Origin of the sequence: Pseudoalteromonas rubra (genome assembly GCF_000238295.3) — a bacterium.
GTDB classification, from domain to species: domain Bacteria; phylum Pseudomonadota; class Gammaproteobacteria; order Enterobacterales; family Alteromonadaceae; genus Pseudoalteromonas; species Pseudoalteromonas rubra.
In genome coordinates this window covers 1,326,441-1,384,111 of the sequence record NZ_AHCD03000044.1, presented here as the reverse complement: position 1 = coordinate 1,384,111, position 57,671 = coordinate 1,326,441, and the positions used below count along the sequence as shown (strand labels likewise).

Annotated in this window: 39 protein-coding genes (1 of these 39 only partly in view); 8 read left to right on the top strand and 31 right to left on the bottom strand. The window is 43.8% G+C overall.

What is annotated here, in order from left to right; genetic code table 11:
• Positions 1-827: 827 nt before the first annotated feature.
• Positions 828-1,700 carry a DNA replication terminus site-binding protein gene (locus PRUB_RS26340; RefSeq protein ID WP_040644869.1) on the bottom strand — a complete coding sequence of 291 codons (873 nt, stop codon included), beginning with the start codon at positions 1,698-1,700 and terminating at the stop codon, positions 828-830.
• Positions 1,701-2,657: 957 nt separating this feature from the next.
• Between PRUB_RS26340 and PRUB_RS26335 the strand changes: the two genes are divergently transcribed.
• The gene (locus PRUB_RS26335) at positions 2,658-4,013 is read left to right on the top strand and encodes a class II 3-deoxy-7-phosphoheptulonate synthase (RefSeq protein WP_010381338.1); all 1,356 of its coding nucleotides are present in this window, start codon (positions 2,658-2,660) and stop codon (positions 4,011-4,013) included.
• A gap of 33 nt (positions 4,014-4,046) precedes the next feature.
• Here the strand turns inward: PRUB_RS26335 and ppsR are convergent, their stop codons facing one another.
• Positions 4,047-4,856 carry a posphoenolpyruvate synthetase regulatory kinase/phosphorylase PpsR gene (gene ppsR / locus PRUB_RS26330; protein WP_010381336.1) on the bottom strand — a complete coding sequence of 270 codons (810 nt, stop codon included), beginning with the start codon at positions 4,854-4,856 and terminating at the stop codon, positions 4,047-4,049.
• 140 nt (positions 4,857-4,996) lie between these two features.
• On the opposite strand from ppsR, the gene ppsA reads away from it, so the two are divergent.
• Positions 4,997-7,375 carry a phosphoenolpyruvate synthase gene (ppsA, locus tag PRUB_RS26325; RefSeq protein WP_010381334.1) on the top strand — a complete coding sequence of 793 codons (2,379 nt, stop codon included), beginning with the start codon at positions 4,997-4,999 and terminating at the stop codon, positions 7,373-7,375.
• 49 nt (positions 7,376-7,424) lie between these two features.
• On the opposite strand, the gene PRUB_RS26320 is transcribed toward ppsA, so the two are convergent.
• Positions 7,425-7,631, bottom strand: coding sequence for a PGPGW domain-containing protein (locus tag PRUB_RS26320; RefSeq protein WP_010381332.1), 207 nt, complete (start codon positions 7,629-7,631; stop codon positions 7,425-7,427).
• 147 nt (positions 7,632-7,778) lie between these two features.
• Between PRUB_RS26320 and ydiJ the strand changes: the two genes are divergently transcribed.
• Positions 7,779-10,829, top strand: coding sequence for a D-2-hydroxyglutarate dehydrogenase YdiJ (ydiJ, locus tag PRUB_RS26315; protein ID WP_010381330.1), 3,051 nt, complete (start codon positions 7,779-7,781; stop codon positions 10,827-10,829).
• A 779-nt stretch (positions 10,830-11,608) separates the two neighbouring features.
• Here the strand turns inward: ydiJ and PRUB_RS26310 are convergent.
• The 19 genes from PRUB_RS26310 to PRUB_RS26220 all read right to left on the bottom strand — a co-directional run bounded on the left by PRUB_RS26310 (position 11,609) and on the right by PRUB_RS26220 (position 41,732).
• Positions 11,609-12,817: a tyrosine-type recombinase/integrase gene (locus PRUB_RS26310; protein WP_010381329.1), complete on the bottom strand. Its 1,209-nt coding sequence runs from the start codon at positions 12,815-12,817 to the stop codon at positions 11,609-11,611.
• 129 nt (positions 12,818-12,946) lie between these two features.
• Entirely contained in the window at positions 12,947-13,789 is an 843-nt protein-coding gene (locus PRUB_RS26305) for a DUF417 family protein (protein ID WP_010381326.1), read from the bottom strand.
• A 251-nt stretch (positions 13,790-14,040) separates the two neighbouring features.
• Positions 14,041-15,834 carry a S8 family peptidase gene (locus PRUB_RS26300; protein ID WP_010381324.1) on the bottom strand — a complete coding sequence of 598 codons (1,794 nt, stop codon included), beginning with the start codon at positions 15,832-15,834 and terminating at the stop codon, positions 14,041-14,043.
• Positions 15,835-16,506: 672 nt separating this feature from the next.
• Positions 16,507-19,692, bottom strand: coding sequence for a M43 family zinc metalloprotease (locus PRUB_RS26295; RefSeq protein WP_010381322.1), 3,186 nt, complete (start codon positions 19,690-19,692; stop codon positions 16,507-16,509).
• 698 nt (positions 19,693-20,390) lie between these two features.
• Positions 20,391-21,335, bottom strand: coding sequence for a hypothetical protein (locus PRUB_RS26290; RefSeq protein WP_010381321.1), 945 nt, complete (start codon positions 21,333-21,335; stop codon positions 20,391-20,393).
• 145 nt (positions 21,336-21,480) lie between these two features.
• Positions 21,481-22,284, bottom strand: coding sequence for a hypothetical protein (locus PRUB_RS26285; protein ID WP_010381319.1), 804 nt, complete (start codon positions 22,282-22,284; stop codon positions 21,481-21,483).
• 1,163 nt (positions 22,285-23,447) lie between these two features.
• Positions 23,448-24,560, bottom strand: coding sequence for an aspartate-semialdehyde dehydrogenase (gene asd / locus PRUB_RS26280; protein ID WP_010381313.1), 1,113 nt, complete (start codon positions 24,558-24,560; stop codon positions 23,448-23,450).
• 600 nt (positions 24,561-25,160) lie between these two features.
• Positions 25,161-27,848 carry a TonB-dependent receptor plug domain-containing protein gene (locus tag PRUB_RS26275; protein ID WP_010381311.1) on the bottom strand — a complete coding sequence of 896 codons (2,688 nt, stop codon included), beginning with the start codon at positions 27,846-27,848 and terminating at the stop codon, positions 25,161-25,163.
• 90 nt (positions 27,849-27,938) lie between these two features.
• Complete coding sequence (locus PRUB_RS26270) at positions 27,939-29,663, bottom strand: hypothetical protein (RefSeq protein ID WP_010381308.1); 1,725 nt, start codon at positions 29,661-29,663, stop codon at positions 27,939-27,941.
• 172 nt (positions 29,664-29,835) lie between these two features.
• Positions 29,836-31,140, bottom strand: coding sequence for a tetratricopeptide repeat protein (locus PRUB_RS26265; RefSeq protein WP_010381306.1), 1,305 nt, complete (start codon positions 31,138-31,140; stop codon positions 29,836-29,838).
• Between the two features lie 17 nt (positions 31,141-31,157).
• Positions 31,158-31,763 (bottom strand): energy transducer TonB, encoded by a 606-nt coding sequence (locus PRUB_RS26260; RefSeq protein ID WP_010381305.1) that lies wholly within the window; start codon positions 31,761-31,763, stop codon positions 31,158-31,160.
• Positions 31,764-31,772: 9 nt separating this feature from the next.
• Positions 31,773-32,183: an ExbD/TolR family protein gene (locus PRUB_RS26255; protein WP_010381303.1), complete on the bottom strand. Its 411-nt coding sequence runs from the start codon at positions 32,181-32,183 to the stop codon at positions 31,773-31,775.
• Positions 32,184-32,203: 20 nt separating this feature from the next.
• Entirely contained in the window at positions 32,204-32,731 is a 528-nt protein-coding gene (locus PRUB_RS26250; RefSeq protein WP_010381299.1) for a MotA/TolQ/ExbB proton channel family protein, read from the bottom strand.
• 2 nt (positions 32,732-32,733) lie between these two features.
• Positions 32,734-34,068, bottom strand: a complete 1,335-nt coding sequence (locus PRUB_RS26245) for a MotA/TolQ/ExbB proton channel family protein (RefSeq protein WP_416365160.1) — start codon at positions 34,066-34,068, stop codon at positions 32,734-32,736.
• A gap of 46 nt (positions 34,069-34,114) precedes the next feature.
• A complete protein-coding gene (locus tag PRUB_RS26240) occupies positions 34,115-34,867 on the bottom strand; it encodes a DUF3450 domain-containing protein (protein WP_010381292.1) in 753 nt (250 codons plus the stop codon).
• A gap of 187 nt (positions 34,868-35,054) precedes the next feature.
• Positions 35,055-36,944, bottom strand: a complete 1,890-nt coding sequence (locus PRUB_RS26235; RefSeq protein ID WP_010381290.1) for a methyl-accepting chemotaxis protein — start codon at positions 36,942-36,944, stop codon at positions 35,055-35,057.
• A gap of 223 nt (positions 36,945-37,167) precedes the next feature.
• Entirely contained in the window at positions 37,168-37,920 is a 753-nt protein-coding gene (locus tag PRUB_RS26230; protein WP_010381289.1) for a basic secretory protein-like protein, read from the bottom strand.
• Positions 37,920-40,271, bottom strand: coding sequence for a GH92 family glycosyl hydrolase (locus PRUB_RS26225; RefSeq protein ID WP_010381288.1), 2,352 nt, complete (start codon positions 40,269-40,271; stop codon positions 37,920-37,922). Before PRUB_RS26225 ends, PRUB_RS26230 begins: the two co-directional genes overlap by 1 nt.
• 189 nt (positions 40,272-40,460) lie before the next feature.
• Positions 40,461-41,732: a sugar MFS transporter gene (locus PRUB_RS26220; RefSeq protein WP_010381287.1), complete on the bottom strand. Its 1,272-nt coding sequence runs from the start codon at positions 41,730-41,732 to the stop codon at positions 40,461-40,463.
• A gap of 170 nt (positions 41,733-41,902) precedes the next feature.
• Here PRUB_RS26220 and PRUB_RS26215 point away from each other — a divergent pair, with 170 nt between their 5' ends.
• Entirely contained in the window at positions 41,903-43,096 is a 1,194-nt protein-coding gene (locus tag PRUB_RS26215; protein ID WP_021032826.1) for an AGE family epimerase/isomerase, read from the top strand.
• Positions 43,093-44,043, top strand: coding sequence for a carbohydrate kinase family protein (locus PRUB_RS26210; RefSeq protein ID WP_010381285.1), 951 nt, complete (start codon positions 43,093-43,095; stop codon positions 44,041-44,043). The genes PRUB_RS26215 and PRUB_RS26210 overlap by 4 nt, the downstream gene beginning before the upstream one ends.
• A gap of 65 nt (positions 44,044-44,108) precedes the next feature.
• Here PRUB_RS26210 and PRUB_RS26205 read toward each other — a convergent pair whose 3' ends face one another.
• Positions 44,109-44,375 (bottom strand): hypothetical protein, encoded by a 267-nt coding sequence (locus PRUB_RS26205; RefSeq protein ID WP_010381284.1) that lies wholly within the window; start codon positions 44,373-44,375, stop codon positions 44,109-44,111.
• Between the two features lie 134 nt (positions 44,376-44,509).
• Here PRUB_RS26205 and PRUB_RS26200 point away from each other — a divergent pair, with 134 nt between their 5' ends.
• Entirely contained in the window at positions 44,510-45,595 is a 1,086-nt protein-coding gene (locus PRUB_RS26200) for an MBL fold metallo-hydrolase (RefSeq protein ID WP_010381282.1), read from the top strand.
• A 19-nt stretch (positions 45,596-45,614) separates the two neighbouring features.
• Here PRUB_RS26200 and PRUB_RS26195 read toward each other — a convergent pair whose 3' ends face one another.
• The 3 genes from PRUB_RS26195 to PRUB_RS26185 form a co-directional block, all read right to left on the bottom strand.
• Positions 45,615-46,121: a YcgN family cysteine cluster protein gene (locus tag PRUB_RS26195; protein ID WP_010381277.1), complete on the bottom strand. Its 507-nt coding sequence runs from the start codon at positions 46,119-46,121 to the stop codon at positions 45,615-45,617.
• 89 nt (positions 46,122-46,210) lie between these two features.
• Complete coding sequence (locus PRUB_RS26190) at positions 46,211-48,013, bottom strand: DUF885 domain-containing protein (protein WP_010381275.1); 1,803 nt, start codon at positions 48,011-48,013, stop codon at positions 46,211-46,213.
• Positions 48,014-48,083: 70 nt separating this feature from the next.
• Positions 48,084-50,048, bottom strand: a complete 1,965-nt coding sequence (locus tag PRUB_RS26185) for a sensor histidine kinase (RefSeq protein ID WP_010381273.1) — start codon at positions 50,046-50,048, stop codon at positions 48,084-48,086.
• Positions 50,049-50,381: 333 nt separating this feature from the next.
• Here PRUB_RS26185 and PRUB_RS26180 point away from each other — a divergent pair, with 333 nt between their 5' ends.
• Both PRUB_RS26180 and PRUB_RS26175 read left to right on the top strand, forming a co-directional pair.
• Positions 50,382-51,521: a Na/Pi symporter gene (locus PRUB_RS26180; RefSeq protein ID WP_010381270.1), complete on the top strand. Its 1,140-nt coding sequence runs from the start codon at positions 50,382-50,384 to the stop codon at positions 51,519-51,521.
• A gap of 123 nt (positions 51,522-51,644) precedes the next feature.
• Entirely contained in the window at positions 51,645-52,169 is a 525-nt protein-coding gene (locus PRUB_RS26175) for a hypothetical protein (RefSeq protein ID WP_010381269.1), read from the top strand.
• Here PRUB_RS26175 and PRUB_RS26170 read toward each other — a convergent pair.
• The 5 genes from PRUB_RS26170 to PRUB_RS26150 all read right to left on the bottom strand — a co-directional run.
• Positions 52,134-53,300, bottom strand: a complete 1,167-nt coding sequence (locus PRUB_RS26170; protein ID WP_010381267.1) for an anhydro-N-acetylmuramic acid kinase — start codon at positions 53,298-53,300, stop codon at positions 52,134-52,136. The two genes, PRUB_RS26175 and PRUB_RS26170, sit on opposite strands and share 36 nt — an antisense overlap.
• 4 nt (positions 53,301-53,304) lie before the next feature.
• Positions 53,305-53,706, bottom strand: a complete 402-nt coding sequence (locus PRUB_RS26165; RefSeq protein ID WP_198452409.1) for a hypothetical protein — start codon at positions 53,704-53,706, stop codon at positions 53,305-53,307.
• 24 nt (positions 53,707-53,730) lie between these two features.
• The gene (locus PRUB_RS26160; protein ID WP_010381262.1) at positions 53,731-54,528 is read right to left on the bottom strand and encodes a substrate-binding periplasmic protein; all 798 of its coding nucleotides are present in this window, start codon (positions 54,526-54,528) and stop codon (positions 53,731-53,733) included.
• Positions 54,529-54,669: 141 nt separating this feature from the next.
• Positions 54,670-57,135 (bottom strand): glycosyl hydrolase family 18 protein, encoded by a 2,466-nt coding sequence (locus PRUB_RS26155; protein WP_010381261.1) that lies wholly within the window; start codon positions 57,133-57,135, stop codon positions 54,670-54,672.
• Positions 57,136-57,216: 81 nt separating this feature from the next.
• Positions 57,217-57,671 carry the end of a lytic polysaccharide monooxygenase gene (locus tag PRUB_RS26150; protein WP_010381259.1) on the bottom strand. Its footprint extends 982 nt past the window's final position, so only the last 455 of its 1,437 coding nucleotides appear in the window; the start codon falls outside the window, past its right edge; the stop codon is at positions 57,217-57,219.

Genomic DNA, 57,671 nt, shown 5'->3' with positions numbered 1-57,671 from the left:
TTGAGAAGAATGGATGTTAAGGTATGTGAATAGGAGCTTCATTAATTTTACTTTTTTAGTGATGTGTTCCTGTTGGGTGAGATTTATACCACTTTAAGTTTCCGTTGTAAGGAGATCTGTTGCGCTAGATACCTGCCATAAATAGAAGGGCATACATGATTTAACTAATATCTATAATATGTTCGCAAAGCAAAAGTTCTTGTAACCTTGAAATGTCATATGAATTTAGTCTTTTTTGATACTGCTTTGTCAGCATAAGTAAGTAGGTACTTACACATCACCTGTGCCAAGCATTCTTCGATTTCAAAGTTGATTAGCAAGCGAGGTTAGATGAAACTTGATCAATCAAAGCTTGGATATCATCTTGGTAATAGGGAATACAGACAAAATTGAACATACACAGCATTTATGAAAGCCATTAAAATGTATGTGGATACTTACTAACATAAAAAGATTTTAGCATTCACTTATAAGCATATTAGTTACTAATTTAAAATGAATCCTGTTTGCGCAAACTAGGTTTTAGTAACTTTCAAACAAAGCTAAAGATATTCAGGTGTATAGATAAGAGCGAAATCAAAAGCAGTTTCTGAGATTTTTTGGCATGTAGTAAGAAGGAGCATTTCTCCTATTTTAGATTCTAATCAAAAATATATGGCTTTCCGTCGACTCGACCAGTGAAAAGTAAATACGGCCAGCACTGTTAAGCAAAGTGATGTTTATCGAAATTAGGTAAGCTTTGTTTTTTGTGGCACCTTAATCTCCTATCACTTTTTGCCTAAGAATGCAGTGAAATGCCTAATCACAAATAGAGCACTAAATTAGAATCAACCGTTAATCGTTTCTAAATAGATTCTCTCGATCAGGTAATTGTATTCTTTTTTCCTTGGATCATTGCCATCACGACTGTAATTTTTCAATTCACCAATCTTTGTTTCTTTTTGAGGGTTTAGCAAAACAAAAGGTAACGCACCGCTCACGTGATACCTATTTTTTGCGCTAAAACGAACGTTTACTTCCGGGCTCACTCGAGTTGGGCGTCTGATCCTTAACTTTGCAGAATCAGATAGACTTGAAACTCTAACACGCTCTTGCTCTACAATTGACTGCCAATTATTCTGATCAATTGCTCTGGGGTTTGTGTATTGAGAAGACCGCTGAAGTATATCAAGAGCTGCTTTTTTTGAGAGTGTTTTGGTAGAGTGTTTTGTCATCCAGGTGAAACGTACTGAATAGGGAACAGCTTGCTCGAAGTGTATTTTTCTATATGCTGCTAGCGTAACTAAGCTGGGAACTGCACTGTGTACTGCTTCAAACCGTGCATCATTATTTGTGATTTCAAGAATAAGTTCTTTAAAGGCATCTTTTGCTAAATTTATTTCTACCAGTCTATTTCGTATCTCGTTTTTGGGATCATTTACTAAAAGTATCCCAGGGTGTCTGGTAAGTACCTTGCCACTTTCTTTTTTATCAATAAAAAGATCTTTGTAGGAAGAGATACAATGGTTGAATGCATCCTGACCTGCTAACTTTTCTACATGAACACTATCTGGTGCAGATAGTTCATCTTTTTTTTGTACTGGAGGTAATTTGAAATAGTAAGCTTGAGTTATGTCTGCTTGTTTAATTTCTTCACAAAATAATGAGATTTGCTCAAAAAGGTAGTCAAAATGAGAGCGTATAGAAAGCTTACTTTTCATAATCAAGAGCCTAGTTGTATAGAACAGATCAGTATTATACACCTTGTTAGAAAAAAAATTAATGAGCTTAGTGTTTTGGCTATTGATACTAAATTTTTGCTCGGTGCTGTTTAATATACTTACCATATAATGTATGATGTGTTCCTTTAATAATATACATTCACCTCTACTCAAGCAACATTAATTTAGTTTATCCACTCTTATGGCTACTTTTTAAATGTCTTCCAATCTATTACGAAAAAATTGCGTCTTAGTTGAGGAGGGTACTAAGGTTTGTCTCTAAATCTGCGAATACACCGCCAGTGGTGTTTGTATGCCAAATAATCTTCGGGATATAAGTAGATTAACTCTACGTTTGAAATTTCTGAGAGATGGATTTCTCATGTATATATTGGTGATGAGCATCGTCTATTTGATTCTGCAGAGTTCCTAGTTGCATTAAATCGACGCTCAAACATTAAAGCACCGGATCGGAGGACCAGATATATAATATTCGAGCTAGCGCATTCATAATCTAAATTTTCATAGAATGTTTTCTAATGTTTTCTAATGTTTAGGTTGAAAGGGTAGTTCAAAATAAAGCCTAAAAAAATTAAGGCCAGCTTAAATTGTGTTATATCCGGTTTTGCTGATTAATTGAAATTAGCAATACGCTCAGCTGTTGCTAAAGCTCTTAGCAACCTCGTTAGTGGGAGTCAGGTGAAAGCAATGCAGATTTAACATAATTCATATGTAAGAAAATATCGTTTCGATTAGAACTACCAGAGAAAAAACTTAGCTCTTTGTCGGAAATTCTAAATCATGGCACAGGTGGTGAAATAAACATGAAATGCTTAATTGTATGATGTGTTCTTGCTTTTTTGAATTATCCTTTAAATTCTTCGAAAGATCCTTGAAGCCTCAGCGTCTATAAGGTACCTTGCCTTTGAGGTAACTAATGAGGAATGAGGAAAAAATATGAAGCCTTGGAGTCCAGATAGCTGGAGAGATCACCCGATAGTTCAGCAGCCTGAATACCCAGATAAAATTGAGTTAGAATCAGTAGAGAAGCAAATTAATGCAGCTCCACCTCTGGTTTTTGCTGAAGAAACACGCAGTCTCTATAAAAGCCTGGCTGACGTGTGTGAAGGTAAAGCGTTTTTATTGCAAGGTGGCGACTGTGCTGAATCCTTTGCAGACTTCAGCGCGACTAATATCAGAGACACTTTCAAAACACTTTTGCAGATGGCTGTCGTTCTTACATATGGCGGAAAATGCCCAGTTGTAAAAATAGCAAGAATGGCTGGTCAATATGCTAAGCCAAGATCATCTGATTTCGAGACCATCAATGGCGTTGCTTTACCATCTTACCGAGGTGACATCGTCAACAGTTTCGAATTTACAGAAGAGGCTCGTATACCGGATCCCAAAAGATTGTTGACTGCGTACCATCACAGCGCGTCGACACTTAACTTGCTACGAGCTTTTGCACAAGGCGGCCTTGCAGACCTGCATCAGGTTAGTCGCTGGAATATGAGCTTCGTTGCTGCTAATCCAATGAAAGAAAAGTTTCAACAGCTTGCAAATAGGATCCAGGAAGCTTTGGAGTTTATGGAAGTGTGCGGCATCGATGCGACTGTCGCACCAAGCCTTAAAGAAACACATTTATATACTTCTCACGAAGCTCTATTGTTAGGTTATGAGCAGGCGCTAACTCGCCGTGATCACCTCAGTGGCGACTGGTACGATTGTTCAGCGCATTTCGTCTGGATTGGGGAGAGAACAAGACAGTTAGACCACGCACACATTGAGTTTTTCAGAGGTATTAAGAATCCGATTGGTGTGAAGGTAGGTCCAGGTATGAAGCCAGACGAGCTTATTCAGCTCATTGATGCACTCAACCCTGAGAATATTCCAGGCCGATTGACCTTGATAACTCGTATGGGTGCAGACATCTTACCCGAAAAACTACCAGCGCTGGTCAGAAAAGTGCAAGAAGAAGGGCGCAAAGTTGTATGGAGTTCAGATCCTATGCATGGCAATACAGAAAAAGCCAGCACAGGATACAAAACTCGCAGTTTCAACAATATACTGCGTGAAATCAGTCAGTTCTTTGCAGTACATAAAGCTGAAGGCTCTTATCCTGGTGGTGTACACCTGGAAATGACGGGTCAGCACGTAACGGAGTGTATTGGCGGCGCATACGGTCTTTCAGACGAAGACTTAGCCCAACGATACCGTACTCAGTGTGACCCACGCTTAAACGCAGATCAGGTCCTGGAGCTCGGCTTCCTGGTTGCAGATTTACTCAAAGATGCAAGAAATCGCGTCTAGATAAATAGTAAAGGCCCTACGGGGCCTTTTCTGTTAGTATTTACGTCTCTCTAAGTTAGTTTCCGACATAATCTTTGCGGATATCTCTTCAACAGAAAATTTTGTTGAATTGAGGTACGGTATTCTGTTCTTCTTAAACAACATTTCAACCTCCCTCACTTCAATCCTGCATTGTCGAATGGATGCATAACGAGAATTGGCCATACGTTCCTGCCTAATTGCAGACAGGCGCTCAGGATCGATCGTTAAACCAAAAATTTTGTGTTTAAACGCTGTCAAACACTTGGGTAGCGTCCCTTTTTCCAAGTCATCTTCTGTCATTGGGTAATTTGCCGCTTTTATACCGTACTGCAAAGCAAGATAAAGACTGGTTGGCGTCTTTCCGCTTCGGCTCACACCAACCAAAATAATATCTGCCTTTTCGTAATCTTTAACGTTTGCGCCGTCGTCATTAGCCAAAGCATAGTTGACTGCATCAATTCTGAAGTCATAGGTCGCTTCGTGAATGCTGTGTGTCCTATGAACTTTTGGCACAGGTGCTACCTTCAATTCTCTTTTTACAATTTCACTCGAATAGGATAGGAAATCATAACAAACACCATCGGATGCCAAAATGATATCTGACAAAACGGGATTAACAAAAGTGAAAAATACCAGCGGTTTTTCGCCACTCACTTTTGCAGTTTCATTGATTAAATCTTTGATTTTTTCTGCTTTATCGACCGTTTCAACAAATGGAATGGTTTTATGATTAAAGTCGACGGGGAACATAGATAGGGTGGCATGACCGAATACTTCTGATGTAATCGCCGTCCCGTCTGATATATAAAATGCAGTTCTCATTTTAACCTTTAAATTACTTTTTTAGTATTTTTTCGCGTCGCGGTTTACGTCGCTATGCTTTAAGTTGTAGAATGCCTTCGACCTATAGGAAGGTCAATTTTTCTCTCACATTAAATACAATTTGTTTTGGAGACAGTTCCGTGCAAGACTACGTTCTCTGGTATCAAGAATTAGGTATGCAAGACGTACCTAGAGTTGGTGGTAAAAATGCTTCTCTGGGTGAAATGATATCTAACCTTGCCAATGCAGGTGTACAAGTACCCGGTGGATTCGCGACAACGGCAGACGCCTTTAACGAATTCCTTGAGCAATCAGGCCTCAATGAAAAGATCCACACCATACTCGATACTCTCGATGTTGACGACGTCAACGAACTTGCCAAAGTCGGCGCCCAAATCCGTCAGTGGGTAATCGACACACCATTCCAGCCAGAATTAGACCAAGCCATTCGTAAAGCTTACGCGTCACTCCACGGTGATGAAAACAACGAAGTCTCCTTCGCAGTACGTTCATCAGCCACAGCAGAAGATATGCCAGACGCATCTTTTGCCGGTCAGCAAGAGACATTCCTGAACGTGAAAGGCATAGACGCAGTAATGGTTGCTATTAAGCACGTTTTTGCATCCCTGTTCAACGATCGCGCAATTTCTTATCGAGTTCACCAGGGCTACGACCACCGAGGCGTTGCGCTTTCTGCCGGTATTCAGCGCATGGTCCGTTCAGACAAAGCGTCTTCAGGTGTCATGTTCACCATTGACACAGAGTCTGGTTTTGAAGATGTGGTTTTTGTCACTTCAAGCTACGGCCTTGGAGAAATGGTAGTACAGGGTGCTGTAAACCCCGATGAATTTTATGTCCATAAGCCAACACTAGCTAAAGGCCTACCAGCTGTTGTTAGACGTAACATTGGTTCCAAAGCAATTCAAATGGTGTATTCAAACGACGAGTCTCACGGTAAGCAAGTTGAGATCGTTGATATGGAACCAGCATTATCTAACCAGTTCTCCATCACAGACAGCGAAGTAGAAGAACTCGCCAAACAAGCTGTGATCATCGAAAAACACTATGGTCGTCCTATGGACATCGAGTGGGCTAAAGATGGTAACGATGGCAAGCTTTACATCGTACAGGCTCGCCCTGAAACAGTGCGTTCTAATGAAGACGCAAATGTTATGGAACGCTATCAGCTTAAAGAAAAGTCAAATGTCGTTTGCGAAGGTCGAGCTATTGGTCATAAAATTGGTAGCGGTGTAGTACGTGTACTTAACTCTATCGATGAAATGGACAAAGTTGAGCAGGGTGACATCCTTGTTACAGACATGACAGACCCTGATTGGGAACCTATCATGAAGCGTGCCGCGGCGATCGTTACCAATCGTGGTGGTCGTACTTGTCACGCTGCGATTATTGCGCGTGAGCTGGGCATTCCAGCTGTAGTGGGCTGCGGTAATGCAACGGATACTATTAAACATGGCGACGAAGTAACGGTTTCATGTGCCGAGGGTGACACAGGTTACATCTATCAGGGTAAACTAGACTTTGAAGTCATTTCATCACGCATTGACTCAATGCCTGAAATTCCTATGAAGATAATGATGAACGTGGGTAACCCAGACCGCGCTTTCGACTTCGCTAAATTACCGCACGCGGGAATTGGTCTTGCTCGTCTGGAATTCATCATTAACCGCATGATCGGTGTGCACCCCAAAGCACTTATTAACTTTGATACGCAGCCAGCAGATCTGCAAGCTGAAATCAAAGATATCATTGCTGGATATGAGTCTCCTGTAGAGTTCTATATCGCCAAACTGGTTGAGGGTATTTCAACGCTTGGAGCAGCGTTTGCGCCAGAGCGTGTTATTGTTCGTATGTCTGACTTCAAGTCAAATGAGTACGCAAACTTAGTTGGCGGTCAACAGTACGAGCCGGAAGAAGAAAACCCAATGATTGGTTTCCGCGGTGCATCACGCTACATTTCGGAAGATTTCCGTGAGTGTTTCGCACTTGAATGTGAAGCTATTAAGCGCGTTCGCAACGGAATGGGTCTGGACAACGTCGAGATTATGATACCTTTCGTTCGTACACTTGAAGAAGCAGCACAGGTTATTCAGCTTCTTGAAGAACACGGCCTTAAGCGTGGCGAAAATGGCCTGAAAGTAATCATGATGTGTGAGTTACCTTCAAATGCACTATTGGCGGAAGAGTTCCTTGAATATTTTGATGGATTCTCAATCGGTTCAAATGACCTTACTCAGCTAACTTTAGGTCTTGACCGAGATTCAGGTCTAATTGCGCACTTATTCGATGAGCGTAACCCGGCTATTAAAAAGCTACTTTCTATGGCTATTCAAACAGCTAAAGCGAAAGGCAAATATGTTGGTATTTGTGGTCAGGGTCCATCGGATCATGAAGACTTTGCAGCTTGGTTAGTCGACCAAGGTATTGATTCTGTGTCACTTAACCCTGACACAGTGCTTGAAACCTGGCTATATCTTGCCGAGCAAAACAAAGCTCAATAAAACTAGTTATTAAATAGGCCTGTTTTTACAGGCCTTTTTTATTTTCAGACTATCTCAACCGTTTATCAAGTTGTACGCAAATTGCCTTAAATCCAACCTGAGTTTTTTTTAAGTAATCCCTGGCCCATGGGTAATTGAGCGACAAACAAACAAGGCCGGCTAACAAAAAAACAATGGAAGGGCCTGGTACAACAATAAATAATAAAGCCAGCAAGGCACACACTGCAGCTAACACATTCAAAAATAACTTTTTCATACTCACCTCGTTGGTTTTTTGCTTGCCTTAAGCGTACTCCATATCCCAAAGACATTCTTTTTCTAAATGTAACAAAACGAAAAATTCCGGATTTGTAATGGCACTCAACATGATACAATGCTACCAAAGCAATAATTTATTACCGTCATGATTGCCGAAATTACCCAGCAGGATTCTGCCAATACATTATTAACTGACTACATCAAAAAGATCACAGGCCAGGGCTTTAGCGGAGACACCGATACAAGTTATGGAACTAGGATAGTAACTGCCACTGATAACAGTATTTATCAGGAAATTCCCCAGGCCGTAATCTATCCAAGAAATTCAAAGGATGTTCAGGTTGCAATGCAAGTTGCATCAATCGACCCCTTTCTTTCTTTAAGCTTTGGCCCTCGCGGTGGTGGTACAGGAACTAATGGCCAGTCACTTACACCTGGTATCGTTGTTGATTTATCTCGTTACATGCGCGAAATTCTTGAGATCAACGAAGAAGAGGGCTGGGTAAAAGTTCAAACCGGCGTAATAAAAGATCAGCTCAATGACTTCCTTAGACCATATGGCTTCTTTTTTGCTCCCGACCTATCTACCAGTAACCGCGCAACTATAGGTGGTATGATAAACACAGATGCTTCTGGCCAAGGTTCTCTTGTTTATGGAAAAACGAGCGATCATGTCCTCGAGCTTAAAACAATCCTTGTCGATGGAACCGAGCTCAATACCAGCAAACTTGAACTTGAAAAGGCTCAGATACTCGCTGAGCAAACCAATCGGGTTGGTGAAATCTATAATGCCGTTTTAAATAGCTGTAAAGAAAATCGAGAGCTCGTACTGGAGAAATTTCCAAGGCTAAATCGATTTCTAACCGGCTATGATCTCGAAAACGTTTTCGACGAGCACATGACAACCTTTGATCTGAGTCGGGTGATCACAGGCTCAGAAGGGTCACTTGGTATTGTCACCGAAGCCAAATTAAATGTTACGCGCATCCAGCCGTTTAAAACACTTATCAATATTAAATACGATTCGTTCGAGTCCGCACTCAGAAATTCACCATTTTTAGTCGCGGCGAATGCCACTTCAGTTGAAACTGTTGATAGTAAGGTCCTTAATCTTGCGAAGCAGGATATCATCTGGCATTCAGTATCGGACTTAATATCCGATCTACCGGGTGTTGAAGTGCAGGGACTTAACATGGTTGAGTTCAATGGAGAAACACCCGAAGAAATCGAAAATAAAGTATCTTCACTGTGCAAACAACTTGATCAGCTCATTACAAATAAAGAAGCGGGGGTTGTTGGATATCAGCTCACCAATGATAAGTCCGATATTCTTAAAATTTACGCTATGCGTAAAAAGGCAGTTGGTCTGCTTGGCAATACGAAAGGTAAACAAAAACCTCTGGCATTTGCGGAAGATACAGCCGTACCACCAGAAAACCTTGCGGACTTCATATTGGAATTCCGAGCGCTACTGGATAGCAAAGGTTTACACTATGGAATGTTTGGACACGTTGATGCTGGCGTACTTCATGTTCGACCGGCACTTGATATGTGCGATCCGGAACAAGAAAAACTACTTCGAGAAATTTCAGATCAAGTCGTTGCGCTTACGGCCAAATATCGCGGACTAATGTGGGGTGAGCATGGCAAAGGATATCGAAGTGAATACGGACCGGAGTTTTTTGGCGATACGCTGTTTAATGAACTGAGAAAAATTAAAACAGCATTCGACAAAAATAACCGCCTGAACCCCGGTAAAATCTGTACTCCTATTGATAGTACCGAACGCCTTGTTAGTGTGGACGATCAAAAACGTGCATGGTTTGATAAATCTATCAGTATTGAAGTCAGAGAAAGTTTTGAAAATGCAATGAACTGCAATGGTAACGGACTATGCTTCAACTATGATGAAAAGTCACCAATGTGTCCATCATACAAAGTGACTAAAGATCGTCGTCATTCACCAAAAGGTCGAGCGTCTCTGATCCGTGAATGGTTCCGATTGCAAGAAGAGCAGGGGGTTGATCTATTAGCAGTGGAAAAAGCCTTAATCACCAAAGAAAATGATACAACCTGGTGGGAGCGATTTCGAAACAATCGGAAAAAACAAAAGGGCTTTTATGATTTCTCACATGAGGTGAAGGAATCAATGGATGAATGCCTGGCTTGTAAAGCCTGTACAACAGCTTGTCCTATAAAAGTAGACGTACCAAGTTTTCGTGCAAGGTTTCTAAACCTATACCACAGCAAATACAATCGACCACTCAAAGACCATTTGGTTGCTAACGTTGAAAAGACCACGCCTCTAATGGCAAAACTACCAAGGACTACGAACTTTTTTGTGAATTTGCCTCCCGTTAAGTTGGCTTTGAAAAGCATCATTGGTTATGTAGACACGCCTAAGCTAAGTGTTCCAACGTTGACTTCAAGAGTAAAAAGCGCACAGTTATACGACGAAACTAGATTAGCCGCTCTGTCAAAAGAAGCAATGTCCGATATAGTTTTTATCGTACAAGATCCGTTTACCAGCTATTACGAAGCAGAGCTCGTTGAAGCGCTCATTAAACTAGTAGGAAAACTTGGAAAGCAAGCCATCCTCTTGCCTTTCGTGCCAAATGGCAAGGCACAACATGTAAAAGGATTTCTCAAAGAGTTCAAATCAACCGCGTCTTCCGCAAACGAGTTTCTTTCTCGCGTTGCTAAATTTGAAAGGCCAATGATTGGGTTAGATGCTTCGTTAGTTCTTTGCTATCGGGATGAATATCTTAAGATCCTTGAAAAAGACAAGCTGGCATTTCAAGTTCAGCTGGCGCATGAGTGGCTCGGAAATCAGAACTGGGATGCACTAGGACAACAAGTAAAAGCTAGCGTAAGCAAAGTAAAACTACTAAGCCATTGTACTGAAACAAGCGCGATGCCGGAGAGTAAAAATGTCTGGAAAACCATTTTCAATCAGCTTGGCATAAATCTGGATACGCCTGCAACGGGTTGTTGTGGTATGGCTGGTACTTATGGACATGAAACTGATCACCAGGAAAACTCAAAAACACTATATGAAATGTCCTGGCAGCACCATACGAAAGAGATGGGTTCAGAAACAGTATTGGCAACCGGCTTCTCATGTCGCTGTCAGGTAAAACGATTTGAAAATCAAAAGCCCATGCATCCGATAGAGTTTATCGCTAATAATCTCTAAAGTTATCAGCATAGTAACTGTCTTATTTCTGTTACTATGCTGTTTTCTTTCAATATAATTCCCTTCGCTACCTACAAAAAGCATCGATTTAACATAATAGACCCGCCGCGTTACGTTAGACTCTTGGTTACATTCTCTTAAAGATTTGTATGTTGTGGCGCTAAATTTATGTCGCCTTAATGTATGATGTGTTCTTTATTTTATTGTAGAAGATAGTATTCAAACTGTGAGTGAGGTAAGACTTAAAAAATAGAAAGGCGACATATACGAAAGAGTAATGATCGTCTTAGCAGTGTTAAAAATAGCAGCCATCTTACAAAGATAATCCAAATCATAGCTGCAAGGAAAGGTAACTTGCTTAAAAACGACCAATCTGGTTTAACTTTGGGTGTTTATTATGGGTAAAATCTTAAACTTAACTTACTGCAAAATTGCAATTCTGTTCATCTTTAAGAGGAGAAAATCAAAGTATAAAATTATTTTTTCTCAATTATAATGCACCAAAATAACTAAAATTGAATTCACTTTTAAAATTTAAAAAATTATTAATTCAATATGCTCTGGTGTGATTAAACAACAGGAAATTTTAAAAAGGCTAGCTGTCATGCTAGTTAAACCATCAAATATGCTATGGAATCTGCCCCTTATTATTTAGTAATAATTAAAAAACAAAACGGTGTTAGGTTACTAGAAAAAGCAGTGCTATAAATAAAACAATGCAATTTATATTTAATAATGCATTACAATAACGCGATGCAACTAAGCGTCGTTCAGCTCAATTATAATTTGCGTTTTATACCTGACTTAGCTCTCTCTTTGATATTGGTTTGAATATATATCTGGTCAGTCGTTGCAATTTTTGAATGGCCCAGATCTTCAGAAAGGTGCTTCAGTGGTCTATGCTGCGCGTCATGGGTTGCGCCTGTATGTCTTAACCAATGAGAGGTCGCAGCTTGTAGGTTTTCTGACTCTTCCTGAAAACCATCTTCATTGAGTTTTTTTATCGCAAGGTCAAAGCTCTCCTGAACGATGCGGCGAATTTGCCTGACATTCATCCCACCGCTTCCCCTCAGTTTATGAATAATAGGATGTGGCTCATCCACGCGGGGAAGGGAGCTCAAACCGCGGCTCAGACGATAACGTTTGAGGTAATCAATAAAGTCCTCACTTAAAGTAACATCTCTGAGCTTGTTACCTTTTCCCATAATACGTAAAAACCAAAAGCCATCCTGATCTTGCCAAAAATGACTCATTACCGGTGCCCATTGCGGTCTATCAGACAGTTCGGATATACGCAGATACAATCCCTTTAAACAGGCGAGGGTAAACAGGTTACGTTCAAGCTTGGGATCCTTTTCGCAGCGATCTTTTGTAACGCCAAACACATATTCCCACTGTAAATCACTAAGCGTATCAGGCAACTTAATCTGAGATTGAACCACCAGATAAGGACAGTTCTTTTTAACGACCGGCACAAAATTTGTAAATGTTCTTTCTTCTAAAATCGCAAATTTATAAAACACATTGAGCGCCGTGAACATAGATGCAAGTGTTTGCTGACTAACTCCATTAGCCTTGTAAACAAAGGGCCGCCAGTTTGGGTTAACTCGTCTAAAGCCTTCATTATCCTTAAATCGCCATTGTACAGAATCCGCTACCCACTCACCGTTTGTTTCAACAACAAACTCAACGTAACCCTCAATGTCTTCTCGTTTTAAGTCGAACACCGAGGTCTGTTGAACACACCAGGCCCACAGGTAAAAACGCTCAATCTCATTTCGAAATCGATTAAAGGTAGCTTCTGATTTGCGGCCATATACATACAAAAACTGATAAAGAAAAGCGAGGTCATCTTTACACCGCTCAGGATCAAATACGTCTTCTTTCAAAAAGTGGGCAATATCAGGGTACTCAGTTGCCAGTGTATTGTCTTCGAGATGCGCTACTAAATATCTAAGCTGTTTGAGTGTATCAACGAGAGGCGTCATAAGGTGTGTATAACACTGATTATTTAAACAGTGGTTTATTCTGACCTAAGCATTTAGAGATTGCAACGGTCTTATCCCATTAAAAGGAAAATTACACACCAATAGACTGAGACTAATCTGGCTTTTACACTAAACCTGTTGTTCAGGCTGCTTAACGTACTCCAGAATGATGAGAAGATTACAGATGAACCATAAATCTTTGATAATGAACAAGCCCAGGCCATCTATCACAGTTGCACTGGAAAATCCCCCATCCGCAGTAAACAAGAATGTCTGAGTCATAACGAACACCGCACCGGTCCCAGCCAGACCAACGAGCATAACAAGACGCTTGTTAAACCATACTCCTAAGCCGAGAACAATGGCAAAGACCAGGTCATAAATACCTATTAAATCAGATGCCTGTTGTACACTGAACAGGGTGTATAACCAGGCCATGAAAGGCGAGGTCTCTACCAGGGGCACGATCGCTTTGGCTTCAAGCTCTAAGAACTTCATACCACCAATCCAGAATAATACAATCGCGACAGGAATATAGTTTATTAATGCATGAGTACGGATATCTACACGTGTACCAAAGCACAAATATAATGCTAAAGGTAAAAGTGCGAAATACTTAATAATACCCTGGCCAGACCCAATAACCGGAAACCCGCCATGTTCAGCTATCCAGCGGCTTGAATCGAATAAGGTTAATAGCATAATAACACTTACGATGATCAGTAGAACAAATTGGGGCCTGCGAAGAGAAGGTAATAACGGTGCAGAGGCCAACATTATCCCTGTCACTAAAAACAAAGCGCCCAGAAACAAACCTAGATTTTGTAGTGAATATATATCAGTAAGTGAATAGAAACCCAATGCCTTTTCTACATATCCCGAATGACCTCCGAGCATGAACGAACTACCAATCACAACCAGACTGGCGGCGATGACAAAGGCGATTAGCTTAAAATTAATTGAATGAGGCATAGTGTTCCTGAAATATTAAATGTCCTTAGGAGACCGGTAAAGACAGTATTTATTTCACGGATCCTCAAATTTGTCTTCGTGACTGCTGTGCTTAGGAAAACACACCTCTCAATTCTTCAATCCATTGGATTCAATAAAACGCAAAGAGGGCAACCTCGATATCAGCGAGGTTGCCCAAACTTACCTCAAATAATCGATTCAATAGTGCGACTCATCGTCCTATTTTGTTTGAACCGCTTTTCAGGTGTCTGTTAGTTTGTTTGTGCTTCCAGGCTGACACCATTGTATGATGAGTAGCCGCGTAACATGATGTGATAGGTACCTGCGGAAGGGTTATTCACAGTACACACTTCATTGTTACCATTTTTATAAGGACGACAATCATAGGTCGTGCGAGTAGGCTGCGCATTGGCACGTACATACAAATCAGCGTCACCCGAGCCACCGCTCATGGTGAAGGTTACTTTGCTTACGCCATTGCCTACGTTAAATGTATAGAAAGTTTCACTACCAGATCCACCACTCAGGCTGGTTTTTGCAACGCCATCTTGTAGTTCATTACCACCGCCACCATTGAGCGCTGCATCTACAGCAGCAGAAGCATCAATGATACCCGTACCACAACTGCTACACGTAGCCGGGAAACTGCGAGTCGTACTCTTCAGAATACTTTCAACTTCATCGGGTGTTGCATTCGGTTTGGCTTGCTTAATAAGCGCAGCGACACCAGCAACATGCGGTGCTGCCATTGATGTACCCTGGGAGTATGCATAGCTGTCACTGGAAGGAGTGTTGCTGCCGGTGTTATAAGTTGACAGAATACCTTCTGGATCATTAGCAAAACTCTGCGCGCCACCTGGTGCTGCGACATCGATATTTGACCCGTAGTTAGAGTAATAAGCACGACCGCCATTTCGGCCTACTGAAGCCACATTGATAATGCCTGAACAGTTACCCGGGTTGAAGTTAGCAGAATTTGCATTGCTGTTACCCGCTGCGATAACGATAGTTGCACCATTTGCACGCGCAGTATTAATCGCACTCTGTGTGGTTGAGCTACAAGAACCCTGACCACCCAAACTCATGTTAATGACATCCGCCGGGTTTGCATTTGCCGGTACGCCAGATACTGAGCCACCTGATGCCCAGATGATACCATCAGCAATATCTGAGGTCAGACCGCCACATTTACCAAGTACTCGAACGGGTACTACTTTTGCATCGTATGCTACGCCGGCGACGCCTTCACCATTGTTCGACACAGCCGCTACGGTGCCAGCTACGTGAGTACCATGCCAGCTTGAGCTGCGTGCACTGTGAGTATAGCCACACTCATTTGCAGAAACGGCATCACCAGGATCGCGTGCATCGCTATCACGACCGCCACCATCATTTGCCACAGACAAATTAGAGATCATGTCGTAGCCTTGAAGAATATTTGGGTTCAGGTCAGAGTGAGGACGATAGCCCGTATCCAGCACCGCAACTACCACGCCATTACCTGTAGATTTGTCCCAAGCAGCTGGAGCGTTAATGCCACCAGCAGATTCGAAGTAGTGCCATTGATCTGAATAGCGTGGATCGTTCGGCGTTGCGAACGGCTGTAGCATTTGGTCAATTTCGATATACTCGATATTGCCTGTCGATGCTATTTCCTGCATCAGGCTTTGTGCTTCTGCCGCTGTCAAAGTCTCATCAACTCGCATGACATGGTGGTTGCTTAAAGCCATCTTACGAACATACTTAGTTTGCAGTGAAGCTTTCTTTTTACTTTTAAAGTTCTTCACAAAACTCTGAGCTCTCGCATTCATCATTGCTGGCGACATATCTGCACCAGAAATAGACATGAGTTGGTTGCTGTTATCTTTATACTTAATGATAAATTGAGTACCAGCCGTATTTTGGCCCTCAATCTTCTGGCTCACCTGCGCCATGTTGGCAACAGAGTGAAGTGCTTCAACGTCGTTTGCGAATGCATGGGTAGTAGCGAACATACCTGAAACAGCCAGCGCGATGGCTCCAATTTTTAAATTATTAGTTGTCATAATAGTTTTTCCCTAGATTAGTTGTTGTTCCTTCTGTCCAGGATTAAGTACAGAAGGTTCACAACTGTAAACACAGGGTTACCACATCTTTAAATTACTTTTGGCTATATAAAATACAATTCAGGTTATAAGGCATGACTTTATTTCACTTACTTCATTGTTTTGTAATATTTTATCGACACCCAAAAGATTGGTTATGATATATTCTTCATGTAAATGAATGTAAACAGATAGTAATATTTTATTAGCATTTCAGACGTGTTAAGGTCGATAATTCCAGCGCGATACAGTTAAGATTGTCTTTTAAAACAACAGTCGAACGGATTTGACTCAGTTAATAAACGAGCTTCGGAGTCGTAAACACTTCCCACTGATGCGAGTTATCGCATGTAACAAGTAAAGCTTTGATCATCAAATGAACAGGATTTTGTCTAAATGCGTATTCTAGAAAATAGGCACAAAAACAGATCAAATTCGTAAAGTTACGCATAATTTAGTTCTGTTATGAAAAGCCATTTCAAAGAGTAACGGACAATTCTCTGAGGAGGGGAAAATTCACAGCGCTTAGATAAGGCTCGCTTTCACTAAGCGTCATTTCTTAATGGTTTTTGAAGAATAAAGCAGCATCAAGCTTCGATGCTGCCTCAAAATCAAATAAAGATTAAGGCCTAGTTATAGTCCGCGGCATTGCTGGGCATCAAAATCTACTATGATGCTGGTATTAGCAGTGTCACCAGTGATCTTTAGATAAGACCAGTACTCACTGCCTGCAGCAATTTGAATACACTCAGTTGTGGTACCTGAGTTCGACTCTGCATCTTTATCATTATCACTTGGCCAGCCGCCATTTTTATACAGTATATGTAAGTTACTCGTGCCATGCGCCGTCGTGATTGCCACATTTTGTGCAGATGACACATCACCGATCGATAACCACACAGTGCCGTCTCCACCCAGGCATTCAGCTTTACCAGCATCCAAACGACCTCCACTCACCGGCTGCTGCGTCGCACATGCATTGGGAACCGTGCCACTCGTATCTTTGGGCATTATCTCGACGGTATAATCCTCTACCTCTCCGTCGCCGATAGAGCCGCACGCACTTTGAGCCGCGCCATTATACTTCATGGCAATACGTAACCGGGCTTTATTGCCAGCCATATTTGCGGGGACATTAATGGTTCCTGTTACTTCACCTTTGCCTGAAACATCAACTAAAACCTGCTCAGATTGTTCAAACTGACCGTTATTGTTAAAGTCTATCCAGGCTACCCAGTGCTCAGTGTAGTCACCACCCGGTGTAAAGGTAAACTGGTTGTCACCTTCTGTCAGTTTGATGGTCTGTGCTGAAAAATCGCTGTATCCGTTCGCCTGCGAAGGGTTACTAAAGCTGCCACTTTGAACATTTGCGATCCATTCATAGCGGGTATTACCACTGGCAGAGCAATATTCGATACCTGTAATGTCGACTACCGCTTGTGCACTATGGCTTAGCCCATCGTTATCTGTCACTTTTAACGTGGCAGTATAATTTCCTGTCTGAGCATAGGTATGCGTTGGGTTGGCATCACTGCTTGAGTTACCATCTCCAAACTGCCACAGGTAGCTGACAATAATACCGTCTGTATCTTCTGAACCTGCACTACTGAATGTAACAGGCTGACCATTCATAGCAGAGTAGGGACCATTGGCCTGGGCAGTAGGCGCAACACGCTCCAAATTAACTTTTGCCGTTGCGGTATCCGTTGAGGTATTTCCATCATTGTCAGTAACAGTCAGCTTAACCGCGTACACATCTGCGTTCTGATAGGTATGGACAGGACTTGAAGCAGTCGATGTATTACCGTCACCAAACTCCCAGAAGTAACTGACTATGCTGCCATTCGCATCATTTGAACCCGCACTACTAAACTGAATCGATTCGCCAATGATAGCACTGTAAGGCCCATTTGCTTCGGCGACTGGTAACTCGGAGTTTGCTGCTCGCTCATAATAAACCACCAATGATGCTTCGCTATACTCAAGAAACGGGTCAATCATAATGTTCAGCTGACCGCCTCCTGCGTCAAATTCACAGTACTCGCTGTGCCTGGGCGCACTAAAAGGACCACAGTCATGATTATCCGCAGTAGGAATAGAATTTAAACTAACGTATGCGTCCGGATCTCCCTGGTAGCCACCCGGCATGACCGCAACAGTGCGCACAGCGTCTGAAGGAATATCAAATTGATACGTTTTTGGTTCCGCGCCTTTAGCAGAGCTTAGACCTGTTACTTCAGCCAAAAACACACGCTCACAGCCATTACACAGTGTATCATCTGTACCAGAAATTACGCTGAGCGTCGCATTAGAATATGCACTAAATGCATCGATCGCCGTATGGTAAGACTCCGTGCTTGAAGGGGCTGAGATTGTGACCAGCTCAGGTGAGCCAGCACTTCTGAATGAAATAAAATCAGCGTCCCAGTTATCTCCATTTTTTACCGGTGCTTTACCTTTGGAGACATACATATCCGGATCTTCATCGTAACCGTCCAGGTAGAAAGCGACAGCCTGAGTGCCTGCCGGAACCGTGATCTCGTAATTGTCGACATCACCTTTCTGGCCAGACAGATTAGAAAATGACTGGATCACATCACCCTTTGGCGGTAACACTGCGCCAGAAGTACCATCCCAGGGATGGTCAGCATTACTGGTATATTCTTCAAGACCTGTGGCAATCAGGTTTGCATTAGACCACAACGTTGCCCTGGCTGGGCCATGAAGCGCAGCGGTCATTCTGTCCACTTGATCTTGTGTGAACATGGCATAGTTATCCGAATAGTGCATAAAGTTCTCGGTGTTTGTTGGCTGATCCAGGCAGTTCTTTGCATTATTTTGTAATATGCTGCTGCTCATTTGTGGTGTATCACATGATCCGTCACCGGTCGCGTTACAAAATGCCTCAGAATGGATAGTACATACATTGCCGTCAAAAGTATGGGGCAGGTTAAGCCAGTGACCAAATTCGTGAGTTAGCACAGAGCGGAAGTTTTCATTGGTATTTGCACCAACATAGTCCCCGTTATAAACAACACGAGAAAGCCCATTTTGCGACATGCTTAACTGAGGGTACCAGGCAACACCTGAGTTGTTGGTTGAACCATCATCATATAAATCTTGCTGAATATAGATATTCATGTACTTAAAGTTATCCCAGGCATCGGCGGCAATCTGGTCGTCAACACCGCTGCCTTTACCGTAGCCTGCTTTTTGCGGATGGCGCACGATACCATTGGTAGGCTGACCATTTGGATCTTTTTTGGCGAGCACAAATTCAATATTCAGATTTTCGCGTATCGCCTGAAACTCTGGCGCGATAGGACCGTCATCTGTGATCAGACCCAGGAAATCCTGATTGGATTTATTCAGTCCATCAATCACTTTTTGTTCGGTTAAACAATAAGTACCTGATTCACAGTTATACCTGTCACCATAGATATGCACGACCACGGGAATGTAATAGCGCCCAGGAATACCATTGCCGTTTTCTGCTGCCAAGTCTTCCTGATTAGCCAAAGATGACATAATTTGCGTCGCGAAACTGGAGCTAATCGACTGCTGTCTGACATTTTCTTTTTGGATAGATGACCAATCCTGTGAATTGTGATCCGTCCCACAAATCTGGCCTTCATGGGTATGACCTTTGGTCGATGTTGTACTTAAAAGCAGCGAGTTGTTAGATGCAGCCAAGCCCGGCTCTAAAGACTGACCGGCCAGAGCCGAACCACACGTCAGCGTCGACAGCGCTATTAACATAGCATGGCTAAGTTTATTTCTGGCCGGTGTCTTTGCCAATACCTGTTTAGCAAAAGGCATAGTATTCTCCTGTTGTTGATATATTTGTTAACAAGGTGCTGTTCAATGTGTGCTCTCTTATTCACCTTGCAACTTGTAGTGTTATTATTTTTACCGTATTCAATACTCTGTTGTTTTTCTGGAACTAAGTAAAAGTGCATTCATATCAGTCACCTGGCTATCACACCTCAACAGCTGGTGGATTTCTGTACGTCATGAAAGCCTTTTGTAACTTACATGAATGAAATTATATTGTATACAGTATAATTTAACATTTTGCATAATTGTTATTTTGGTGAGGCAGGGCAGGTATGCACTAAAGTGGGCTAATGGATTGTTTTTAGTGCTTATGTTGGTGATACAAGCGAAAGGTTTGGTTTGTAACAAGCTCGGACAACAGCAGGGCTTTTTCTAGATATGAAGTCTTGCATAGCATAATTAGCCACCTGAGCACGCGGTTTGGCTAGGTACACACCCTGTGCTAATACGTCCTCCTTAGTTCAAATTCCCAATACGCGCGTTCCAGGTCGCATACTTTCGAAGCGCTATTGGCTTTGCAGAATGGGCCTGACTGTTAGGAACCAGCCAGAATACGCAGGATTATTGGGGGAGGGGCAATTGCTCCAGAGTTTTTCATCGCTCGTCGGTTACTGTGGGAGCGAATGTAAAAATTATGGAGCAGAGTTTTAGGCGTAAAACGTTTTACAGTATTGAAGATGTTATGATTTTTCTAGATTTAACATTTCAAGTGTTTCAGAAACATTCTGTTCATCTATGAAATAGTGCACCAAGTTTATTAATTCTTTGGTTGTAAAATGGTCTTTAACTTCATCGACCACCAAATCGAGAATCGCTTTATCTAATGAGAGTAAGTTTCTTCTTATACTATTAATGTTAAGATAAATAGACCTTTCCAACATGTCCTTATCTGCTATTGGTTCGATTGACCGGTTCCAGAGAGCAAGTTGCACTGCAACATCAAACTGACCAGGGTGCCTAACTAGGTGAATAAAAAAGTCTGCATGCTTCCTTAGATACGCATTCTGTGCACCCAGAACATCACACCACTTTTGCCTTTTAAAAAGGTGATGAAACAAAGAGAATACTCTAGTTCGTATTTCCATGTTCAAAGGTACATCATCGAAAGGAACTTCCATGAATTTGACCGCCACTAAGTCATATGGGATCTTATTTGCATCGAAGAATTGGTTAATCATTTTAATCCGCTTATTTGGCTCAAGAGAACAAAGCTTCTTATCAAACGCAAACGCAATTTCTGTTGCGAGTTCATCAGAAACATTTTTTTGAGTTAAGGATTTAAGCTCTGTTACCTTTTTCATCACGAGCTCATATTGAAATGAACTCCTTTGCTGATTGACTTGCTTCTCTATTAAAGTCTTGGTTTCGAAGAGCTCAGTCCTGCTTGTAGACCATGTTTTATATACAAAAAACACAGTTGCTGATAGTAGGATAGGAGAGAGTATGTTGTTAAGATACACAGCAACACTTTCCCATAGTTCAAAGTCACGATTTTTTAGATCAATTCCAAAGGTGCCGACATATACATAAACAACAATAATTGCGGCAACAACGAATACAACGATAGCAAAATAAGCCAGCCAGTCATTTCCTTGTTTATTTGCGTGTTTTGAACCATTTGTCATTTTTTAATCCTTAATTTATGCGCTGATAACACTTGCATAGAGCTCACTCTTTGTTCGCATCTTATAACTTTTGTAAGCTAATTCAAATCGTGAACAGTTTAGTTCCTTAACGCTCATTAGATAAAGCTAAGCTATCTAACGTTCGCTAGCCTACTACTGAGTCCAGCTTCTCATAGCCAAATCCGTATCGTTTGTTATGGAGAGCATTGTGCACTCGAATTATCGGTATGGTGTTTTCTTTAGCGAATTTGACAAGCCTTTTTAGTTTCACACTCTCCATTTTAGAACCAACATATATAGCTTTGATAGCTGCTAAAGAATGAAAATACTTCCCGTCTTGACATTCACCCACAATCCGTAATTCATTTTCCTGATCCCACGGGTTTTTGCATTTGGTCGTCATAGCAGTGAGAAGGCTACTATGTGTTTGGAACGTGCCTTCTATAGCATCTGCCAATACATCTTCCAAGCAGATTTCCGGCGCGTTATCCTGCTCCACATAGTTGACAGGAGCTTTATCAAAACAATCATACTTTTGATTGAGGCTATCCACCAGAGTATCCAAATGGTATTCTATGCAAAAGATACTATAAACACCGCGTAATTTTGAAAGCTCTTCATCAATTTCTTTCATTGTCAGCTGCTTAAGCCATTGCTCATAACCTCCAGGACTTCCTCTTTCCTTGTCTATATACATTTCAACGACTTCGTCGTCTGGAGATATAAATCGTAAGGGCTTTTTAGCTAATACGTTCGCATGGTACTTGAACAATAAATCCTTTGAGACTTGATGGTTCAGATAATAAGCCCCTTCAAACGGGTCGTTAAGGTCCTTAAGTTTGGAAAACCATAAATACCCTTGTACTAATGCGTCAATGTCATGGTCTTCTGTCGCTGCTCGGAACTTGAATACACTGGTCATAGCTCTCTCCAAATTAAGTTTATTCATAACTAAACTTAATTCATATATAACATATATAAATATCTATATACAAATTAGGAATATGCGTTTTTCAAATTTGATTCCGTTTACGGAATCAAATGAAAATGCCATCAAAACTGTATATATACAGCAACACTATCTATGCCAGTCATCCTTTACAAACTTAATTATGGTCATATTCTGCTCACTACAGGTGGCATGCTGCGAAACACAAAGTGCCTCAACAGGGGCCGGATCCGTTGTACTCACCTGGTGACCAGGAACACTATCTACTTTTTTCGAGGCTTTACCAGTAAGCTACGGGCTAATCATTTTGAGCATGTAAAAATGCACGATGTGACCGACGGTATCGGCGATGAAACAGGACTATCGGGTTGGATAGACCTAAAAAAGGGGCATTATATTGGCGTTTGGTGTGTACCTAGCCCTGGATGCAACGTGGTATCAACAGCAAAACAGAATTCATCCTCAATAATGTTTCTAAGGCCTGGAGCAGATACTTGGATTTATCTTTTTAAGCGGGCATATTTTTATGATGTTTGGTTTGCTTCACAAAACATTAAAGACCGATACTGGTTAGTATCGGTCTTTACTATACTGTAGGAGACCTTGCCAATAGCTCCCAATGACAGTATTGTTAGCAATTGACAACAGAGCTATGTGACGGGGACTTCTTCGAGCCCTGAGTAATACCTTTAATAACGATAGACATAATTGCTTTCGAACGAAAGGAAGAACGCCGTCAGCAAAATGGAATACAGGGCTTTACTTATAGGAAAGTGGTTAACCATTACAGAGCCAAATATGGGCAAGATAACGCAGAGAAGACTCACAGGGAATAAGCCAGACAATGGAAACACCCTATTTAACATAACGTAAATTATAGGATATTTAAGATATCGCGTTAAGTGGATACCTAATTGATAGTTAAAGGCTTTTCAGTTATTTTGTTCCTTAATATCAATGAGTAACCTAAGCTGATTAAGTCTTAAATTGGTTATTCTTGATGAGTGTGATTGCTTATGCCTGCTGCGGAATATTCGGATTTAGATAACACATCTTAGCGCAAACGTGATAACTTGAACGATGCTTTTGTACGCCAGCTCGGTGAATTGACACCAAATAAAACCGCTCTTATACGCTTTTATCTGGCGTCTTTAAAACTTTGCTTATTGCTCAACAATAATTCTAAGCATACGCCTTAACGGCTCTGCGGCACCCCATAACAACTGATCACCCACGGTGAATGCACTGATGTACTGCGGCCCCATGGTTAGCTTACGAATTCTTCCCACGGGAATGCTCAACGTGCCAGTGACTTTGACGGGGGTAAGTTCCTGCTCCGTAACCCCGCGATCATTTGGTATCACCTTAACCCACTCATTGTGCGATGCCAGAATGTCTTCGATTTTTTCAACAGGAATATCTTCGCGAAGCTTAATGGTTAGTGCCTGAGCATGACAGCGCATTGCCCCAATTCGAACGCAGATCCCATCAACAGGGATCGGCTGTTTACTTGAGCCCAAAATCTTATTTGCTTCAACCTGCGCTTTCCATTCTTCTTTACTTTGACCACTTTCCATCGGTACGTCGATCCAGGGGATCAAGCTTCCGGCAAGCGGAACGCCAAACTGATCGGTTGTCAGGCTGTCAGATTTAAGCTTTTCAGCCACCAATTTGTCTATTTCCAGTATTGCCGCACTTGGATCTTCTAATTGCGCTTTAACTGAATCATGTATGTCACCCATCTGGGCGATCAGTTCTTTCATGTTACGTGCGCCGGCTCCTGATGCAGCCTGGTAGGTCATCGGACTAACCCATTCTATTAAGTCTTGCTCGAACAAACCGCCAAGTGCAAGCAACATCAAAGAAACGGTACAGTTTCCGCCAACAAAAGTCTTAACGCCCTGCTCCAGGCCTTGCTTAATAACGTCTTTATTAACCGGATCCAGCACAATAATACTGTCAGATGACATTCTTAATGCTGATGCTGCATCTATCCAGTAGCCATTCCACTCTTTGCCTTTCAAGTCACTATATACCGACTTGGTGTAATCACCGCCCTGACAGGACAAAATAATGTCCATTTGTGACAGGCTGTTGAGATCATAGGCATCTAAGAGTGCCTTAGCCTCGCCGTTAACCTCCGGTCCAGGCTGACCGGCTTGAGATGTGGTGAAGAAATAAGGTTCAATGTCAGAAAAGTCATTTTCTTCGTGCATACGTTGCATCAATACAGAGCCGACCATTCCACGCCAACCAATTAGTCCTACTTTTTTCATGGTATTACCTTTTTTTGAATCATTGAGTACTTTGCGTGAGAGGTATGTCTAGACGTCTAAAAATAGCAAACATTATCTGAAGAAACTATACTTTTAGCGTTAAACTTGTACATTAATTATAAAAAACCCCGCATAAGCGGGGTTTGGATACAACATGTAAAGGTTGTGTCCCATACTGCCGCCTTAGCAGCAGTTTAGAACTGGGTGGTTAGCAATCAGAAACTCATTCTAATTGCCAAAATTCTGATTTTGTATGTGAGAACAAAGTATGGCTTAATTCTAACAAGGGTTCAAGAAATTTTGATTACAACGATCTGAAAAGTAAGAAAATATTTTCCCATTTTAGCAAAACCACAAATGTCACATAAGTTTAACCTTATCACCACCTTAAGCTATAGAAATTGACTTAGAGCAAATATATGTACACCACAAAAGGATCAAGCAGGCATCACTTTCATTTGTACCCTCCTTTTGGTGAGCACACACATCTGACATTCAGTTTTATGCAAAAGTAATTGCGAGTCTTCAAGGGAAAAGTTGAATAAAAAAAGCCTCCGGGACTCAACGGACCGAAGGCTTTTGGATTTCTAAAAAACTAACTTAGAATTCGTACTTGTAGCTCAGGCTTAAACTGGTGCCAGCCTCTTTCTGACGTACTATGTAGTCAGACTGAGTAACCTCTTGCTCTTCATCAAGTAAGTTCTGAACCTTGAATTTAACCTGTGAATTGAAGTCCGGGTACCAGGTATAAACAAAGTCCAGTGAGTGGAATGGCTGCTCAAACGCATCTTCGCGACCACCGATACCAGATGCCAGAATACGTTCACCGAACACATTGTAGACAAGTGAACTACTATGCTGACCATCGGCCGAATCGTAGTTAAGCTGTAAGTTAACTACATACTTGGAATGCCCCGTCATGCGCTTGGTTGGGTTTGTTAAGTTACCCGATTTAGCAGGGTCAATCTCTACTTCAGAGTCACTCAGTGTTACGTTACCCGATGTAAAGAACCCACTGACTACACCTGATAAGTCGTAAAGCCACTCGGCTTCGACACCATATACCTCACCAGTTTCACCGTTAACGAAGGTTGCTGTGTAATCCTCGTCACCTACTTGCAGCACTGTCTCAATCGGTGAGGTAATATCTTTGAAGAATGCACCTACCGAGAAGTTATCACCGTTGTCCATGTAGTATTCGAAACGTGCATCATAATTTTGCAGCTCACTGCTCTTAAGACCTGCAACACCGAATGTACGAATGTCTGTCAATGGATCGAAATACGAAACAGGTACTAATTCACGTAAGTCAGGACGAACAACTGTTTCACCGTAACCAAACCTAATTTGGTACTTTTCACCACCCAGATAAGTCATGGAAAGTGCGTTATAAAAGTCATCTTCATTGACTGTTCCCGCTAAAATCCTTTCTTCTGAGTAGATTGTACTATGGGTAATGCGATCGAAGATAAGGCTAGAAGTACCTATTGAGACCTGTTTAAAATCTTCATATCGGATACCACCACTTAGACGCCATGTGTTATCAAAAATCGCGTCGAACTCAAAGTAGCCGGCATCAATTTTCTGGGCTGCAATGTAATCGTCTGCACTAGGCGCAGTTGGTTCATTGAAGGCCAATAGAAAATCATTGCTAGAGACAAAGTCATCGTTCAAATAGGCTGTAATGTCATTGATGCCGTCTGAACCCGTGTTAACCGGGATAGAGATATTTGTCTCATTGTGTATCGCAAAACTTGATGTTGAATAAACACGCGCCCTGTCAACAAAGTCATAACCAGCTTTAAAGGTTAGCTCTATGTTTTCCAGATATAATGGCAATGTCAGGTTACCGCTGTACGACTTTACATTGTCTTCCATTTCTGTGTACGAGTAGAGGATACGGTTATCATCACCCGTTACGATGGAATCTACATACGCGCCATCATCACCATAGTTATCGATGAAATCATAATCGATATTGGTTGGGATTTTAGTTTCCGCTTTTGACTCTGTGTACTGCCAGTCAACACCGATCCCCATGTAATCCATAAATGTATGCTGGCCAACAACCTGATCGATGTCCAGAACGCGCTCTTCGTAGTTGAAGTCGTAATTACGATATGCCTGTCCTGTTGCAGCTATCGTTCTAACAGTACTGCCATTGGGGCTTTGAGAGATAGACAGTTCCGACTCGTCTTCTGTGTCTTCAAGATATATCTTAGAATACGATACGTTGTGTTGCTCGTACTTATATCCAAGGTTAAACACGCCACTCATTTTCTCAGTCTGAGTTGTTACTTTAGAGTCTTTCATCGTAACGTAACAAGAGTTAACCGCGTCTTCTTCTGTCTCTAATCTCGTCGTACAACTTTCGTCAAATGACTGATCCAATACCGCGCTCATGCGCTCTGAATACTTCCAGTCATTGTCATAAGACACAGCCGCAAGCACACCTATAGTGCCGCCCAGCCAGTCTTCGTCAAAGCTGTTACCAATACTGGCCTTTATATCGTAGTTCGGATCCAAAGACTCTTCTTGTACCCGGATGTCCCGCGGCAGCTCACGTACCAGAGACTTGTTGATCACCAAAGCTTGATCTGCAGCACTTAGCGTATCAGTGTTTTCAAACCCTTCTCTCTCAACTATACCGCGTAAAGACAGATCGCCACGATAACGTACTACGGCAGTTTGAACTGCAACAGGGATACCTTTTTCATTGCGGTTATAGGTATAGCCATCTTGCGAATTCAGGTTTTGACCAACACCCACTTCTATATTTGCTACGAATTCACTCGGTACCGATTTAGTCCGGATGTCGATGTTACCACCACCAAAAGCCGCAGGCATAGAAGGAGAATATGCTTTTTGAACAGCCAGGCTCTCTATGATGCTCGATGGGAATATGTCCAGGGGAATAACGTTGCGGGTTAGATCCGGGCTAGGTACTGCTGCACCATTTAATCGAGCACTTGAGTAACGCTCCCCGAGACCACGTACATAAATGAACTTACCATCTACAAGCGTTAGGCCAGTTACACGGCGTAGAGCAGATGCTACATCGCTGTCACCGGTGCGTGACAATTGCTCAGCGCCCAGTATGTCTGCAACAAATGCCTGATTTTTACGCTCTTCTATAACAGCCGCAGCACTACCTTGTAGACGTGAGCCGACTGCAACAACTTCTTCAATTTCCTGCGCTTCTTCAGCAAATACAGGCGCAGTCATACCAACGGACAAAGAAGCACCTACTGCCAAAGCTACTTTTCTTAATTTTATCTGCGTATTCATTTGCAATCCTGATAAAACTCGTAAAAAAGGCGCAATCAATGCGCCTAGTTCGAAATACTTATTGAGTTAAAAACAAAGTAATCTTAGAGATTAATCTTTGTCAGCTAGTTCAAGAGCTTCTTTAACCCAATTGTACCAAGCGCTTGACGTATCAGCGCTTGAAACTGCGCCTACATAGTCAACTTCTTCGAAGAAATCATCATTGAGAGATTTCAGGTCATTTGCTTCAATCGTGATGTCCGCAGAATCTGTGTTTGTAGAGAAGCCATCAGCTGCCAGTACATCGCCTTTTTTGTCAAGAATGATGCTAGCAGCGTCGTTATCCCACCAAGCAGTGTGCGTTTCACCAGGAAGATCTTTACTTCCCTCTGTGAAATTAGTCACACAAGCCAATACAGAACTGTGGAAGTTAAGTACGTTATCAACAGCGTTTTGCGCTGCGTCGCTGTCTTTAAAGTGAAGACAAGCTGTTGCATTTGTTGCATTTTCTTCTTTAACAAACAGTGTGTTGTAGTACTGACCACGAATTGCATCGTCAAAAGTTGCAGCCTGTGAAGGGTCATTATCACGGATTGACTTACCGTCAGTCGTTACAACAGTAACGTTTGCGATAGTTGGGTTAGAAGGCGTTACGTCGTTGTACTCTTCTCCCTTGTTTTTCTCACCGTCAGTTTCAAAACCATTGTTACCCATGAAGCCTTCGGTGCCAGCTTCGATAGTTTTAACAACCTTGTTTTTATCTTCATCTTCGCCGGTGTAGTTAACGTCTTTCTTGGTTTTAATAGTACCGTGCTTGATGTAGATGAACTGAGCTTTACCCTGCCAGCCCGCATCGATATCGATAGAGTCATCCTGGGTATCTGTAACTACAATGTTCTTAAGGTTCGCTGCACCACCAAAGAACTCAATACCATCATCGAAGCCCTGGTGAATATGAAGGAACTCAAAGCTAGAACCTGAACCAACACCATTCAATGTCAGAGAGTTAAGGTCATCACCTACGCCGCCTTCACGAGGACCTGAACCTGCGTAGAAAATTTTAGCGTACTTGATGTTACCGCTGCTGTCTGCGTTGTCGCTACCACCGAAGTGACTGGTGATACCTTCTGTTTTAGCGTTACACAGACCTGCTGCACGCTCTTCGTTCTTACACTGGTTAGTCAGACCTTTACCATTGATCATGATACCGCCCCAGTCCGCAAATTGCGGGCCGAAACCAGTGATATCAAATTCGTCAATGTCGTTTGCTGATGTAAACGTAATCGGTGCGTCAGCATTACCTTCGGCCATGATTTTAGCGCTACGAGCAATGCGAACAATCGCTTCACCTGAAGCAAATGCCATAGTTGCACCAGGTTTTACTGTTAGAGTAGGACCAGTCTCAGGCACTGTACAACCTGTGCTAGTGTCACAGTTTTCACCAATTAGCAGTGCGCCGGCGAATACGTGTGCGCCACCATTAGGTAATGCATCGAATGTAATGTTTTCTGTGATTTCTAATGCTTTACTTGCGAATGAAGTATCATAGTAACAATGCTTTTCGTTGCGGTAGTCACCCTGAACTTCAGTGCCAGCCACTGTGCGGCTTACACATGGGTTAGTAACACCTGGCTCTTTATCACCATCAGTGTTACCACCATTATCACCACCGGAATTATCGCCGCCTGTGTTAGTATTATTATTTGTTGTTGTGTTATTAGAATCTGTAACGCTTGTATCATTTACAGTCGGTGTTACTTCGATGTCACCGCCACAACCAGCTAGTACAAGTGCAGATGTAACAAGGCTTACTTTGAATAACCCAGTAAGTTTCATTTTATTCTCCGTTGAGTGTTTATTTGAGCTGGCGTTATCATATAAACCATATATTTCATTTGTGTGTCTGTTTATTTTCAAAAAAATGAAAGTATCTATTTAGGGTAAGATCTTTTATTTTTCAGGCATAAAAAAACCGCCCGAAGGCGGCTTTGGTGTTGCGATTATAAAATCATAAAAGAGCTTGCTTTAACGTTTCAGCGTGAATTTTTTCTCGCTTAACGTATTTTATCCATTGCTTGGCAAGGTTAGCCGACTTCTTGTGTTTTTCTGCCTGCTCAAATGCGAGTATAGAGGCGTCAAAGTTTTTCAAGTTATACTGTGCCATTCCCAGTGCAACATACGCATTTGATTCAAAGGTCAGATCCCCTTTATCCAGTGCGCTACGGGCTGCATCTGCGGCCTCATCAAACTTTTCCAGGTTGATATACACTTCGGCTATGCGCTGTAGGTAGTTACCATGGCTAACATCTTTGTCTGCCTTAACAAAATAGTCTATCGATTTACTCTCATCTTTTGACTGTACATAAGCCTCAGCTATAAAAGCGTAATTTTTGGCATTGCCTTCAACCACGCCTTTTTTAATACCTTCATCCAAGGCTACCGCGGCTTTGTATGGTAAACCGTTAAACAGATAAACCTGGGCGAGCTGAATAATGTCACTGCGTTTTTGAATAAAGCCTCTCTGCTTAGCCGTTTCCAGCAAAGCCAATTGCTTTTTCTCTTCGCCTAACTCACCAAACATACCCGCCAACTGGACCCAGTATTCAGGCTTATCAAACAGCTTAACCATTTTTTCGAGTACATCAGCGACCTTCTGCGGCTGACTTAATGAGTAATATAATGCCCTTTGTAAAACTAACCAGTTTTCCTTAGGTACATTTCCCTCACTCTCTGTTAACGATACAGCTATATTGATATTTTCTACCGCTGATTGATAATTTTTATCCTGGTATAAAGCCTGTGCTTTTAATACGTAGTAATTACTTTTAATTGGTTGAGTATTTATTTTCTTCCATCTGTCTAAATAATCAACCGTTGCCTTGTAATCACCATTTGCCATCGCCAGCTGTGCCAGACTGAAGGTTGTCGATAATCTCAATGATTCTGGGATCGCTTCCTCAGCGACAACCAACTCAAAAGAAGCGATGGCTTTATCAAGCTGGTTTTCGTTGTAGTAGATGAACCCATAGAAATTGTGCATCATGGCAATTTCGTAAGAGTTCATACTACCTGAGCGTTCCTTAATGGAGTCGAGCACCTCAAGGCCAGCTTTGACATCACCGTCATCAGCCAGTTTTTGTGCACGTGCTAGCTGGCTGTAAACCTTTTCGCGCAGTGCAGGAACTCGCTTGGTTTTAGTTTCTGCATGAGCAACAGCCAGGTCTACCCCGGGTAACACCGAGACCAGGCTTGGCGCCACCAGACCGGCACAACTCAGTGCACTTACCAACAGGGCTTTTTTAAATAGTTTCATAATCGCACCTTTGTCTGTTAGCCGTTGATCTGGAATGAGATCTTGTTCTGAACTCCGGCTACTTCCACCGCTTCACCGTTCACAACACGAGGCTTGTACTTAAATTTCAACGCTGCATCCATTGCGGCACGTTCAAAAATGTTCTCGGGCTCAGCTTTAACGACGACCGGATCTCTCACTGTGCCTTGTTTGGTTACGATAAACTCAACGATGACATAGCCTTCAATTCCGCGAGAAAGTGCACGTCTTGGATAGACAGGTGCCACTTTAACGATTGGCAGATATTCACCATCGCTGGATTCAAGCGCCAAGCCTCCTGCGAGGTCTACATCGGCTGCCACATCTGCGCTGAAATTGAAGTCCGCACCAGCTGCATCGAGATTATTACTTTGCATCTGCGGTGCATCCATTGGCGGAGGCGGCTCTTTTGGTGTTGGCGGCTTTTGTGGTTTGCGTTCTTTTTTCTGAACTGTTTCTTCTTTTTTCAAGCGTACAAAGTCTAGAACGTTGCCTTTTACCGGCTCGTCCATCTTGCCTTCACCGCCTGTGATCAGTGCTTGCATACCGAGAAACAAGAAAAAAGTCACAATACCTGCAATAACGAGTGCTAGTAAGTAACGCATTTTCTAATCCTATGATTCCTGTGCAGCAATTGAGACATCAAACGCGCCTGCGGCACGAGATGCATCCATTACCTTGATTAAGGTGTCAGTCGTTGCTTTTTTATCTGCCTGAATAACAACGCTTCCCTGAGGATTTTCCGCTTTAAGACGTTCAATATTTGCCTGTACAGCACGAATATCAACCTGGCGTTTGTTAATCCAAATTTCACCTTTGTCAGAAATCGCGACCAGGATATTGGCACGCTGCTTTTTGACTGCTGTTGCAGCTTCCGGGCGGTTCACATCGATACCGGCTTCTTTAACGAACGACGCCGTTACGATGAAGAAGATAAGCATGATAAATACAACGTCCAGCATCGGGGTCATGTTAATTTCTTCGGCTTCTTCTTCCTGAAAAACCTTAGCTAATGGAGCTCTCATTATGTTTCCTCAAATCTTTTCTAGTGATCAAGCAACAGCTTGTCTTCTAACAGTTCTACTTCGCGCTTAGCCTTACGTTGTAAGAAAGTCGAGGCAAATACCCCGGAAAGCGCGCCAACCATTCCCGCCATTGTTGGGATAGTGGCTTTAGACACACCGGCTGCCATCGAACGCGCACTGCCGGAACCTGTGATTGCCATTACATTAAATACTTCAATCATACCGGTGACCGTACCTAGCAGACCTAATAGCGGACATAAGGCAACCATCACGTTGATGTAAGGCAGATTACTGTTAAGCTGAATACCGGCTCGTGAGATCATGGCCTGGCGTATCTGCTCTGCATTCCAGCTGTTTCTCTCCTCTCGGCTGCTCCAGCTATTCAGCAGATCTTTGCGATAAGTTCTGAATTTGCCGAAAACAAACATGAAACGTTCGAGGATCAACAGCCACATCAGAAAAGTGACCAGTCCGATGACCAGGAGAACCTGGCCACCTGTATCTAGGAACTCACGTAGCGCATTAATTGCATCTACTAAAAGAACCACAATTACGCTCCTTTCTCGCTACGTTCAGCGATGATTCCAGCGCTTTGCTCTTGCAAGATAAGCAGCAGATTACGAGAGCGTGTGTTAAGCAGGGTATAAAGGAATACGGTTGGGATAGCCACTACCAGACCCAGTACCGTTGTTACCAACGCCGTAGAGATACCACCTGCCATTAGTTTCGGGTCACCTGTACCGAACAGTGTGATTGCCTGGAAGGTGTTAATCATACCGGTTACGGTACCTAACAGGCCCAACAGTGGCGCGACTACCGAGATGATTTTAATCAGTGTCAGGTTACGGGTAATTTTTGGCATTTCTCGCAAAATTGCTTCGCTTAATTTCAGTTCAAGTGTGTCGTATGCAACATCAGGGTATTGCTCTTTAACTTTCATCACACGACCCAGCGGGTTGTCTTCACGAGCAACAGAGTCTTTCAGCTGGCGATTGATCTTAGCACCCATAATCATCAGTGATACGAAACGCTCTAGCGCAATCAATAATGCCAGCAGACCAACACCAAGGATGACATAACCTACTGCACCACCTTGCTCAACCTGCTCTTTGGTGTTTGGCGCCTGAACCAACAGACCCAGGATTGAGCCACCAGTCGGGTCAAGGGCAAAATCAACAATGCCAGATTGTGCACTCTGAAGCTCAGCAGCGCTTTGTGTGAAACGAGCCGTTGGCTGACGCGTTAGTTCAGACAATGTGTTAGTTTCAGGGTTATAAGACAGGTATTTACCGTCTGCAATCAGGTTGAATGCACCAACACGCAGTACTTCTTTTTGCGTTTTAGTACCACCAGCAACAATAACATCTGAGGTATAACGAGATACTTTACCCTGCTCCGTCATTTCACGCTGCAGCTCTACCCACACCTTTTCAATATCTTCAATTGAAGCAAGCTTTGTGCTTGAGCCCATACGTTTGGCCATATCGTCCATAAAGGCGCTACGGTTAGGAATTTCTGCAGAAACAACTGAAGTCCGGAACTTGTTGCTTGAATCGCCAGCAACCTGCTGCAGAACACCAAACAACTCTTTTAGTGAACCCATGCGCTTTGAAAGCGTATCGCTGAGGTTGCCTAGTTTAATTTCGTTTTCTTCAAACTGAGTTTCGAGACGCTCTGAACGATTTAGCTCACCATCGCGGTTAGACGTTAACTCGCGAAGCATTCTTACCTGTTCACTCTGCTGTGCTTTGAACTGAGCTTCACGCTGGGCGTTTTGTGCATTTTGTGCACTCTGGCCTTGCTCAAGTTGCTTCAACAGCGTATCCAGGTCCATTGCCTGCTCAGCTGCAAATGCGGAGCTCGACAGCGCCAGTGTCGCTGCCATAACGGTTTTTAGGCTGAAAGATTTAAAAAAGTTCATCATATACCTCTTATTCTGCAGCCTGAATTGGCAGAGTTAACATATCCGGGGCAAGTTGCTTACGTGCAATGCGGATACCTTTGTTGATTTGACTGATATTGGTGTCTGGCAGTGCTGTGAATGACTTGCTGTCTTTGTTCCAGCTACCAGCTTTGCTGCCGTCTTTCGTTACATAAAGAAGTTCAAGACGTCCGATGCGCAGCATATCAACTTCGCGTTCCTGACCATCAACAGTTAACAGAGCTGAATACGCTTCAATCGTGCGACCGTATTCAACTTCTACCTGATAGGCTTCTAAAACACGACGAAACTTTTCACTGGAAGAAACGTCTGCGCGATCCATCATTGCCTGTAGCTTAGCAATACGCTCTGCACGCTCTTCTTTCAAAAACGGCACATCCAAAGAAACGAATTGATCAAGACCTGTGATCATGCGCATCATCAGAGGGGTGATTTGACGCTCGATCACGGATACCTGATCCATTGACTCATTGATAGCAGCCATTTCTTCTAATTGATTTTTTATCTGCTTATCGAGTTGGCCGTTATACACTACCAGGCCATCGATCTCTTTATTCAGCGTTCTGAATTTTTGTAATCTTGACTGCATATCGTCTGCAATCGAGTTGATTTTATTTTGAGACTGTAGAGCGGACTGATTGATTGCCGAACTTGAGTCAATGACTTTGTTCAGATCATTTGCCTGAGCATTAGCCGCAACAGCGACCATACCTGCTAATAGCAAGTGGTTAACGCACTTCATCGCATACACCTTTTAATATTTGCTTGTTGCTATATTGGAATTGCGTGCAGTCTAATGTGCCTAAATGACACCCATGTTGCGCTAACAATACAGTTAGGTTACAGCTGTCATATATAATTCATGGAGGGAATTGTTTATTTTGATGCAATAAATAAAAAAGGCTGCAATCATGCAGCCTTTAAAAGGATTATACTTTAAATTTGGCGAGCATATTTTCGAGTTCATCAAATTGCAATTTTAGCGTCTGGCATTCTTGCAATGTTTTTGTCAGGCTGTCGCTGCCCTCAACACATAAATCACTTATCCCGTGAATGTCACTGTCAAGGGACTGGATCACTGCATTCTGCTCTTGTGTTGCGCTCGCAACGGCATGATTCACACCATCAATAGAGTCAATAGCGTGAGTAACTTCCTGCATCTTAGTTCCAGCAGACTGGGCCTGTTCTGCACTGTTACTGGAATCATCAATACTTGATTTCATCACGGCAACGGCCGATGCTGAGCCCTGTTGCAGCTCACCAATGGTATTTTCAATTTCCTGTGTCGACTCCTGAGTGCGCTGTGCAAGCTGTCTGACTTCGTCTGCAACCACGGCAAAGCCCCGACCGGCCTCACCCGCACGTGCCGCTTCTATCGCTGCATTGAGTGCCAGCAGGTTAGTTTGCTCACTAACCCCTTTGATGACTTCTAACACCTGACCTATGCTTGCGGTCAGTTTATCCAGACCATCAATTGTTGATTGTGCTTTTTGCATTTTAGCGCTGAGAGAACCAATTTCTTCAATATTGGCATTTAATGCAACCTGCCCCTGACTCGACAGGCTGTTTGCTTCAGTGGCAAGTTCAGACGCATGCTTGGCATTATTAGAAATCTCAACCGCACTGGATGACAATTGGTTAATTGCAGTAGCGACACTGTCGGTACGCTTGGTTTGCTCAGTATAAATGTCCAGGGCACCCTGAGTTTGGGACTGTAACCCAGCCATAACCTGTTCAAGCGCCAGTGTGGTTTCTTTGACCTTAGAGATACTCTCGTGAATTTTGTCTACAAACAAATTGAAATAATTCGATAGTTCACCAAATTCATCGTTGTTTTCTACATCCAGCCGACGTGTCAGGTCACCTTCACCCTGGGCTATGTCTTTAATTGCCTCATTCAGGTGAACCATAGGTCGCATCAGATATTTGAGCAGCAGTTGTAACATCACTACTATGACCACTACGCCCACCAGCATATAGATTAGTGCCATATTGCGAAATGAAGCGACGGAGCTGTAGGCAATCTCTTTGTCTATCACTACGCCTAAATACCAATCTACGTTTTTGATGCCGCGCATTGCGACAAAAGAAACCAGCTTTTCTTTTCCATCGATTTCTAACTCTGCGAATGTTTCAGTGAGCGGTAATTTGGTGCCGAATAAATCAACCATTGGTTTGTCATTCAGCTGGGTGTCCGGGTGGCTCAGGATCCGCCCTTCGGCGTCTAGCAAAAAGCCATATCCATAACCAAGAAAATCTATTTCATTGACGATATCAGTAATGGTGGCCATATCTATGTCGCCGCCGGCAACACCAGAGAAGCGACCATTGTTCATAATAGGCACCACTGCCGTAATGGTCAGCTCATTACTGGTTACATCTATATAAGGGGTCGTAAATGCGGTGTCTCTTTTACGCTCTGCGAGTTTATACCAGGGCCTTTGGGTGGCATCAAAATCACTTGGTAACACGACCGTCGTGTCGTTCAGGACGAACTGGCCGTCTGGTGTACCAATGAAGGTATTTTTGAAGTGCCCGGCTTCATGCGCGGTTTGTACCCGGCGCAATATATCTGCGGTTGCATCATCACGACGATGACCGCTGGCAACAGAACTGACAATATCCAGTCTGTCGTTCAACCAGTTTGCAATGTTTTGCGACACGGACTCGGAGATTTCCTGCAATACCAGGGTCAGCTGAGCCTGCGTTTGTGAGCGCATCAGAATAAAGTTGTTCACGGTAAAAAGGGAGAGCACGATCACCAGCACCAATGAAGCGGCCAGTGTTATTTTAGTTGTAAATTTAAGCGCACTAAACATGGGGATCCTGTCTTAATTCTGCTAATACAAATTTGTTTTACCAAATCTTAACGAGTTTGTCTTACCTTATCGGCGAAACTTTTGCTGCCTTAAGTCAATTATACACTTGTTTTCACGATTTATTTTTCAATTGAATGGTTATTAGACAAGTGTCAACGTCAGGAACGAAAAAAGGTGAGATATTTCTCACCTTTGTAGGACACACAATAATTATCAAAAAATGCTAAAGCTGTGATTGATAAGCCTGCCAGCTAAGCGACAAATCGATCCCTGAATGCTCAGAGAAAGTCTGCCAGCTCCACTTTTTGTCATCATTTGGGTCTAGCTGTCCATTCAGGTCAACCAGCAGATGAGGATAGCCGGTTGCTTCAAGCCAGTGAATAAAAAACGCGGTGGTTTTGTATCCTGAGTCGAAGTTACCGCCGGGCTTACGAAAGCCCGGATCAACGTACCCTGCTTTCATACGCACCACATCCGCAATCCCTTCTATCACAAGGCCTATCTCTTTGTAATTATTATCATCAAATTGATAAGCATGGGCTATTTCATGGTACAACACACCAATCAATTCATCATACAATGCTTGCTGCGACTTGCCTTCGGCAAATTTCGCGAGGTATTGAGCGCTGATGTGTATTTTCGCACCATTAAAATCCCCCTCTTTGTACGCAACCCCTTTCATGTCTTCCAGAATGATTTCAATTTCAGGCAGCTGAGGGGCCACAGACATATCCTTATAGAGCAGCCTTGCTACATTATATGAAATCTGCCTTACCAGCCTGATATCAACATACTGCCAAACCCCAGGGCTTGATTTGCTGAAGTTTCTGATTGTCACATTTGGCAACACAAACTGCTGCCATGCGATATCAGCATCAAAAGCAAGCGGCTTTAGCTGAGTGTTTATCTCAGCAGCAGAGAGTGACGCCGACATGAATAGTGCACAGGCTACCTGACATACCCTAAACGCTTTCATTATTTATACTCTGACATAGAAGGCGGTCTGGCTGTAACAGTCTTGCCCCATTGTTTATTTGGTTTGTCGCCCATCACATATTTCAGCTCTCCGCCAGTCATGATGTCGTCATGAGTCAGGTAACTGCGTTGCAGCGCCTTGCCATTTAGGGTGACTGACTGAATGTACTTGTTGGTATCGCTCAAACCCACTGCTGTAGTTGTGAATCGTTTACCGTTTGCCAGCTTCAGAGTGACCTTAGGGGTCTGAGGCGCACCAATCGCGTAAGCCAGATCGCCTGGTGCTACAGGATAAAAACCCATTGCAGAGAAAATATACCAGGCAGACATTTGGCCAACGTCGTCATTACCAGCAAGTCCGTCAGGCTTGTCTGAACTCAATGTATCCATAATCTGACGGATACGCTCCTGAGTTTTCCATGGCTTGCCCGCATAGTTATATAAATAAGCGATGTGATGGCTAGGCTCATTGCCGTGCGCATAATTCCCGATAAGGCCCGCAATGTCCTCGTGCTCTTTTATCATGTCATGTGACAGCGGCGTATCGAACAACTCATCCAGTCGTTGAGTGAATGCTTCATCTCCACCCATTAACTCAATAAGGCCAGCGACGTCCTGCGGCACGTAAAAGCTGTACTGCATTGCGTTACCCTCCGTGAAAGGTCCCATGTACTTAGCTTTAAACGCATTGAATTCAGGATCCCAGCGGCCCTGGCTATCACGACCGCGCATAAAGCCGCTTTGTGGGTCAAACACATTCTTGTAGCTCATTGCCCGGGCATAGTAGTGTTTAGCCTGCTCGCTTTTACCCATTGCCTCGAACATTCTGGCAATAGCAAAGTCGTCATAGGCATATTCCAGCGTAATCGAAACAGATTCGGGTAATACATCCATAGGAACATAACCGTACTTTTTATATTCCGGGATTGCATCGTAAACCGGGTTATTTGCGGTGTTAATGATGGCCTCTACTGCCAAATCAACATCATAATCGCGGATCCCCTTAAGGTAAGCATCAGCAATAACAGACACTGCGTGATAACCAATCATGGTCCAGGTTTCGTGAGCGTGGAATGACCAGATAGGCAACATTTTTTCGTAGCTTTGCTGATAGTGCACCAGCATTGACTGGATCATACCCGAGACTCTGTCTGGGTCTATATAGGTCAACAGCGGATGAAGCGCGCGATAAGTATCCCACAGCGAATAAAGCGTGTAATGTTCGAAATCCTTGCCATCATGGATTTCGCCATCGACACCGCGATATTGCCCGTTGACGTCCTGATAGAGGCTGGGTGCCTGTAATGCGTGGTAAAGTGCGGTGTAAAATTGACGCTTTTCTGAGCGCGTGCCTTCAACGTCGACTTTATCTAAATAAGATGCCCATTGCGCACTGGCGGCTTTGCGAACTTTGTTGAAGTCCCAGTGCGGGATCTCCGCCGTCAGGTTTACTAGTGCATTACTGCGACTGACAGCAGATAACGCCACTTTGATTTGCAGCGGTTTGCTCTCTACATTGTCAAAACTGGCTACGAATTTAACCGCTTTGCCCGCAGTCATTTTGACAGCTTTGTTTTCAATCGTTGAGTGCTTTTCCTTACCGAGACAATCCATACAACGATAACGCATGTTATCTTCATTGATGAAACGGTAGCTATCTATTGGCTGAGAAAATTCAATGGCAAAGTACATCTGGCGATTACGCGCCCACCCGTTAGTTGCCCGATAAGCAACCAAAGTGGTGTCATTGATCTTGCGAATATCACTCCAAATCACTTTATTTTCAAAATTATAAATTGCGCTGGTCAGGTCAAACAGAACATGGCCTTCGCCGCCATTTTTAAACGTGTACTGGTGCATACCAACGCGGGGGCTGGCCGTTAACTCTGCCTTAATATTATAATCTTGCAGTTCTACCCCATAATAACCGGCTTCTGCCCATTCCTGATCATGTGAAAACCGCGAACGATAGCCCGCATCGGGATTTTCTGCGGTCCCGGGATCAGTTTTAACCTCACCACTGATAGGCATAACCAGCAAATCCCCAAGATCCGAGTGGCCTGTGCCGGAAAAGTGTGTATGAGAAAAGCCAACTATGGTGGTGTCATCATAATGGTAACCTGCGCAACGCTTGTAAATTTCCGGCTGCGGTGATACACCACGCATTGGGTTATCCGTGTCCGGGCTGAGCTGGACCATACCAAAGGGGACAACCGCACCTGGAAACGTATGACCGTCTCCGCCGGTGCCTATAAATGGGTCTACCCACTGAGTATTTGACGCTTTTGCCATTCCCAGTGATGAGACAGATATCAAAGTAGCCATAGTCGCTACTGATACGATGCGATACATGCACCTCTCCTTAATACCTAATTGTTATTATTTGGACCGTTCCAATTAACACTATCTTACACCGCAAATGAATACGTATTCAATAGAAACAGGATAAGAAATAAATGCAAAGATAAAAAGTGAGAAGTTAAAAATGATGTGTTGGAAAGGTGAAAAGCCGGCACTGAGGCCGGCTTCAAAATGTGATTATTAGCTATCGACTTTCTGCTGCCACTGTTTGTACAGAGACACCACGTTCAGGCCATACCATGCAATAAATACGTAACATACCATAGGGACAACAAAGCTGATCTGTATGCCAGCGCTGTCTGCAACCAAGCCCTGAGCCAGAGGAATCAGCGCGCCGCCTACAATCGCCAGACACAACCAACCTGAACCTTTGCTGGTTAGTGACCCGAGTCCTTCGATGGCAATAGAGAAAATCGTCGGGAACATGATTGAGTTGAACAAACCCACCGCAAGTACTGCAAACATAGCCAGTTTACCATCGGTTGACATAGTGAGCAGCAACAGCGCAATTATTGCAATGGCGTTAAACATCAATGCTTTAGAAGGAGAAATTTTTTGCAACGCGGCAGAGCCAATAAAGCGGCCAACCATAGCGCCACCCCAATAGTAAGATATATATTTTGCTGCGGTATGCTCTTCCATGCCAGCTATCGAAGGCTCGGCAAAATAATTAACCAGGAAACTGCCAATCGCAACTTCTGCACCAACATAACAAAATATTGCAGCCACGCCCATAACCAGATGTGGGGCTTCTGTCAGCTTGTGACCGCGTGCCTTACAATCACCCTCTTCTGTGTGTGCTTCGATTGTTGGCAATTTAAGAAATGCAAATACAGCGGCTATCAACAACAAGGCGCCTGCAAGTATCAAATAAGGGACTTTAACAGAGTCAGCACTTGCATCTGTCGCCATGCTAGCGCCTGCGCCAAACAACAGCATACCACCGACAGCCGGACCGACCGTAGTTCCCAGCGAATTCAGCGCCTGTGCTAAGTTCAATCGACTGGACGCTGTTTTTTCCGGACCTAGTGCTGCAACATACGGATTAGCAGACACCTGTAAAACCGTAATACCTGATGCCAAAACAAACAATGCTGTCAGGAATAACCAGTATTCATGTACGACAACCGCTGGATAAAATAAGAGACAGCCAGCCGCTGCAACAACAAGGCCGGTTAATACACCATTTTTGTAGCCATACCGTTTTAGGAAAGCACCAGCAGGTAAAGAGACGATAAAATAGGCACTAAAGAAGCAAAACTGAACCAGCATGGCTTCGGTGTAACTCAGGTCAAACACCGCTTTAAGACGCGGGATCAGTACATCGTTAAGTACCGTTATGAATCCCCATAGAAAAAACAAGGTGGTCATTGCCGTCAGTGGTAACAAATAGTTGTTGTTCTTTGCATCTCCACTGGCAACATAACTTTGGTTAGTGTTGATTTCGCTCACTTGGAATACTCCGTGTTATAGGATTCAGTGATTCTACACACTGTTACAGAAAAATCACAAATGTTTTATTGGACCGTTCCAATTTATTTTTGTTGGTGCTAAAGTAAGACGCAAAGAGAGTACCGCCAAGTCACTAGACTCAGGCCGAATAACCACAGACTGGAAAGGTTATGTCTATAAATTTCAAAAACGACGACTTCTTACTTAAGCATATTAACCGGACAATGGACTTTTACCACCCTCGATGTATCGACCCCAGTGGTGGCTTCTTCCACTATTTTCTGGACGATGGCACCGTTTACAATCAACATACTCGTCATCTGGTTTCCAGTACCCGGTTTGTCTTCAATTATGCAATGGCCTATTTACAGACCCAGGAACCTGACTATCTAAATCAAGTACGTCACGGTCTGGATTTTCTGGAGACGGTGCATAAACAACCAAATGGTGGATATGCCTGGGTCATCAATAAAAATCAGGCTGAAGACACCACCAATCATTGTTACGGCCTTGCCTTTGTGCTACTTGCTAATGCCGTTGCACTTAAAGCGGGAATTGAGTCAGCTGCAGACACCATTGAATCTGTCTGGTGCATGTTAGAAGAAAGATACTTCCAAAATGATTACCAGCTGTATCTGGACGAATATAACGGTGATTTCAGTATCGCAGATCCTTATCGTGGTCAGAATGCCAATATGCACATGTGTGAAGCGCTACTAATGTGTTTTGAGGCGACTCGTGACGACAAGTTTCTCGAACGTGCTCATACCCTGGCATTTACGATGACAGTACAACAGGCCGAGCTGGCTGATGGCTTGATTTGGGAACACTACTCTGAGAACTGGCAAATAGACTGGGAATACAACCTGGATAATCCCAAACACCTTTTCCGCCCCTGGGGGTTTCAACCAGGCCACCAGACCGAGTGGAGCAAGTTACTGCTGATCCTGTACAGACACAAGCCACAAGACTGGATGATAGAGCGTGCACGCTACCTGTTTGACACCGCACTTGAAACAGCCTGGGACAAAGAACATGGCGGAATATTCTATGGTTTTGCGCCAGACACCAGCATTTGCGACGCTGACAAATATTTTTGGGTTCAGGCAGAAAGTTTTGCTGCCGCCGCTCTGCTTGCTCAGGCTACAGGCGAAGACCGCTACTGGCAGTGGTATGACAAAATATGGCAGTATTGCTGGGATAATATGATAGACCATGAACATGGTGCCTGGTACAGGATTTTGGACAGTCGCAACGAAAAGTACAGCAACGAGAAGAGTCCTGCTGGTAAAACCGACTATCACACCATGGGCGCCTGTTACGAAGTACTAAGAGCTAAGCAGCTCGGGCAGGAGAAACAATGAGTTTAGTATGTTTTGGCGAAGCCCTGATAGATTTTCTGTCTGATGGTAAAGAGCCTGAATCTTTTACTAAGTATGCAGGCGGCGCGCCTGCAAATGTCGCAGTCGCTGTTGCCCGTCAGGGTATTGCAGCGAGCTTCTGTGGGATGGTTGGTGATGATATGTTTGGCCAGTTTATCAAACGTGAATTGCAACATCATAAGGTAAATTGTGATTACCTGATGAGCACAGATAAAGCAAAAACTGCCCTTGCGTTTGTCTCTTTGGATAGCTCAGGAGAAAGGAGCTTCAGCTTCTATCGCCCGCCAGCAGCTGATCTGCTATTTCGCGCAGATGACTTTGACACAAAGATGTTTGATACCCATTCAATGCTGCATGTCTGTAGCAATAGCCTGACAGAAAACAGCATCTATAAAACAACCCTATCTGCATTGACTCAGGCACGCGCAAAGGGGATGACCACCAGCTTTGACATGAATCTGAGAGAAAACCTGTGGACATCCCTGACACACTGCTCAAAGCGTATCTGGCATGTAATTTCCAACGCAGATATTGTGAAACTGTCACTTGAAGAGCTCGAGTTTTTAAATACCCAAAGTCACCCGGGTCTGCCACAATCACATACCATCGACGCGATTATGGCCGCAAATGTAAAACTGCTCATCGTTACAGATGGTGGCAATCCGGTTCGATTTTATGGACGCTCATTTGAAGGGTCTGTCAATGTCCCTGATGTCAAAGCGGTAGACACCACTGCAGCTGGAGATGCATTCGTAGGAGGGTTACTGGCTACGCTCATCCGCCAGCAACAAAATCAGCCTATCGATTCATTACTGGGCGACCCAAATAGCGTAAACTCAGCTGTCGAATATGCCAGCCGCTGTGGTGCTTATGCGGTGACCCGTTATGGGGCTTTCGATTCTTTGCCTGAGCATAAAGATATTACATAAAGATTTGTGAGAGTGGGTGCACGGAAGCGCCTTTATTCTTATGCACTGGTCTGGTCTCTGATACTTCAAATGTGGATCAGATATTCACTATAAACATAGTAGAAAAACGGTGAACAAATTATGAGGCCAACCAGATAAAGTTTAAAAAAGCCATCCCGCTGCGCACTTAATTGAGCAACCACAGACACAGAACTTTGATCCTGCATTGATGGTGTTTTTGGGCGGTATCGACGATATACCTTCATAACACCCCAGCCGATAATGAAAGGTCCCAAAATAAGCGAAAAAAATAACCCTACCGCATACCAGGTTTCTGGAGCAACTCTGTCCATTCTTTACTCTCGTCGACAAAAAACACAGGTACATTCATACCTGCTTACATCTAAGCATTTGATTTAGTGTTGATCAATTATGCTATGCTAAGCGCAAGCGTATCACAGTAAAAAAATAAGAAAAGAACCGATTCATGAACAAAACCTATGTAGTGCTTCCTTTGACTGTCTGCCTGAGCGCCTGTATCGCAAATCAGGTCGAGATCACGCAATCAGAACACACGGTGGTCAAATATAAGACCACAGAAGGATATACAGACCGATTTACCAATCTCTATAAACAGCCAAAAAGCTACCCCTATACTTGTGAAGAATCCTGTTACCCGGATACCCCTTTTATTGAGTGCCAGGACAATATGGAACAGTGTACCTACGTAGGTGAGCGACCCAATGTCGAAAGCAATTACGGCTTTCAGGTAAAATGGCTGGGCCATGCGAGCTTTTTGCTAACTATGCCTGATGGACAGCAAATGCTCGTAGACCCCGTGAGCGAACAGTTTGATTGGCCAATTGACCTGGGTTTCAAGTTAACCGGGGGGTTTTATCGCACCGAACCAGACTGGCCCGCGAGCTCTGAGTTGGACAATCTAACTGGCGTTGTGTATTCCCATATACATTACGACCACTTCAATAAAGCAGATATAGCGGCCTTAGGGACTCAGCCAACCTACTATACCCCACTCGGATTTGCCGATTACTTTGCTGATGGCGGATACAAGATTAACGAGATGGCGTGGTATGCAAGTGCTCAGCAAAATGCGCTCACCATGCACTTCGTTCCTGCACACCATTTTAGCAGCCGGGTGATCGTCCCCTATCTGACCGAAGACAATGACGCAACATTGTGGGGTGGCTGGTTATTCGAGTATCAGGGCAAAACATTGTTCTACGCCGGAGATACTGGCTACTCTGCTCACTTCAAAGACATACAAAAAAAATACGGTGATATTGATGTTTGCCTGCTGCCAATCGCGTCGTATCACCATGAGGAGTATGGTAATTGGTATAGAAATGTTCACCTGACACCAGAAGACATGTTGGCAGCCGCCGATGATCTTAACTGTGAGCAGGTAGTGCCATGGGGATATGGCAATATGAGCTGGAAAATGGGAGATTTAACCTCCCACTCTGCGCTGTTTCGTCTGCTTCACGTAAAACAAACACTGGCACCAACGCGCCCTGTCTACATACTCAATGAGGGAGAGAGTGTGACTTTCTAGGCAAAGTCACAAACAGGCATTAATCTGTATCCCGCTCAGGCCAGGTAACGATGTGATCTTCAAAGTCATTTTCAAGATCTACGTCATTCTCACTAATGGCTTTGCCCAGGATACTAATGCCGGCGTCATGCATTGCCTGTTTTGAGCCATTATGAAGCAACGGGTGCCAGCTTGCCAGACCACGCCCTTCGTGCAACCTGCGGTAACTGCAGGATTGCGGCATAAAAAAGATGTCTTTGAGGTTATCTTTGGTTAACTGCACGCAAGAAGGCACCAATACCTGACGCTCTGTGTATCGCGTACAAGCACACGTATTTGCATCACTGTATTGACACACCACGTCAGTGTAAAGTAGCTCTTCCCCTTCTCTAAGTACGTCAGTGCTACTAAATTGTTCTTCCTCTTCTTCGTCAGAATCTATAAAGGAATGCAAACAGCACTTACCGCAACCATCACAAATGGCTTCCCACTCCTGCTGGTTCATTTCTTCAAGTGATTTTTCTATCCAAAAAGGAGTTGTACTCATAACGCCAAACTTGCCACATATTCAAGGGCCGCAAATTGTACTAGAAGAAACAGGCCAGCGCAAAACTGCCCTGTTTCTGTCCGGTGGGATTACTTCTGGGATTCGACCCAGCGCTGAATTTTAGCTTCTAGTACAGGCATAGGAACAGCACCATCAATCAGGACTTGATTATGAAAGGCGCGAATATCAAACTTCGCACCTAACTGCTGCTCGGCATACTCTCTGAGCTGTCTGATCTTAAACTGACCTACTTTATAAGACACGGCCTGCCCGGGCCAGGCGATGTAACGCTCTACCTCTGCTTCGACATCACTTTTCGCCATCGAAGAATTATCAAGCATAAAATCAATAGCCTGAGCACGTGTCCAACCTTTGGCATGCAAACCTGTATCCACCACCAGCCTCATTGCTCTTAACTGTTCGTCAGACAATCGTCCATACCACTGGTACGGGTCGGTAAACAATCCCAGCTCTTTACCCAGACTTTCTGCATACAATGCCCAGCCTTCGACAAACACCGTTGAGCCTCCGAATTTACGAAACTCTGGCAAATCATCAATTTCCTGCTGTAACGCTAATTGAAAATGGTGACCCGGTGCGGCTTCGTGTATAGATAATGTCTCAACAATAAACTTGGGCTGTGCTTTTAGGTTATGACTATTAATATAAAACACACCCGGCCTTGAGCCATCCGGAGCAGGACTCTCATAGGATGCCCCTGGGGCGGACGCTGCTCGGAAAGCTTCAACAGGCTTAACGACATAATCAGCCTTTGGCTTAATATCGAACAATAAAGGAACGCGTGCATCGATTTTCTTTTTCACGTCTTCATATGCCTTTATTAACTCGGCCTCAGACTGAAAATAGAACTCTTCGCTGTTCCGCAGATGCTCAAAAAATGCCTGAAGATCTCCCTCGAAACCCACTTTCTCTTTAACACTGCTCATCTCGTTGCGAATACGCTTCACTTCGCTCAGACCCAGCTGGTGGATTTCGGTTGCGGTCATATCAAGCGTGGTATTTTCTTTGATATAGTGCTGATACCAGGCCTGCCCATTGGGTAACGCACTATAACCCACCGACGCTCTGGATGCGGGCAAATAAGTTGTTTCTAAAAAGTTGACCATCTCGCGATATGCTGGTGCCAGAGTACGCTCGATGTAATGTTTGTAAGACTGCGTAATTTGACGTTTTTCTTCATCAGAAAATGAATCAGGTAAATTCTGGATTGGTCCCCAGAAAACAGAGTTTTCTGCTTTATCAACAGCATGCGTTCTAAATTGAGGGATCACTTTAATTGTGATTGCACGCGGTAATACAACATTGCGTTCAATACCCTGGGTCATCATAGCCTGAACAGACTGCAACCAGATAATAAAGCCATCAGCGCGTTTAAGGAAGTTACTGTAGTCATCAACCGTTTTAAAAGGTTGCGCGCTTTCGCCAGAACCCATGGCTGCGAATACATGATGAGGACCGTACATTTGGTCAATGGGCATAAACTGATCATCAAACTGTTCAGCAGCTTTGTTTTGCACCAGCTCGTAATGGAGAATATCGTAGGATAATTTTGCCTGGCCGCTTAAATTATTACGGTCGAGCGCTTCCAGGCGTGCGAGATATCGAGCAGTGAATGCACGTGATTGGGCAAGGCTATCAGGTCCAAGCGGTGGCTCGAACTTATCGTTGTACTCAGACATACCAAAAAAAGTGGCTGATAACGGGCTGAGCGTAATGCTTTCATCGAAGTAAGTCTGTGCAAGCGTCATCATCTGCGTATTCGCATCCGCTTGCTCAACACTGTGTTGTTGAGACTGCACATTGACGGATGTTGCTTCACATCCAGTCAGTGCAAAACCAACGATGAGCGCTACCAGGGTTTTTCTTATCATGTCTGTAACCTTACTCTTAGTCTATATCGCAGCGCAGTCTGCCAGACATCAAGCAGATTACAACTATTTTCTATGCCAAAGCCATGTCTGTCTCTGCGGTAGGCAGGATAATTTCAATACACAATCCGCCCAGCAGGCTATTGTGCGAATCAATTTTACCCCCATGACACTCGACAATTTTTTTGCACACCGCCAGACCCATGCCTTTGCCCCCACTCAGCGAGCTGCGCGACGCCTCTTCCCGGAACAAAGGCTGAAACAACTGCCTGTGCGCATCATAGGACAATGGCATACCTGAATCTTCGATTCTCAGTACCAGATTTTGCTCGGTTACCAGTGCGCTCATTTTAATGTCAACGCCTTCACCACCATACTTCAGCGCATTTTTCACGACTTCCAAAATGGCGTTGCCAATAGATCGTTTATCAAACTGCATCGTAAAGTGTGGGTCGAGTCGATTAATTACTTCAAGTCGCGCTTTTTTAGGGTCCACATAGGTCATACAGGTTTGGAAGGTTTCGTTGATGAAGTGCGCCACTTTTACATTTTCTTTGTTGAGAATACTTGCAACGTCTTTATCGCCCGTCACGAGCATCAACTGATCGATAAACTTGTGAAGCTCATCGATCTTTGCCATTAATTTGGCATAAGAGTCTTCGACATTTTCAACAATATTGTATTGCAATGACTCAACCTGGATTTTCATCACAGTTAACGGTGTACGTAACTCATGTGACAGGTCGGTGAAAAGTTGTTCTTCTTTGGCTTTGAGCTGATTCACCTGCTCATTCACCACCTGCCTTTCACTATCAACGGTTCGGTTAAGCGCATTAACTTGTTGCTCCAGATGTCTGACTAACTGTCCCTGAAGTGATTTATGTTGCAGTGCCAGCGCTACGGTAAATAAAAGCACTTCTATGAGATAGCCCACTTTAATGAAGGACGTGATCTCGAACACATCAATCAGGTTGCCATAACTCGCCCCGACTATGGTCAACACATTTAGAAATAGCAGGTGATTAATCAGACTATATGTGAAGGTGCGCATTCCGGGCCCTTTTTGTCTGAAACTCCAAATACAGGTATACACAAACAAAGGGATAACAAATGTACTGGCAAGTAAGTTGTAATATACACTTTCAAGGTACAATGCGGTGGGTACTAATATGATGTAAAGCCAGGTCGCACAGACATAGACAGTATTAAGCGTCGGGTGATAGTGTTTTAGCTGTAAAAAGCCACGTACAAATAACAAGTGGAATATAGGGACTATTGCCATCAGCGCTATCGAGAACTGACCACTGAAAAAACCATGATTGGGCCAAAAATACTGAAATGAGAAGCCCGCCATATCAATCACAATAAGCAAAAATAACAAAGTCCACATAGCATAATAAACATTGGTGGTATTGCGGTTGAAGGCGAGGTTAACAATGACGATGAGCAAAATGGCAGCCACAACACCGGCCAGACTGGCATTGGTAAGTATGCTGAGTTGTGAAGTGGATAAATAGTTAGCATTGGAGTGTAAACGCAAATTAGCTGGTGCATTTGCAAACGTTTGGTACTCAATCAGGAACTCGTTGTGACCCGGTCTTAAGTCTAATGGCAAGTACATTTGTGGGTCCTGGACAGGTCGTTCATCAAACCTCGCGTCTTCATCCTGCGCTAGCACCTGCTTAAGCTCCCCCGCCTCCACCTGATAAACCACCAATTTTGGTAACCTGGCAAAGCCAAATGAGAGTACCCAATCCGCTGATCTTGATTGATTGTCGAGTTTCAGCGACACCCATTTAGAATAAAGTTTATGTTGCGGTCGCTTGTCAATATCGTTCAGGGGAGCAAATTGCGGGAGTAGCTCGGGGATATCGCCTGGTACTTTGATTTGCCTGTCATAATCATAAAAGAAGGTAGCGCTATTCAAAGTAAGCTGAGTGGTCGTGTCGTCAATGACCAATCTCTGCTGCTGTTCTGCGCTCGTGGCATGACCTGCAAACAAAAAGCTCACTATTAAAAGCAATAAGATAAAACGCATGAACAAGACTCGGTAACCATTTGTAACTATCATAGGTCTAAATCGTGTATGAAATGTGGAGTCAGGACAATTTTGCGAATCGCCCTGCGATTAATGTAAACCAATGTAACACTATTGCGAAATCCAAAATAGCACCAATTATTAGAAACTTAAAAAAAAATCTATAAATTCTTCATAGACAAAGTGTCAAACTGTCGCCTTTAACTTTGAGTACCTGGTTAAATGACAGTCACACTGAAATATTTCTGTCATATAACTTTGTTTTAATCCGCCCTGAAATAAAAACGTCATCAAAGTGCCACATAGCTTGGCCAGACATAACTGAGTAAAATCATGAGTGAACAAAATCAAACCTCTCTTTTTGCAAAGATCTTAAATTGGACCGCGATTGCATTACTGGTCTATCTTGTTTTAGTTGCTGTAGGCACCGTAAGTGGTGGTTTTAAATTAGCTTCAGGCGGCACAGAAGGTGCTAAAGAAATCTTCGCATTCGCAACGAACCCGTTCGTCGCGTTAATGCTGGGTGCATTTGCCACCGCGCTCGTTCAGTCTTCATCTACCGTAACTTCAGTTATTGTTGGTCTGGTTGCAGGTGGTCTGCCGTTAGGCATCGCCATTCCTATGATCATGGGTGCTAACATTGGTACGACTATCACTAATACACTGGTTTCAATTGGCCATATCCGTGATAAAGAAGAATTCCAACGTGCATTTGCCGCATCGACAGTGCATGACTTCTTCAACTTGTTTGCAGTAGCAATTTTCCTGCCGCTGGAAATCATGTTTGGTCTGCTGGAAAAATTCTCTGCAGCACTGTCGCATCTGTTCGTCGGTGATGCAGACTTATCTCTGAAGAGCTATAACTTCATCAAACCACTTGTAAAGCCTGCTGTTGGCCTGGTTAAAGACGCAGTAAGCTTCCTTGACGGTAAAGCTGTAGGTATTGCGATGGTTGTGGTTGGTATTGCCATGATCTTATTCGCAGTAACCACCTTGGGTAAACTGCTTAAGAAAGCACTTGTAGGCCGCGCAAAAGAGCTTCTGCACAGTGCAATTGGTCGTGGCCCAATCGCTGGTATCAGCTCAGGTGCAGCCGTAACCGTGATGGTTCAGTCTTCATCAACGACAACTAGCCTGATGATCCCTCTGGCAGGCAGCGGTGTATTCAACACGCGTCAAATCTATCCATTCACATTGGGTGCGAACATTGGTACAACTATCACAGCATTACTTGCTGCAACGTCTATCACCGGTCCTAATGCAGAAGTTGCACTGACAATTGCATTGGTACACGTTATGTTTAACGTATTCGCTGTTGGCCTGATATACGGCTTGCCACTGCTTCGTGAAATCCCGCTGCAACTGGCCGAGAAACTGGCACGCATTGGAACACGTAATAAATCTGCGGCATTTGGTTATGTACTAGGTTCCTTCTTTGTATTGCCTGGCCTGTTGATGCTTGCAATCAAATAATCTGGCATACAAAACAACGAGTAATTCCTTACTCGTAAAAAGGGCTCATTCATGAGCCCTTTTTTAATAATTTTGACATATAACCCCGGCATAATGACATCGGTTTAATCTTTCGGCAGAATCATGAATACACGTAAACGGTCTTTGACTTTTGATATACAGGACCAGGCCCAGCAGCTGTTTTTCCTTGAGCAAGGCTCACCATTCGATCAACTTGAGTTTTACATCGAGCAGGACCAATTGGTCGTGACGTGTCAGCTACCACAGGACGCAGTGTCAGGTAATCAAATCCGTATTACGGCAAATCACCAGGACAATCGTGATGTTGACTTTGTAGGCATGGCAAAGCTCAAAGAAAAAGATATTATGATCGGTACCATTGAAGTACGCCTGAGCGGAGCTGGAAAAAGTGGCTCGTATAATCTGCAATTGAGTTTACTGGGTTACAAACAACGCGTAAAAAACAGCATGGATTACATGGCGTACCTACCGCGTGAAATACACCCGAATGAAAATCAAGCTCTGGTTACGGCCAAAAACGCAAGGCATGCCGGTGGATTGTTTCAGGCTGTCACCCAATATCTGCGTACAGAATTTAATAACCTGCTAGGCTCAACCAGGCAGGCTTATCTTACCGAACGAAAATGATCCACCACCAGCCACGCATTCATTAGCCAGGACCGCAAATAATGCCGCTTCTTTAGAATCAACACACACGCCATCTTGCGACAGCTCAGACACCTCATAATCGTCTGGCAGTCCAGACCCAATCTTACTGACCAAAAATGTGTTGTGCGCACCGCCACCACTGACTATCAATTGCACGGAACCATCCAACTTAAGACGCTGTATATGTTCCAGCACACACCAGACAGTTAACTCATTCAGTGTAGCAAGCACGTCATAAGAAGACGGTAACTCAGGGCATTTGGCCCGCATTTCTTCCAACACGGTAAGATTAAACACTTCAGGTCCGGTTGTCTTTGGCGTGTCGAAATGAAAAAAAGGTATGGTTTTTAGCAAATCGAGCAAACTTTCGCAGACTTCTCCCTTTGTGGCTAACCGTCCACCTTCATCGAAAGGCACATCAAAATAACGCTGACAAAATGCATCCATAAGCGTATTGCCCGGCCCGATGTCTGAACATTGCACATCTTCAACCCGGCCATTACGTGGTAACACAGTGAAGTTTGCAATCCCACCAAGGTTTAACAAAATACGATGCACCTGTGTGCTCTGATATAACAGGTAGTCGCCGTACTGTGCCAGTGGCGCGCCCTCGCCTCCCTTTGCAATGTGCTTTTGTCTGAAATCCGAAACGGTGATTATCTGAGTATGTGTTGCAACCTGATCTCCGTCCCCTAGCTGCAGTGTCCCGTCACCGAAATCGACATGCATATGCTGATGATGAGGGCAGTGAAATATAGTCTGGCCATGGCTGGCTATCAAGTCTATGCCTGACCTGTCGACTTGCCACTGTGACAAAGTTTGATTGATTAATTTTGCGTGGTATTGCCCAATCCATGGGTTAAGTAAGGTGAGGTATTCGAGGTTAATGGTCTCTTTGGCAAAAACTGCTCTCACCTTGGTTTTAAATTCGCTGTCGTAGGCGCAGGTTTTAAATTTTAGCAACTTACATTGTGTTTCTGTGCCTGAGCCAGTCACCTCACACAAGGCCAGATCCAGCCCATCGAGAGACGTGCCGCTCATCAACCCCAGAATTCTACGGACAGGTTTGTTTGAGATTGCGTGGAGCTGACGAATTTGTTTAAGTCCCATTGCACTAATATCCTTCGTTATTGGCTGCAACTACTGCCACAACGGGATAATCATTGACGCCCAATTCCAGTGTGAAATTGCGTTTTTCATAGCCCTCGAGCAAAATTTTTTCCGGTAACGCGTTAACGCGCAATGCTGTTCCATCGGCATAAATCACCATAAGCTGCTCAGGTTCAAGGATACGTCTGCCGGACGAAAGGTTTTCAAGGCTGAGTATCACAGCGCGGTGTCCATCGTCATTCGACATTGCAACACTGCGGTTGACCTTAAAGTCACTTTTTGCTGGTTTCATGCGATCTGCACGGTCAAAAAATAAAGCGCCAAGGTTCATTTGCATGCTATCAAAACGATAGGGCTTAAGATCATCGGCAACAGCAGAAACCGAAACCAGCATCATTAAACTCATTATCAAGCCAGCTTTGCGCATACATCACACTCCGTAAAATGTCTCAAGGCTCGCACTTTTTGGTCGAGCTTCTGTATTTATGCCATATTGACCAATTAAATCGGCTATCTCGTCTTTCAGGGCATCGATAGCGGCATTAATTTCATCTATTTGCTGCTTATTAAATGATTTTCGACTTAACATAAAATGAATCGCGTTGTCGTTTACCACATAAGGATGTATTCGCATCTGCTCAAAACCGAGCTTCTCGATGTAGTAAAAACCTGAAAATTCATCTTCTATCAAAAAGTCGACGCGTTTACGATTGACCAATTGCATGCGCTGGCTGATGCTAGGGACTTCTAGCAACCGCTCTCTGTACCAGGCAATTTTTAGAATTTGTTCGAGCTCTTTACCATAGTATGCACCGGGGTTGGACACAAAGGTGTGCTCTGAGGCGAATAGTTCAGTCAAACTTCTCACTTCTTTTACCCGTTCCTTGCGCGTAAATAAACGCATTCTCTCACGACGGTATGCCTGACTAAAAAACGCCAGCTCAGCTCTTTGCGTATTGAAACTGGCAGAAGGCAAGATATCAATAAATCCCTTGGATAACTCAGTGATCCCCCGGGCGGATGACGGTAACTGTACAAAATCGATGCACAACTTGGCTTTACTAAACACCCTGCGGGTGATATCTACATCCAAGCCATAAGGCACTGTGTCGCGATACATCACATAGGGTGGCCAACTGGTACCAACACCAACCTTATAACGTGTATCGCATTGCTCACTGGCTAAAGCAACGACGGGCAGGAAAAACAAGAGAAAAATTAAATGCACAATGTCTAACTATCATTAATATTAGCTAGATTATGAAGGATATCTGGCAGAAAACAAAGGCGCCTAAGCGCCTTTGTTGGTTATTGTTGGCCAATCCCTTGGTCAATCAGAGCCAAACCCCGGCCTCTGATATCAACATATTTATAGCGCTTTCCACACCATCGCTTTGCCAGGTTCTTCGCCACGCGTCCACCATTTGGCTTCGTACAAATTACCCTGGTAGCTAACGCGGTCGCCGCCGACATAGACTTTGTTTCTATCCCATGGATCTGCACCAACTGTAGCGTCAGTCACGGTCACATCAAATGAAGCTGTAGTCGTAGCAGTGCCATCTGATACAGCAACTGTCACCTGGTAAGTCGTATCCTGCGTTACTTCTGGTGCAGTAATTGTTGCGTTAGCGCCCTGACCACTGACAGTCAAACCATTGCTTGCCGACCAAGTGTAAGTGAGTGCGTCACCATTTGGATCCGTTGCACTTACCTGTACTGACGTGCTGGTGTTTTCCGCAAGTGATACTGCAGCGATTGGGGATACTACAGGCGCATCGTTACCTGTTGAAGGCGCTTTTACCAATACAGTGACATTACGCGTAGTAGTTGCTGCACCATCAGATACCGCAATCGTTAACGTATACTCGGTATCCTGAGTAACCACTGGTGCCGCAACACCGACTGCAGTAGTCGTTGCATTAGTCAGCGTCAGAGCACTTGGCGCACTCCATGCGAAAGTCAAAGGCTGATTATCAGGGTCAGACGCCGTTGCTGTCACTGTGATTGAGCCACCTGACTGCATAACAACGTTACTATCTACAGACACAACTGGCGGCTTATTAACCGGCACGCCACCTGTCAGGCCATCGTACATTGCATTTAGAATGTCACCATTGTCTGCGTCAATTTCCCAGGCAAACAAACCACCCAGGTCATACAAGTTAACATAACGGCCTTTTGCTTCTACAGAACGCGCGCTGTCAAAAGTCAGCAGTTTACCATTGCTGCGATTCCACACGTAAGCCGCCTCGGCTTGGTCATCATAGCCTACTTCAAATCCATTCAGGCCTGTACCATTCGGACCAACCAGATTAGCCGCAATAGCTTTATAATCCATGATGCCTGGTTCCCAAACACCTTCAGACGTTGAGCCTGCGTATTTACCATTGCCCGGTGCAGTCATTGGGTTACCAGGGATAGTGGTATTCTGGTCTAGCACGCCTTCCCAGCCACGGCCATACATGGCAGCACCCATAACAATTTTCTTGGAATTAACGCCCTGTTGAAGCAGCAGTTGTACCGCATTGTGGGCAGTATAAGCTGGACCCTTACGCGGCTCACCATTATCATCTAAACCAGTGCCATTACATTCGTCCTGACTCAGGTGCGAACCACAATAGAGTCCAGTCTGGTGACCAGTAACATTGTTCCAGCCGCCGTAAAAGTCATACGTCATTGCAAAGATGTAATCCATGTACTGCTGAGCAGCCTGATAGTCAACATCTTCAATTTTGTCGTAACCAGAACCGATTGCTGATGTTAGCTCATAGGTACGGCCAGTTTCGGCTTCCAGCTCGTCAAGCATGGCACGAAGCTCTGCCATCAAAGCGATATATGCAGGACCATCATTGACCGGGTCGCCCAAATCAGGGTTTGGACCGTCCCCACCTGGGAATTCCCAGTCAATGTCTACGCCGTCATAGAATTTCCAGGTTTTCAGGAATTTCTTCATTGAAGCGACGAAAACATCACGGTTTGCTTTAGTTGTAAAGCCGTGGAACGGGTCAGAAAGCGTCCAGCCACCAACAGAAGGCAGAATCTTAAGGTCAGGGTAACGCTGTTTAAGTGCCATCAGCTGAGCATATGTACCACGGATCGGGTCGTTTTGATTCACGCCAGGCAGTGTTTTCTGCACAGCAGCCCAAGGATCGTGAATGACGACTTCATAATCTGCTGTTCCCGCACAAGCCTTTTGCAATGCGCGCCAGCTGTTACCATTTTCAATTTCTTTCAGCGACTCATTCGCGCCACAGATTGGAATAAATCCATACAGCAGGTGACTCAGGTTTTGTGCAGGAATGTTGGTAACGTCAAAGTCACGGCCGTAGATTCCCCATTCTACAAAGTAAGCACCTGTCACTTTGCCCGGGATTGTGCCGTTGTTACGGTTATTCGGGTTAACATCCATAGGCAGAGGCTCAAGGTGACCACCATCTGTATCGGCAATCACAATCTCTTTACCAGCACTTCTCGCACAGCCCGTGCTATCACACAGTTCAACATACAAAGTATGGCGACCAGATTGCATATAAGGGAAAGTGATAGTGCCGCTCTTAGTACCGGCAGTTAACGTACCTTCATTGACAAGCTGATTGTCAAAGTAGACTTTATAGCTATCACCGCCAGTGCCACTCCAGGCGTTCCATTTAATCTGAATATCGACTTTATCTTTAGCAGTTACCAAGTCTTTGTATGACCCGTTTCCATCGAGTACAACATCTACAAATGAATACACTTGTGGCTCCCAGCTCAAGCTAGGTGTTGAAGGTGCAGCCAACACTGAACCGCTCATGAGTGCTAAGCCTATCGCTGTACTTATCTGTTTAATTTTCATTACTTTCTCAACCTTATTTACATGTTATATCCAAACCCCGGGGGGTGAGTTATTGGTACTGCTTAAAACTGTTTTGTCTGACTAAAGTGCTTTCCAGACCTGTGCTTTTCCTGGTTCCTCTCCACGTGTCCACCATTTGGCTTCATAGTTTTTATTACCATGAGAGACTTTATCGCCACCTACGTAGGTATTTGAGGCTTTCCATTGAGGGTAAGTTGATACAGGCACGTCCTTAACCGTGATAGTGAAGTCTCTGGAAGTAACAAGTTCACCATCCGATACGGCAACCGACACGGTGTATTGTGTGTCAGCTGACACTTCGCCACTTTGTATAGAGACGGTGGCGCCGCTGCCTGTCATCGAGAGCCCGGCTGGCAGTGTCCAGTTGTAGACTAACTCGGTCTGCTCATCATCAAAGGCATGCACATGTACCTGTACTTGGGCATTCTCATCCATCACAACCGGATCTGGTTGATGAACCGTCGGAGGCGTGTTTGGCGCTTTAGGTACGATAGTGAGGTTATAGGTGTACGCCG

Coding starts and splice junctions, on each gene's coding strand:
- PRUB_RS26340 (WP_040644869.1), bottom strand. CDS start 1,700: ATGAAAAGTAAGCTTTCTATACGCTCTCATTTTGACTACCTTTTTGAG.
- PRUB_RS26335 (WP_010381338.1), top strand. CDS start 2,658: ATGAAGCCTTGGAGTCCAGATAGCTGGAGAGATCACCCGATAGTTCAG.
- ppsR (WP_010381336.1), bottom strand. CDS start 4,856: ATGAGAACTGCATTTTATATATCAGACGGGACGGCGATTACATCAGAA.
- PRUB_RS26320 (WP_010381332.1), bottom strand. CDS start 7,631: ATGAAAAAGTTATTTTTGAATGTGTTAGCTGCAGTGTGTGCCTTGCTG.
- ydiJ (WP_010381330.1), top strand. CDS start 7,779: ATGATTGCCGAAATTACCCAGCAGGATTCTGCCAATACATTATTAACT.
- PRUB_RS26310 (WP_010381329.1), bottom strand. CDS start 12,817: ATGACGCCTCTCGTTGATACACTCAAACAGCTTAGATATTTAGTAGCG.
- PRUB_RS26305 (WP_010381326.1), bottom strand. CDS start 13,789: ATGCCTCATTCAATTAATTTTAAGCTAATCGCCTTTGTCATCGCCGCC.
- PRUB_RS26300 (WP_010381324.1), bottom strand. CDS start 15,834: ATGACAACTAATAATTTAAAAATTGGAGCCATCGCGCTGGCTGTTTCA.
- PRUB_RS26295 (WP_010381322.1), bottom strand. CDS start 19,692: ATGCCTTTTGCTAAACAGGTATTGGCAAAGACACCGGCCAGAAATAAA.
- PRUB_RS26290 (WP_010381321.1), bottom strand. CDS start 21,335: ATGACAAATGGTTCAAAACACGCAAATAAACAAGGAAATGACTGGCTG.
- PRUB_RS26285 (WP_010381319.1), bottom strand. CDS start 22,284: ATGAATAAACTTAATTTGGAGAGAGCTATGACCAGTGTATTCAAGTTC.
- asd (WP_010381313.1), bottom strand. CDS start 24,560: ATGAAAAAAGTAGGACTAATTGGTTGGCGTGGAATGGTCGGCTCTGTA.
- PRUB_RS26275 (WP_010381311.1), bottom strand. CDS start 27,848: ATGAATACGCAGATAAAATTAAGAAAAGTAGCTTTGGCAGTAGGTGCT.
- PRUB_RS26270 (WP_010381308.1), bottom strand. CDS start 29,663: ATGAAACTTACTGGGTTATTCAAAGTAAGCCTTGTTACATCTGCACTT.
- PRUB_RS26265 (WP_010381306.1), bottom strand. CDS start 31,140: ATGAAACTATTTAAAAAAGCCCTGTTGGTAAGTGCACTGAGTTGTGCC.
- PRUB_RS26260 (WP_010381305.1), bottom strand. CDS start 31,763: ATGCGTTACTTACTAGCACTCGTTATTGCAGGTATTGTGACTTTTTTC.
- PRUB_RS26255 (WP_010381303.1), bottom strand. CDS start 32,183: ATGAGAGCTCCATTAGCTAAGGTTTTTCAGGAAGAAGAAGCCGAAGAA.
- PRUB_RS26245 (WP_416365160.1), bottom strand. CDS start 34,068: ATGGCAGCGACACTGGCGCTGTCGAGCTCCGCATTTGCAGCTGAGCAG.
- PRUB_RS26240 (WP_010381292.1), bottom strand. CDS start 34,867: ATGAAGTGCGTTAACCACTTGCTATTAGCAGGTATGGTCGCTGTTGCG.
- PRUB_RS26235 (WP_010381290.1), bottom strand. CDS start 36,944: ATGTTTAGTGCGCTTAAATTTACAACTAAAATAACACTGGCCGCTTCA.
- PRUB_RS26230 (WP_010381289.1), bottom strand. CDS start 37,920: ATGAAAGCGTTTAGGGTATGTCAGGTAGCCTGTGCACTATTCATGTCG.
- PRUB_RS26225 (WP_010381288.1), bottom strand. CDS start 40,271: ATGTATCGCATCGTATCAGTAGCGACTATGGCTACTTTGATATCTGTC.
- PRUB_RS26215 (WP_021032826.1), top strand. CDS start 41,903: ATGTCTATAAATTTCAAAAACGACGACTTCTTACTTAAGCATATTAAC.
- PRUB_RS26210 (WP_010381285.1), top strand. CDS start 43,093: ATGAGTTTAGTATGTTTTGGCGAAGCCCTGATAGATTTTCTGTCTGAT.
- PRUB_RS26205 (WP_010381284.1), bottom strand. CDS start 44,375: ATGGACAGAGTTGCTCCAGAAACCTGGTATGCGGTAGGGTTATTTTTT.
- PRUB_RS26200 (WP_010381282.1), top strand. CDS start 44,510: ATGAACAAAACCTATGTAGTGCTTCCTTTGACTGTCTGCCTGAGCGCC.
- PRUB_RS26195 (WP_010381277.1), bottom strand. CDS start 46,121: ATGAGTACAACTCCTTTTTGGATAGAAAAATCACTTGAAGAAATGAAC.
- PRUB_RS26190 (WP_010381275.1), bottom strand. CDS start 48,013: ATGATAAGAAAAACCCTGGTAGCGCTCATCGTTGGTTTTGCACTGACT.
- PRUB_RS26185 (WP_010381273.1), bottom strand. CDS start 50,048: ATGCGTTTTATCTTATTGCTTTTAATAGTGAGCTTTTTGTTTGCAGGT.
- PRUB_RS26180 (WP_010381270.1), top strand. CDS start 50,382: ATGAGTGAACAAAATCAAACCTCTCTTTTTGCAAAGATCTTAAATTGG.
- PRUB_RS26175 (WP_010381269.1), top strand. CDS start 51,645: ATGAATACACGTAAACGGTCTTTGACTTTTGATATACAGGACCAGGCC.
- PRUB_RS26170 (WP_010381267.1), bottom strand. CDS start 53,300: ATGGGACTTAAACAAATTCGTCAGCTCCACGCAATCTCAAACAAACCT.
- PRUB_RS26165 (WP_198452409.1), bottom strand. CDS start 53,706: ATGAGTTTAATGATGCTGGTTTCGGTTTCTGCTGTTGCCGATGATCTT.
- PRUB_RS26155 (WP_010381261.1), bottom strand. CDS start 57,135: ATGAAAATTAAACAGATAAGTACAGCGATAGGCTTAGCACTCATGAGC.